The organism is Vibrio frigidus, assembly GCF_042465995.1.
Classification (GTDB): domain Bacteria; phylum Pseudomonadota; class Gammaproteobacteria; order Enterobacterales; family Vibrionaceae; genus Vibrio.
This window is the reverse complement of the sequence record NZ_JBCDMC010000001.1, coordinates 576,558-634,228: the sequence shown is the minus strand read 5'-3', so window position 1 is coordinate 634,228 and position 57,671 is coordinate 576,558. Positions and strand designations below refer to the sequence as shown.

51 protein-coding genes (2 of these 51 cut by a window edge) are annotated in these 57,671 nt (G+C 42.3%); 23 read left to right on the top strand and 28 right to left on the bottom strand.

The window, feature by feature from the left end; all coding sequences use genetic code 11:
- On the bottom strand, positions 1 to 824 hold the 5' portion of the coding sequence (locus AACW90_RS02810) for a PfkB family carbohydrate kinase (RefSeq protein ID WP_390230445.1). It extends 64 nt beyond the left edge of the window; only the first 824 of its 888 coding nucleotides appear in the window; its start codon is at positions 822 to 824; the stop codon falls past the left edge of the window.
- 240 nt (positions 825 to 1,064) lie between these two features.
- On the opposite strand from AACW90_RS02810, the gene yihU reads away from it, so the two are divergent.
- From yihU to AACW90_RS02770, 8 genes are all read left to right on the top strand, one after another.
- A complete protein-coding gene (yihU, locus tag AACW90_RS02805; protein WP_390230441.1) occupies positions 1,065 to 1,958 on the top strand; it encodes a sulfolactaldehyde 3-reductase in 894 nt (297 codons plus the stop codon).
- 47 nt (positions 1,959 to 2,005) lie between these two features.
- Positions 2,006 to 3,067, top strand: coding sequence for an aldose epimerase family protein (locus AACW90_RS02800; RefSeq protein WP_390230439.1), 1,062 nt, complete (start codon positions 2,006 to 2,008; stop codon positions 3,065 to 3,067).
- A gap of 582 nt (positions 3,068 to 3,649) precedes the next feature.
- A complete protein-coding gene (locus tag AACW90_RS02795) occupies positions 3,650 to 4,897 on the top strand; it encodes an AGE family epimerase/isomerase (RefSeq protein WP_275137802.1) in 1,248 nt (415 codons plus the stop codon).
- Between the two features lie 248 nt (positions 4,898 to 5,145).
- Positions 5,146 to 6,006 carry a class II fructose-bisphosphate aldolase gene (locus AACW90_RS02790; protein ID WP_347999098.1) on the top strand — a complete coding sequence of 287 codons (861 nt, stop codon included), beginning with the start codon at positions 5,146 to 5,148 and terminating at the stop codon, positions 6,004 to 6,006.
- 294 nt (positions 6,007 to 6,300) lie between these two features.
- Positions 6,301 to 6,831: a TRAP transporter small permease gene (locus AACW90_RS02785; protein ID WP_390230434.1), complete on the top strand. Its 531-nt coding sequence runs from the start codon at positions 6,301 to 6,303 to the stop codon at positions 6,829 to 6,831.
- An 11-nt stretch (positions 6,832 to 6,842) separates the two neighbouring features.
- Positions 6,843 to 8,132: a TRAP transporter large permease gene (locus tag AACW90_RS02780; protein ID WP_275137804.1), complete on the top strand. Its 1,290-nt coding sequence runs from the start codon at positions 6,843 to 6,845 to the stop codon at positions 8,130 to 8,132.
- Positions 8,133 to 8,201: 69 nt separating this feature from the next.
- A complete protein-coding gene (locus AACW90_RS02775) occupies positions 8,202 to 9,251 on the top strand; it encodes a TRAP transporter substrate-binding protein (protein WP_390230430.1) in 1,050 nt (349 codons plus the stop codon).
- A 190-nt stretch (positions 9,252 to 9,441) separates the two neighbouring features.
- Complete coding sequence (locus AACW90_RS02770; RefSeq protein ID WP_390230427.1) at positions 9,442 to 11,448, top strand: alpha-glucosidase; 2,007 nt, start codon at positions 9,442 to 9,444, stop codon at positions 11,446 to 11,448.
- Here the strand turns inward: AACW90_RS02770 and AACW90_RS02765 are convergent.
- On the bottom strand, positions 11,445 to 11,618 hold the full coding sequence (locus AACW90_RS02765) for a hypothetical protein (protein WP_390230424.1): 174 nt from the start codon (positions 11,616 to 11,618) through the stop codon (positions 11,445 to 11,447). The genes AACW90_RS02770 and AACW90_RS02765 overlap by 4 nt on opposite strands.
- Positions 11,605 to 13,113 carry a glycerol kinase GlpK gene (gene glpK, locus AACW90_RS02760; protein ID WP_390230421.1) on the bottom strand — a complete coding sequence of 503 codons (1,509 nt, stop codon included), beginning with the start codon at positions 13,111 to 13,113 and terminating at the stop codon, positions 11,605 to 11,607. Before glpK ends, AACW90_RS02765 begins: the two co-directional genes overlap by 14 nt.
- Before the next feature lie 305 nt (positions 13,114 to 13,418).
- Here glpK and AACW90_RS02755 point away from each other — a divergent pair, with 305 nt between their 5' ends.
- Both AACW90_RS02755 and nrtS read left to right on the top strand, forming a co-directional pair.
- Positions 13,419 to 15,116 carry a PAS domain-containing hybrid sensor histidine kinase/response regulator gene (locus AACW90_RS02755; RefSeq protein ID WP_390230419.1) on the top strand — a complete coding sequence of 566 codons (1,698 nt, stop codon included), beginning with the start codon at positions 13,419 to 13,421 and terminating at the stop codon, positions 15,114 to 15,116.
- A 41-nt stretch (positions 15,117 to 15,157) separates the two neighbouring features.
- Positions 15,158 to 15,406, top strand: coding sequence for a nitrate/nitrite transporter NrtS (gene nrtS, locus AACW90_RS02750; RefSeq protein WP_390230416.1), 249 nt, complete (start codon positions 15,158 to 15,160; stop codon positions 15,404 to 15,406).
- 35 nt (positions 15,407 to 15,441) lie between these two features.
- Here the strand turns inward: nrtS and AACW90_RS02745 are convergent, their stop codons facing one another.
- On the bottom strand, positions 15,442 to 16,107 hold the full coding sequence (locus AACW90_RS02745; protein ID WP_390230414.1) for a haloacid dehalogenase type II: 666 nt from the start codon (positions 16,105 to 16,107) through the stop codon (positions 15,442 to 15,444).
- Positions 16,108 to 16,304: 197 nt separating this feature from the next.
- Between AACW90_RS02745 and AACW90_RS02740 the strand changes: the two genes are divergently transcribed.
- Together AACW90_RS02740 and AACW90_RS02735 are read left to right on the top strand one after the other, a co-directional pair.
- On the top strand, positions 16,305 to 16,931 hold the full coding sequence (locus AACW90_RS02740) for a DsbA family protein (protein WP_390230412.1): 627 nt from the start codon (positions 16,305 to 16,307) through the stop codon (positions 16,929 to 16,931).
- 144 nt (positions 16,932 to 17,075) lie between these two features.
- On the top strand, positions 17,076 to 18,206 hold the full coding sequence (locus AACW90_RS02735) for a site-2 protease family protein (protein ID WP_390230410.1): 1,131 nt from the start codon (positions 17,076 to 17,078) through the stop codon (positions 18,204 to 18,206).
- 180 nt (positions 18,207 to 18,386) lie between these two features.
- Here the strand turns inward: AACW90_RS02735 and AACW90_RS02730 are convergent, their stop codons facing one another.
- The 3 genes from AACW90_RS02730 to AACW90_RS02720 form a co-directional block, all read right to left on the bottom strand.
- Positions 18,387 to 20,003, bottom strand: a complete 1,617-nt coding sequence (locus tag AACW90_RS02730; RefSeq protein ID WP_390230408.1) for a putative bifunctional diguanylate cyclase/phosphodiesterase — start codon at positions 20,001 to 20,003, stop codon at positions 18,387 to 18,389.
- Between the two features lie 349 nt (positions 20,004 to 20,352).
- The gene (locus AACW90_RS02725) at positions 20,353 to 22,338 is read right to left on the bottom strand and encodes a U32 family peptidase (protein WP_390230405.1); all 1,986 of its coding nucleotides are present in this window, start codon (positions 22,336 to 22,338) and stop codon (positions 20,353 to 20,355) included.
- Positions 22,339 to 22,453: 115 nt separating this feature from the next.
- Positions 22,454 to 22,897, bottom strand: a complete 444-nt coding sequence (locus tag AACW90_RS02720; RefSeq protein ID WP_390230402.1) for a hypothetical protein — start codon at positions 22,895 to 22,897, stop codon at positions 22,454 to 22,456.
- 501 nt (positions 22,898 to 23,398) lie between these two features.
- Here AACW90_RS02720 and AACW90_RS02715 point away from each other — a divergent pair.
- Positions 23,399 to 23,866 carry a NanQ anomerase/TabA/YiaL family protein gene (locus tag AACW90_RS02715; protein WP_390230399.1) on the top strand — a complete coding sequence of 156 codons (468 nt, stop codon included), beginning with the start codon at positions 23,399 to 23,401 and terminating at the stop codon, positions 23,864 to 23,866.
- A 79-nt stretch (positions 23,867 to 23,945) separates the two neighbouring features.
- On the opposite strand, the gene AACW90_RS02710 is transcribed toward AACW90_RS02715, so the two are convergent.
- From AACW90_RS02710 to AACW90_RS02680, 7 genes are all read right to left on the bottom strand, one after another.
- Complete coding sequence (locus AACW90_RS02710; protein WP_275137817.1) at positions 23,946 to 24,566, bottom strand: LysE family translocator; 621 nt, start codon at positions 24,564 to 24,566, stop codon at positions 23,946 to 23,948.
- 156 nt (positions 24,567 to 24,722) lie between these two features.
- Positions 24,723 to 26,108, bottom strand: coding sequence for an alpha-amylase family protein (locus AACW90_RS02705; protein WP_390230395.1), 1,386 nt, complete (start codon positions 26,106 to 26,108; stop codon positions 24,723 to 24,725).
- A gap of 460 nt (positions 26,109 to 26,568) precedes the next feature.
- Positions 26,569 to 27,747 carry a hypothetical protein gene (locus AACW90_RS02700; RefSeq protein ID WP_390230392.1) on the bottom strand — a complete coding sequence of 393 codons (1,179 nt, stop codon included), beginning with the start codon at positions 27,745 to 27,747 and terminating at the stop codon, positions 26,569 to 26,571.
- Complete coding sequence (locus tag AACW90_RS02695) at positions 27,747 to 28,457, bottom strand: ABC transporter ATP-binding protein (RefSeq protein ID WP_390230389.1); 711 nt, start codon at positions 28,455 to 28,457, stop codon at positions 27,747 to 27,749. The genes AACW90_RS02700 and AACW90_RS02695 overlap by 1 nt, the downstream gene beginning before the upstream one ends.
- Before the next feature lie 19 nt (positions 28,458 to 28,476).
- The gene (locus AACW90_RS02690) at positions 28,477 to 29,712 is read right to left on the bottom strand and encodes an ABC transporter permease (protein WP_390230387.1); all 1,236 of its coding nucleotides are present in this window, start codon (positions 29,710 to 29,712) and stop codon (positions 28,477 to 28,479) included.
- Positions 29,702 to 30,931 (bottom strand): ABC transporter permease, encoded by a 1,230-nt coding sequence (locus AACW90_RS02685; RefSeq protein WP_390230384.1) that lies wholly within the window; start codon positions 30,929 to 30,931, stop codon positions 29,702 to 29,704. The genes AACW90_RS02690 and AACW90_RS02685 overlap by 11 nt, the downstream gene beginning before the upstream one ends.
- Before the next feature lie 51 nt (positions 30,932 to 30,982).
- Positions 30,983 to 31,735 (bottom strand): outer membrane lipoprotein-sorting protein, encoded by a 753-nt coding sequence (locus tag AACW90_RS02680; protein WP_390230381.1) that lies wholly within the window; start codon positions 31,733 to 31,735, stop codon positions 30,983 to 30,985.
- A 178-nt stretch (positions 31,736 to 31,913) separates the two neighbouring features.
- Here AACW90_RS02680 and AACW90_RS02675 point away from each other — a divergent pair, with 178 nt between their 5' ends.
- On the top strand, positions 31,914 to 32,795 hold the full coding sequence (locus AACW90_RS02675) for a LysR family transcriptional regulator (protein WP_390230378.1): 882 nt from the start codon (positions 31,914 to 31,916) through the stop codon (positions 32,793 to 32,795).
- 184 nt (positions 32,796 to 32,979) lie between these two features.
- Complete coding sequence (gene glgC / locus AACW90_RS02670; protein ID WP_390230375.1) at positions 32,980 to 34,197, top strand: glucose-1-phosphate adenylyltransferase; 1,218 nt, start codon at positions 32,980 to 32,982, stop codon at positions 34,195 to 34,197.
- Positions 34,198 to 34,441: 244 nt separating this feature from the next.
- Here the strand turns inward: glgC and AACW90_RS02665 are convergent, their stop codons facing one another.
- The 8 genes from AACW90_RS02665 to AACW90_RS02630 form a co-directional block, all read right to left on the bottom strand.
- Positions 34,442 to 35,608 carry an MFS transporter gene (locus AACW90_RS02665; protein WP_390230373.1) on the bottom strand — a complete coding sequence of 389 codons (1,167 nt, stop codon included), beginning with the start codon at positions 35,606 to 35,608 and terminating at the stop codon, positions 34,442 to 34,444.
- A 168-nt stretch (positions 35,609 to 35,776) separates the two neighbouring features.
- Positions 35,777 to 36,838 carry a YjhT family mutarotase gene (locus AACW90_RS02660; RefSeq protein WP_390230370.1) on the bottom strand — a complete coding sequence of 354 codons (1,062 nt, stop codon included), beginning with the start codon at positions 36,836 to 36,838 and terminating at the stop codon, positions 35,777 to 35,779.
- Between the two features lie 15 nt (positions 36,839 to 36,853).
- Positions 36,854 to 38,014, bottom strand: a complete 1,161-nt coding sequence (locus AACW90_RS02655) for an N-acetylneuraminate epimerase (protein WP_390230367.1) — start codon at positions 38,012 to 38,014, stop codon at positions 36,854 to 36,856.
- Positions 38,015 to 38,190: 176 nt separating this feature from the next.
- Positions 38,191 to 39,024 carry a MurR/RpiR family transcriptional regulator gene (locus AACW90_RS02650; protein ID WP_390230365.1) on the bottom strand — a complete coding sequence of 278 codons (834 nt, stop codon included), beginning with the start codon at positions 39,022 to 39,024 and terminating at the stop codon, positions 38,191 to 38,193.
- 379 nt (positions 39,025 to 39,403) lie between these two features.
- Positions 39,404 to 40,294, bottom strand: a complete 891-nt coding sequence (locus AACW90_RS02645; RefSeq protein ID WP_390230362.1) for a dihydrodipicolinate synthase family protein — start codon at positions 40,292 to 40,294, stop codon at positions 39,404 to 39,406.
- An 83-nt stretch (positions 40,295 to 40,377) separates the two neighbouring features.
- Positions 40,378 to 41,661 carry a TRAP transporter large permease gene (locus tag AACW90_RS02640; RefSeq protein ID WP_390230359.1) on the bottom strand — a complete coding sequence of 428 codons (1,284 nt, stop codon included), beginning with the start codon at positions 41,659 to 41,661 and terminating at the stop codon, positions 40,378 to 40,380.
- 6 nt (positions 41,662 to 41,667) lie between these two features.
- Positions 41,668 to 42,174 carry a TRAP transporter small permease gene (locus tag AACW90_RS02635; protein WP_390230357.1) on the bottom strand — a complete coding sequence of 169 codons (507 nt, stop codon included), beginning with the start codon at positions 42,172 to 42,174 and terminating at the stop codon, positions 41,668 to 41,670.
- 78 nt (positions 42,175 to 42,252) lie between these two features.
- The gene (locus AACW90_RS02630; RefSeq protein WP_390230355.1) at positions 42,253 to 43,218 is read right to left on the bottom strand and encodes a sialic acid TRAP transporter substrate-binding protein SiaP; all 966 of its coding nucleotides are present in this window, start codon (positions 43,216 to 43,218) and stop codon (positions 42,253 to 42,255) included.
- A 257-nt stretch (positions 43,219 to 43,475) separates the two neighbouring features.
- On the opposite strand from AACW90_RS02630, the gene AACW90_RS02625 reads away from it, so the two are divergent.
- From AACW90_RS02625 to AACW90_RS02610, 4 genes are all read left to right on the top strand, one after another.
- A complete protein-coding gene (locus tag AACW90_RS02625; RefSeq protein ID WP_390230352.1) occupies positions 43,476 to 44,174 on the top strand; it encodes an N-acetylmannosamine-6-phosphate 2-epimerase in 699 nt (232 codons plus the stop codon).
- Between the two features lies 1 nt (position 44,175).
- Positions 44,176 to 45,039, top strand: coding sequence for an N-acetylmannosamine kinase (locus AACW90_RS02620; protein ID WP_390230349.1), 864 nt, complete (start codon positions 44,176 to 44,178; stop codon positions 45,037 to 45,039).
- A 7-nt stretch (positions 45,040 to 45,046) separates the two neighbouring features.
- Positions 45,047 to 46,186 carry an N-acetylglucosamine-6-phosphate deacetylase gene (gene nagA / locus AACW90_RS02615; protein ID WP_390230346.1) on the top strand — a complete coding sequence of 380 codons (1,140 nt, stop codon included), beginning with the start codon at positions 45,047 to 45,049 and terminating at the stop codon, positions 46,184 to 46,186.
- A gap of 73 nt (positions 46,187 to 46,259) precedes the next feature.
- Positions 46,260 to 47,150, top strand: coding sequence for a DMT family transporter (locus AACW90_RS02610; protein ID WP_390230344.1), 891 nt, complete (start codon positions 46,260 to 46,262; stop codon positions 47,148 to 47,150).
- Positions 47,151 to 47,354: 204 nt separating this feature from the next.
- Here AACW90_RS02610 and AACW90_RS02605 read toward each other — a convergent pair whose 3' ends face one another.
- Positions 47,355 to 48,257, bottom strand: coding sequence for a DnaJ C-terminal domain-containing protein (locus AACW90_RS02605; RefSeq protein WP_390230341.1), 903 nt, complete (start codon positions 48,255 to 48,257; stop codon positions 47,355 to 47,357).
- A gap of 151 nt (positions 48,258 to 48,408) precedes the next feature.
- Between AACW90_RS02605 and AACW90_RS02600 the strand changes: the two genes are divergently transcribed.
- Positions 48,409 to 49,023: a 3'-5' exonuclease gene (locus tag AACW90_RS02600; protein ID WP_390230338.1), complete on the top strand. Its 615-nt coding sequence runs from the start codon at positions 48,409 to 48,411 to the stop codon at positions 49,021 to 49,023.
- A gap of 40 nt (positions 49,024 to 49,063) precedes the next feature.
- Here the strand turns inward: AACW90_RS02600 and AACW90_RS02595 are convergent, their stop codons facing one another.
- From AACW90_RS02595 to AACW90_RS02575, 5 genes are all read right to left on the bottom strand, one after another.
- Entirely contained in the window at positions 49,064 to 49,831 is a 768-nt protein-coding gene (locus AACW90_RS02595) for a GNAT family N-acetyltransferase (RefSeq protein ID WP_390230335.1), read from the bottom strand.
- An 18-nt stretch (positions 49,832 to 49,849) separates the two neighbouring features.
- A complete protein-coding gene (locus AACW90_RS02590; protein ID WP_390230332.1) occupies positions 49,850 to 50,695 on the bottom strand; it encodes a patatin-like phospholipase family protein in 846 nt (281 codons plus the stop codon).
- A 585-nt stretch (positions 50,696 to 51,280) separates the two neighbouring features.
- Positions 51,281 to 52,465, bottom strand: coding sequence for a mannonate dehydratase (gene uxuA / locus AACW90_RS02585; RefSeq protein WP_390230329.1), 1,185 nt, complete (start codon positions 52,463 to 52,465; stop codon positions 51,281 to 51,283).
- An 83-nt stretch (positions 52,466 to 52,548) separates the two neighbouring features.
- A complete protein-coding gene (locus AACW90_RS02580; RefSeq protein WP_195706104.1) occupies positions 52,549 to 53,319 on the bottom strand; it encodes an FCD domain-containing protein in 771 nt (256 codons plus the stop codon).
- Positions 53,320 to 53,534: 215 nt separating this feature from the next.
- Positions 53,535 to 54,521: a TRAP transporter substrate-binding protein gene (locus AACW90_RS02575; RefSeq protein ID WP_390230325.1), complete on the bottom strand. Its 987-nt coding sequence runs from the start codon at positions 54,519 to 54,521 to the stop codon at positions 53,535 to 53,537.
- Between the two features lie 362 nt (positions 54,522 to 54,883).
- On the opposite strand from AACW90_RS02575, the gene AACW90_RS02570 reads away from it, so the two are divergent.
- The 3 genes in view from AACW90_RS02570 to AACW90_RS02560 are tightly spaced (at most 52 nt apart) and all read left to right on the top strand, a layout consistent with a single transcriptional unit that may run on beyond the window.
- Complete coding sequence (locus AACW90_RS02570) at positions 54,884 to 55,381, top strand: TRAP transporter small permease (RefSeq protein ID WP_390230322.1); 498 nt, start codon at positions 54,884 to 54,886, stop codon at positions 55,379 to 55,381.
- A gap of 26 nt (positions 55,382 to 55,407) precedes the next feature.
- Positions 55,408 to 56,709, top strand: a complete 1,302-nt coding sequence (locus tag AACW90_RS02565; protein ID WP_275137850.1) for a TRAP transporter large permease — start codon at positions 55,408 to 55,410, stop codon at positions 56,707 to 56,709.
- A gap of 52 nt (positions 56,710 to 56,761) precedes the next feature.
- Positions 56,762 to 57,671, top strand: the start of a protein-coding gene (locus AACW90_RS02560) for a glycoside hydrolase family 31 protein (RefSeq protein WP_390230318.1). 1,505 nt of this gene lie beyond the right edge of the window; 910 of the gene's 2,415 nt are visible here — the first part of the coding sequence; it begins with the start codon at positions 56,762 to 56,764; its stop codon lies beyond the right edge, outside the window.

The window sequence follows — 57,671 nt, the reverse complement described above, 5'->3', positions numbered from 1 at the left end:
GTGCATTTTAAAGCCGCAACTGTGTTTGAGAAAACAACAGACTGCCTTGACTCCATTTGCTCTGAAACCGCAACTGCAAAGGCTCCGTGAAAAACATCACCAGCACCAGTTGTATCGACGACATCGACAACTTTACCTTCCTGATGCTTAAGTTCACCACCTTCTAACCAGTAACAACCTTCGGCTCCGACGGTAACATAAACTTTACCTTTTGTCCTTTTCTGAGCAGTTTTTAACCCTTGAATTGGGTCATCTGTCTCAGTAAATTTAGCTAAGCCCGGCTGAGAAAAGGCAACATGATCAGCAAGTTCCACTAGATCTGAAATAGAGTCGGGTGAAAGGTCAGCGTCCAGCACTGATGGAATACGATATTTCCTAGCCTGTTCTAGCGCATATTTTGCACCTTCTGGCCAACGCACATCACAAAGTATGGTTGAGTATGTAGAAAAATCGACAGACTTTAGTGGCTCTATATCACGGCTAAGTGATTTATCTTGATAATTGATAATCATACGTTCACCTTCGTCATCTACTAATACAGCAGAAAAGGCTGACGAAGCACTAGGAATGTGTATTGATTTCGCCACGTTTACACCGTAACCAGCCAACTCATCAAGCATCGTTTTAGCAACTGAATCACCACCAACACGGCCGATAAAATCCACTTCATGTCCTAACTTAGCCACTGCCACAGCGGCGGTAGCGGCGGGACCACCACCTATCTCGAAATAATCTGTCGCTACAAATTTACCACCCGACGTCGGGAGTTCTTTTACTCGTTGCACTCTATCGAGCACAGTAATTCCAAGGCACGCTATTGGCATTGTTCGATTCTCTTTTATTAATCACCTATCTGAATGTACGTGGAATTTGTAAACAAATACAGACAAGCGTAGGACTACAGTATGATTACATTATAAGAAAACTGTCGATATCTACTGGGAGTACAATCACAAAACAACAACAAATGAACACAAAACAACAAAATGTGACATTGATTACAGTAGTTTTTGACGAAAACGTTATATTGGCCGCAATCCCAACACGCATAAAAGGAACAAATCATGTCAACTATCGGCTTTATCGGTCTTGGTCAAATGGGTAGCCCAATGGCGGCAAACCTAATTAAAGGCGGTCACTCTCTAAAAGTTTTCGATATCAGTGAAGACGCAGTGCAAGCGCAAGTAAACCAAGGCGCAGTGGCAGCGACTTCTCCAGCAGAAGCCGCTACAGACGTTGAATTCATTGTCACTATGCTGCCAAATGGTGCTCTAGTAAGAAATGTAATATTTGGTGACAACGGAATTACATCAACCATGAGCAAAGAAGCGCTATTGATTGATATGTCCACTATCCACCCATTCGAAACGGATGCACTTGTAAAAGAGATGGCGGATAAAGGTTTCAGCATGATGGAAGCGCCTGTGGGTCGTACGTCTGATCACGCAATAAAAGGTGAACTTCTTATCTTAGCGGGTGGTTCTAAAGAACAGATTGCAAAAGCACAACCTCTTTTCGATTGTATGGGCAGTGAAACAGTAGACGCTGGTGGCGCTGGTAAAGGCATCCGCGTAAAAATAATCAACAACTACATGAGTATTGCGCTCAATGCACTATCCGCGGAAGCTATCACGCTAGCAGAGGCTATCGGTCTAGATTTCGATACGGCAATGGCAGTAATGAGCGGCACGCCAGCAGGCAAAGGGCACTTCACTACAACGTGGCCAGGTAAAGTTTTGTCTGGCGATTTATCTCCAGCGTTTATGGTCGACCTAGCACATAAAGACCTCGGTATCGCGCTTGATTTGGCTAACCAAGTTAATGTTCCAATGCCATGTGGTGCGGCATCTCGTGAGCTTTATAGCATCACTCGCGCTGCAGGTCGTGGGCGTCAAGATTGGTCTGCGATACTGGAGCAACTACGTGTAACTTCTGGTCTAGAACCAAAAATTAAGTAATTACTCGTTAGCAAATTCCATTATCAACACTAACCGAGGCCAATAACGTGGAACTTACCATTACTTCTTGGGGGTCTGTAGAAGGTCAGGATAAACCTGTTCAACTTTTTACACTAACCAACAAAAACGGCGTGAAGATATCGGTCACCAACTATGGTTGTATCGTCACTTCAATTGAAACACCGGACCGAAATGGCGACCTAGCCGATGTCGTTTTGGGGTATGAAAGCTTAGAGAAATACCTTGGTGGTCATCCTTTTTTTGGTGCCATTGCTGGCCGTTTCGCCAACCGTATCAAAGATGGTAAGTACGCTTTAGATGGTGAACGGTTTCAACTAGAAACCAATGAACCACCCACCGAGCAGCATTTGCACGGCGGTTTAAAAGGATTCGACAAATACGTTTGGGATTACTCGATTGAAGAGGCGCAAGAAGGAACTTTCGTCCATTTTAACCGCGTGTCACCTGATGGTGAGTCCGGTTACGGTGGCACTTTGAGTGTTGTCCATACAGTTGGTCTAGATGAAGACAATCAGGTTCACTACAATTTTAAGGCCACGACTGACAAGCCAACTGTCGTTAACCTTGTGAACCATAGCTACTACAATCTCGCTGGCCATGATTTCGGCACAATAGACGGCCACGCATTGAAAATTAATGCTGACTTCTACACCCCGGTTGCGGAAAATATGATCCCAACAGGTGAAATTTTGTCTGTTAAAAACTCTGGACTGGACTTTACCTCAATGACAACGATCCGTGATAATAAGCTTAACGTTCCGGATGGCGCATATGACCACAACTACATCTTGCACAATCGAGAAATGGAAGGCGAATATGCTTTAGCCGCTGAATTATATGAGCCAAATAGTGGCCGTTTGATGACAGTGCTAACCACTCAACCTGCGGTACAGTTCTATAACGGTTCCAAGTTATCTAACAAACCTTGGTTTGCTCGAAATGGTTACAAGTATGAAGCGTATGCCGGTATGTGTTTGGAAACTCAACACTACGCCGATAGTCCGAACCAACCCCACTTTCCGACGACTCGCTTGAATTCAGGTGAAATTTTTGAGGAAAAAACGATTCATCGTTTCAGCATTAAATAGACGGTCGTTTTAACAACACATGTAAAGGCGCTCAATGATGAGCGCCTTTTTTGTAGAGATAAAAATGCCCGTCCCCTCTCTAAAGCTACCCGGTTAGGTTATCTATACCTATGATCCTCACAAAACCAGCGTCATCTCCACGAAAGTGGCGATCTAAACCCACCCAGATTCCCGTTTTCACAGAAATAACGAGCAGTTAGAGTACTAAACCGAACGGTATCGAATACGATGTTTTTTTGTGATTGATTGTGTTCTAGTGCTCATTAATGTCCATTTGTGATTGTTTTTGTAAAAAATGCTACATAACTAACAGAATTAAAATCTACAAACTGATAATTTCAGTAATAACAGACAGTAAACAGAAACACTCAAAACGCCAAGACATGAATAACTAAGCGTTGCCCCATAATATCGGGGCTATCTCGACTTAAAACACATTATAATTGTTGTTTTGCTTTCGATATTGACCTTTACTGTATTTAATTAGAACTTAACACACACCTTTACTTTCAAAACTGTAATTACTTGGTTTGTTAAGCTTCGCTCTATCTTATTATTTGTTTTCACTAGAGGAAATATTGTATGAAGTGGATTAACACCAGATCCCATAATTCTTGGTTAGAAACTGAAACAGATCGAATTTTTGATTTTGGAAGAAAAGCAGTAGTTCCAAATGGATTTGGTTGGGTCGGCAATAACGGCAGCATTCGTGAAGAAATGGGAACACGACTATGGATCACGGCAAGAATGCTACATTGTTATTCTCTCGCTGCTTTGATGGGTCGTCCAGGCGCATATGACCTTGTTGAACATGGTATTGCTGCATTAGAAGGACCATTGAAAGATAACACCCATGGTGGTTGGTATGCCACGATAGATAACGAAGGCAACGGTATTGTTGATGCATCAAAACAAGGCTATCAACACTGCTTCGTTTTATTAGGTGCCGCAAGCGCAGTAACAACGGGGCACCCGCGTGCTCAAGCTTTATTAGATGAAGCAATTAAGGTTGTTGAGCAATACTTCTGGAGTGAAGAAGAGCAAATGTGCCTTGAGTCTTGGGACGAAACATTCTCAGAGACGGAAGACTATCGTGGTGGTAACGCCAGCATGCACGCCGTTGAAGCCTTCTTAATTGTTTATGATGTAACAAAAGATACAAAGTGGTTAGACCGAGCACTGCATGTTACTGAGTTTATGATTCACAAGACGGCTAAAAGCCTCAACTACCGTGTAAATGAGCACTTTGACTCTAACTGGAATCCACTTCCAGACTACAACAAAGAAACACCTGCAAGCCACTTCCGCGCCTACGGCGGCACCCCCGGTCACTGGATCGAGTGGGGACGCCTAATCTGTCATCTTCGCGCAACACTACTAGAGATTGGAGCGGAAGCTCCAGAGTGGTTGTTAGAAGACGCCAAAGGCCTATTTGATGCAACCGTTCGCGATGCATGGTCTGTTGATGGCGCTCCGGGTTTTGTTTACTCCGTTGATTGGGATGGCAAACCAGTGGTACGTGAACGTATTCGTTGGACGCCTGTTGAAGCCATTGGTACTGCTTATGCGCTTTACACGGTAACAGGTGATAAAAAATATGAAGAGTTCTATCAAACTTGGTGGAATTACTGCCGCACTTACCTGATGGATTATGAAGGTTGCTCATGGTGGCAAGAGCTTGATTCGAATAACGTAGTTTCAGCCAAAGTATGGGATGGTAAGCAAGATATTTATCACCTAATGCACTGCTTAGTGATTCCACGATTACCGTTAACCCCAGGCTTAGCACCTGCACTAGCAGCCGGTCTATTGGACCAAGACATGAAGTAAATTTCCACCACTTTACTGACGTTTTGTAGTTAGATATTAAAAGATGATGGCTTATAGCCGTCATCTTTTTTTTGTCCCCTTTTAAGAAGAAGCGGCATACTCATTCGTAGAGTGACAAGATGTGTTCTAGCACTCACTTTTGTCCATTATTGGTTGTTTTTGTCGTAAAATGATACATATCTAACAGAAATGAAATCAAATGACTGATAATTTCTACATTATCAAACAAATGAAGAGGATTATCTCAAATGCCTTACCTATCCGGCAAAACAATGATTAAAGAAGCGTGGGAAAACGGCTACGCTATCGGTGCATTCACAGCTCACAACCTAGAAACCATCAAAGCGGTACTTCTAGCAGCGCAAGAAGAGCAGTCACCTTTTATGTTGCAAATTGGTCAAAAAGCCATTAACGAAATTGGTATGAAACCGCTTCGTGACGCAGTAGATTCTCTTATTCAACACCACAACATCACTGTTCCAGTCTGTATTCACCTCGACCACAGCCGTAAGTTTGAACAGTGCATGGAAGCGGCAACACGTGACTTCCAGTCACTGATGTTTGACGGTTCTGCGTTACCTTTCGAAGAGAACATCCGTATCACAAAAGCGGTGGTTGAAGTAGCAAGAGCACTTGGCCTCGGTTCAGAAGGCGAGATTGGCAAGATCGGCGGCACCGAAGATGACATCACTGTCGATGAAAAAGACGCGATGATAACAACGGTTGCTGAAGCACTCGATTTCTCTGAGCGCACAGGTGTTGATTATCTAGCAGTCTCTATCGGTACTGCTCACGGCGTGTATAAAACAACACCAGAACTTAAGTTTGACCGTCTAACTGAAATCAAAGATGCAGTGAAAAAACCTATCGTTCTACACGGCGGTTCAGGCGTGCCAGATGATCAGGTTATCGAAGCAGTTAAGCGCGGTGTTGCGAAGATAAACGTGGATACTGAGTTGCGTCAAGGCTTTATCAAAGGTGTACAAGCACACTGGGCTGACAACGAGAATGACTTTATTCTTGCAGACGCAAACAACGCCGGTATCGCCTCTATGATGGAAGTGGTTAAACACAAGATCCGCCTGTTCGGTTCAAACGGTAAAGCTTAATAAAAGTCACTCTTATTTAGGGAGTTCGCTCCCTAAATAATGTCAGAAATGTGACATGAAATATGCAGATAATGACAAGCATTGTTTGGATGTGAAAAGCATCACGGTCAATTTTAACCAAAATGCTAGAATTTCGCCAAACAAAACGGACAATTAGCAAAAAATAAGCTTAGTCATAAAGAGCACAGGAAGTGCTTAATAGGCGTGAACTAACTCTACAGAATATCAGCTCCAAATTATTGATTTAATTAAAATAAGTCAACGTTTGCAATGCTAAATTCTAATGGTGACTCTATGTTTAAGAGTATTGAAAAAGCGTTAAATAAGATTAACGCACCTATAGCAAATTTTACTGCTCAGTTATCAGGTATCTTATTATTAGTAATGACTGCCATCGTGCTACTTCAAGTCGGCTGTCGTTATATATTAAACATCCCTTTAAGCTGGACTGATGAATCATCACGTTTTCTGATGATTTATATGACTTATCTGTGTCTACCTATCGTTTATTTGCGTGACCAAAACATCGCGATGACATTTATAACAGACAAGTTTAAGAATATGCGCGTTTACCACATTTTTATGATAGTCGCACACGTTGCTGCTCTCATTTTATTCACAATCTGGATCTACTACGGGTACATATTCTTTACCACCGGTGGCGTAATGGCAGATAGCGTGCCAATCCCGATGTATACCATCTACATCATCCCACCTGTGATGTTGGCGTTGTCATGCTTAACTGCTTTTGAAAAGTTAGCGGCGTCGATACACAATTTCATCCATTTTTCTGACGACACAAAGTCAGTTGAAGTAACTGGATAGGACGCCGTATAATGATTTCTCCGATTTTCCTCGTCTATTTCATGACATTCTTGCTTATCGGTGTGCCCGTTCTTTTTGCACTCGGTCTTTCACCAATCATCACGTTTGTTCAAGATGATCAAGTTTTGTTTATTAACATGCTTTATCAACGACTTTATTCTGGTCTTGATAACTTCCTTTTGCTTGCTTTACCGTTCTTTATGTTGGCTGGTGAGTGCATGTCGAGCGGTGGTATTACACCTCGTATCGTCTCGTTTGCTCAAACCCGTGTTCAACATATGCGTGGTGGCTTAGGGCACGTCGTTATTATCGCAGCAACCATGTTTGGTGCATTGACCGGCTCTTCTGTAGCGGCAACGTCAGCGATAGGCAACATGCTTATCCCTGAGATGAAAAAGTACAAATACGATCCGGCCTATGCAGCGGCATTAACCGCAGCGGCAACCGTATTGGGCACTATCATCCCTCCGTCCGGCATCATGTTAATTTACGCATTCGTAATGAATACATCTGTTGCAGCCATGTTCCTTTCCGGTATTGTTCCTGGATTGATTTTCTGCCTAGGTTTGATGCTGGTTAACCGTTTCCAAATCCGTCACTACCCTGATATTCAACCCTTTGAACGTGCATCTAAAGAAGAGCGCCGTAAGAGTATGAAGATGGCGATATTGCCTCTAATGACGCCAGTGATCATTCTTGGCGGCATCTATGGCGGTATATTTACACCAACAGAAGCGGCGGCAGTCGCCGTACTGTACGCCATTATTCTGTCGGTTTATATTCTTAAAGTAAGCACCGTTAAAGCAACATATGCTCTATTTGCAAAAGTATCGGTCAACGCAGCAGCGATTTTAATCATTGTCGCCGCAGCAAGCGGGTTTGCTTCTGCTATCAGCTTCTCTGGTATCTCTAATAGCGTTGCTGATTTCTTTAACGGCATCACTGACAACCCTTACTTGTTATTCTTCATCATTAACATCTTCCTATTTATTGTAGGTATGTTCTTGGATGCGGGCCCTGCAATTCTAATCTTTGCGCCAATCATTGCCCCTATCATGATTGCCGCCGGTATCGACCCTGTGCACTTTGGTGTGGTCATGGTGTGTAACCTTTCTATTGGTTTAGCAACACCACCTATGGGTCTCGTACTCTTTGTAGCTTCCGGTGTATCCGGAGTACCGCTACAACATATTTCGAAGGCGATTATTCCTTTCCTAGCGATAGAGTTTTTAATCATCTTCTTAATTTCGTTCTTCCCTAAACTAGTTATCGGCTTACCGCAGCTACTAGGGGTTATGTAACACCCTCATTGATATACGTGAAATAAAAGCTTTGGCTTTATAATAAAATATATTTTAAAGGAACATAATATGAAAAAAACACTACTTGGATTAGCAACTACAGCAATTCTTGCTTCTGGCGCTGCAACCGCTGCGGACTACAAATTAACGGTACCGCACGTATCAAACCTAGATAGCTATAATCACCAGTCTCTACTTGTTTTCAAAAACTACGTTGAGTCCCGTTCTAATGGTGCTATTTCTGTAGATATTTATCCTTCAGGCCAGCTATGTGGCAATGCAAAAGAATGTCTTGCGGGTATCCAAGCGGGCATGTTTGATTACTTCCAAACGACTATCGCTGAGCTAGCAAACTACTGGCAACCAATTGGGGCATTTGACCTACCTTATATGCTTCCAAATGACCGTATAGCTGAATGTGTATACGATAACGAAGAATTCCTTGGTGACGTGCGTGGCAACATTTTAAAAACCGCTCCTAACTCACGTCTAATGATGGTTTCTAACTCTGGTGGTTGGCGTAACATTGCAACAACGAAAAAACAAGTTAAGACTCCTGCCGATCTAGACGGTCTGAAGTTACGTACTGTACCAGCTAAAATTCAGCAAGAACTTGTTAGAGAACTTGGCGCTGCACCGACACCTATCGCATGGCCTGAAGTATATACTGCCCTTTCAACAGGTGTTGTAGATGGAACGAAGAATGGTATCGTCGATATCGTACAAAACCGTTTTCAAGAAAGCCTGAACTACATCATTCTTGATGGCCACGCATACATGGGTGGTGCTTGGGTATTCAACGACAAGAAATTCAAGTCGTTCCCAGACGAGTTAAAACAAGTCATTGTTGATGCTATCGATGCTCAGAATCAATACCTACGTTCTTATCCTAAGCACCGTGAATACACCGCTTACGAAGAGTTCAAAAAAGCTGACGGTACAGTTTATAGCCCAACGGCTGCAGAGAAAGCTGAATTCCAAAAAGCAGCTGCACCAGTACGTGATTACTTCGCAAAAACAGCGGGTGCTGACGGTCAAGTATGGCTAGAGCGTTTCCAAAACGAAATCAAAACGTGTGAAGCTAAAATCGCAGCAGAATACAAGGTTCAGTTTAAATAAGAATATTATTTAACTGGAAGTAACTATCCCTCCCTAATCTGGGGGGGATTATTTTAAGGCAACAACAAACCTATAGGTTATTTATTTTTATGTTATTTATATTTCAGAAATATAAATAACATAAAAATAAGCAACCTTAAATTAAACGATTTAATTAAACCGTTCCCTCTTACAATTTCGGAGCTATATAATGGACGTATCTTACAACGACAGTGCTTTGGTTATAACACATAAAAACAGAACTATATTCAAGCACTCAGCTCAAAGCCCATCACTATTTTTAGGTGTCGGTGAAGCAAACTACGATATGTATCGTGGTAATTTTGATATTACTGATTACGTCACCGAACGATTACCTCTTCGTCAATACTCTGTTGAAGAAATCGACGGTAAAACGGTAATTACATTTAACTTTGATGGTCAGCCAGCCATAAAAATGTTGATATCCGAAACCGCTGAATCTCGATTAAAAGCAGAATTCGAAGCGCTAGATCCTAAATACAATCGCTTCTGGCTTCGCGTAGCCGCAACAGAAGAAGAGAAAGTATATGGATGTGGTGAACAACTTACCTACTTCAACCTTCGCGGTAAAAATTTCCCACTATGGTCTTCAGAACCAGGTGTCGGTCGTAATAAAGACAGTTACGTCACATGGCTCGCCGACACAAATGATAAGGCGGGTGGTGATTACTACAATACCAACTATCCTCAACCTACATTTGTGTCTGACAAAAAATATTTTTGCCATTTAGAAACCACAGCTTATGCTGATTTTGATTTCACTAATGCCAATTTCCATGAACTTCAATGTTGGGATATTCCAGAGTACTTGCTTCTTGATTGTGAGGCGTCGTTCCCGTCGCTTGTTGAAAACATTACTGGTGTATTCGGTCGCCAGCCAGAGCTACCTGATTGGGTTACCAATGGTGTCATTCTTGGTATTCAAGGTGGCACAGATATTACGCTGGAGAAAATTGAAACAGCAAAGGCCGCTGGTGTTGAGGTTGCTGGAGCATGGTGTCAAGACTGGCAAGGCATCAAGATGACTTCATTCGGTAAGCGTCTGCAATGGGATTGGCAATGGAACAAAGATCTTTACCCAGAACTCGATACCAAAATTCATCAGCTTAAAGAAGAAGGCATTCGTTTCTTAGGTTATATTAACCCGTACGTTTTAGAAGATTTCCCTCTTTATAACGAAGCGGCGGAGAAGGGTTACCTCGCGACTAAGCAGGACGGTTCAAAATACGTCGTCGATTTTGGTGAGTTTTATTGTGGTGTTGTCGATTTCACGAATCCAGAGGCTTGCGAATGGTATAAGGGCGTCATCAAAACAAACATGATCGATTTTGGTCTTGATGGCTGGATGGGTGATTTCGGTGAATACCTGCCAACAGACTGTAGTCTAAGCAACGGCGTTAGCGCTGAAATTGAACACAACAAATGGCCTTATCGTTGGGCGAAAGTTCAACATGAAGCGATTGAAGAATCGGGTAAAACAGACGACATCTTATTCTTTATGCGCGCTGGCGGTGCTGGTATTCAAGGGAAGTGTCATGCTTTATGGGGCGGTGACCAATTAGTTGATTGGTGTATTGATGACGGCCTTGCGTCCGTTATTCCAGCGGCATTGTCGTCTGGCCTAATGGGTAACGGCATTCACCATAGTGATATTGGTGGCTATACAACGCTTCACGGTTGTAAACGTACTAAAGAGCTATTCCAACGCTGGACTGAAATGGCTGCGTTTACACCAATTATGCGTACGCATGAAGGTAACCGCCCTGGTGACAACCATCAATTCTATACCGATGCTGACACATTAGCGCACCTAGCGCGCATGACGAAGATCTTCAAACATCTTAAGCCTTACATTAAAGCCGCCTCTAAAGAGAATGCTCAAAAAGGCATGCCTATCCAACGCCCACTATTCATGCATTATGAAAACGACGTGGAAGCGTACGAAATCAAATTCCAGTACCTGTTTGGTCGTGATTTACTCGTCGCTCCTGTTTATAACCAAGGTGAAGAAGTTAAAAAGGTTTACCTGCCGGAAGATGAATGGGTACACGTATGGAGTGGTAAGACATTCACTGGTGGTTGGATTGAAGTTGATGCTCCAATCGGTCAACCTGCCGTGTTCTATCGCAAGGCATCCAAAGACGTTGAGCTACTGAGCCAAATCGCTACTCTCTAATCCAATAACCAGATAGCAGAGACGAAACCACCTTCAATGAAGGTGGTTTTTTTATATCTAAATACCAGCATTAAGTTATCATTCCCGTGGCAACCGGAAACTTCTGACCAGTAAGCGACACCGTTAACAGATAAAAATAGCGGCGTATATCGAGAGTTAATGCTCCGCATCAGACCAAGCTCGTACTGCTTTCACTGCTCTTTTCCAACCATTATAACGTTTCGCACGTTTATCCTCATCATCTTCAGGTATGAAGGTTTTATCGATTTCAGATCTATTCTTAACTTCTTCGATACTGTCCCAATAGCCAACCGCTAAACCGGCCAAGTAAGCGGCGCCCATTGCCGTAACTTCGGTTACTTTTGGCCGATGAACGTTGGCATTCAAAATGTCGGCTTGGTACTGCATCAAAAAGTTATTCGCTACCGCACCGCCATCAACGCGCAAATCCGTTATCTTAATACCTGAGTCGGCTTGCATTGCGTCGATAACATCACGACTTTGATAGGCAATACTCTCTAAAGTTGCTCTGATGATATGGTTTACACCCGTACCTCGAGTCATCCCCATGATCGTTCCACGAGCGTAGGCATCCCAATAAGGGGCCCCTAAACCAGTAAACGCCGGGATAACATAAACACCATTAGATGAATCTACTTGTGAAGCAAAATACTCTGAGTCTTTTGCATTCGCTATCATCTTCATTTCATCACGCAACCATTGAATGGAAGCACCAGCCATAAACACGGAACCTTCAAGTGCGTACGTCACCTCGCCTTTTGGACCACATGCTAATGTGGTTAGCAGGCCATTAGACGAAGAAACTTTATCTAACCCGGTATTCATCAACAGGAAGCAGCCCGTTCCATAGGTGTTTTTGGCTTGACCCGCTTCTACACACATTTGTCCAAACAATGCTGCTTGCTGGTCACCTGCAATACCTGCGATAGGTATGCGAGTACCCCCTTTACCGCCTAAGTTGGCTTCACCATAAACTTCCGAAGAAGCTTTAACCTTTGGCATCATAGAAAATGGTATTTCGAACTCAGCCAATATTTTACGGTCCCACTCTAGGGTATTAATATTGAAAAGCATGGTTCTCGATGCATTGGTGTAGTCAGTAACATGCACTTTACCTTGTGTCATTTTCCAGACAAGCCATGTATCAACGGTTCCAAACAGTAATTTACCCTCTTCGGCTTGTTTGCGAGCGCCCTCAACATTGTCTAGGATCCATTTCACTTTAGTACCTGAAAAATAAGGATCGAGTACCAACCCCGTATTCTCTCGCACATATGCCTCAAACCCTTCATGTTGTTGATACTCTTCACAAATGGCGGCGGTTCTACGGCATTGCCAAACAATCGCGTTATATATTGGTTTACCTGTTTCCTTATTCCAAACAATGGTCGTTTCGCGTTGATTCGTGATACCAATGGCCGCGATCTGCTCTGTGGCAATTCCCTTCTGGATTAGCGCTTCGATAAGTGTTGTTGTTTGAGTAGCATAAATTTCTAACGGATCATGTTCTACCCATCCAGCTTGAGGATATATCTGGGTAAATTCCCGCTGAGCAACACTGACAACATTCGCATCGTGATCTAAAATAACCGCTCTTGAACTCGTGGTCCCTTGGTCAATTGCAACTATATATTTGTTATCCATATGAAGAACCTTCGTTTTCTGTGCTTTATCTTCTACTGAAATTGTAACAGAGACCAAACGCACACAAATATGAGTGCCAAAATAGTCGCCGGGTCTTTAAGTGAAATGGTTATCATTACGAAACCTTTATGCAGTTTACTTATAAAAAATGGACCTTCAATACCCAAACGCGCGCTAAAACGCGCTTTACTTCACATTTTTTCAACTTGAATGAACATGTTTTTATGTTCGAACGACAAAAAGGAACAAGTTTAAAGCAAACCAACACCCACACTTAGCATTATCGTCTCTATTTTTGCAAAATAATGCTATTTACGAATGACCAGGACTTCAACAACATAGAGGCAATTAATGCCACTAACTCAAGGCCTTCAAAGATGTTGTTTTCGCAAAATTGTTTAGATATCACCATGCTCTCCAACTTAGTTGCCACTAGCATCAATAATGAAGAACAACTCCATCTTATATCCAACATTATTGATGATATTGAAGCCGTGATGTGTGCCAAGGACACGGAAGGCAGACACTTCATCGCTAATAGGTGTTATGAACAAAGCGTGGGGATTGACAGAGAAAACGTATTTGGGAAAACAGACGAAGAAATATTTTCATTTTCGCCTGAAACAGCAAAGGAAATTAGAGAAAAAGATCTGGAGGTGATGCGCACTAAGAAAAAAAAATCTTTTGAAGAGAAAGTCCCATGTTCGAATGGAGAAATAAAATATTACCTCACGATGAAATCCCCAATTTTAGATTCAAATGGTAACTGTGTTGGTCTCATGTGTCTTGCGGTAGACATCAGTAAACAAAAAATTCTAGAACAAAAACTAGTGAACGCAACGATGGCCAAAAACCTTTTTTTAGCCAAGATGAGCCATGAAATTCGCACACCTATTAGCGCCGTTGTAGGTTATATCGACCTTATTAATCATTCTGACTCATCAATGCACAAAAAATACCTCAACAACATATCAACATCTGTCGAGCACCTATTAAATCTGGTTAACGATATTTTGGATATCTCATCAATTGAAGAAAATAAAATACAATTAGATCATAAAAAATTCAATTTACTCGAGATATTAGAGAGTGTTATTTCCACCCTGAAATTCAAAGCCAATACATGCAAAATAAAAGTCATCACTAAGATAAAATCGAGCCAAAGCCATCACTTTGTTGGCGACGAAACTAGAGTTAAACAAATTATCTTGAATCTCGTCTCCAATGCCGTCAAGTTTTCCAATGGAAAACCGATTGAAGTTAGAATCTCGGTCAATCACAGTAAATATGATGGTAAAAAGAAGATATCAATCATCGTTAAGGATCAAGGTATTGGACTAAATACATCGAATAGAGAAAGAATCTATCAAGCCTTCAGCCAACTAAAAAATTCCGACCGCTATTTTGAAGGAACAGGGCTAGGATTGGCGATAGTAAAAGAGCTCTCACAACTGATGAACGGCTCAATAAAATTCTTTTCAGAGGAAGGACACGGAACTATTGTAGCAGCATCAATCCATCTAGAGGAGTCTTACCGCACAAACCAGCAGAGCCCTAAGTTCACCATGTACGACTCTAGCAGTAGTAAATTACTAAAAAATAAAATTATCTGTATCGCAGAGGATCAAACATTCAACCGTGAAATTCTCAAATTAATGGCACAAAGTGAAGGTGCTGAGGTCATTGCGTTTGCAGACGGAGAACATTTAATTAAAGCCGTGAAATCTAATAGTTTGCCACTCAACATTGACTGTTTTTTAATTGATATTCACATGCCTATTATGAGTGGTGTAGAAGCCCTAACCCTATTACGAGAGTTTGCAGAATACAAAAATACACCCGCCTATTTCGTCACTGCAGATGCTGTACAGGATAACCTCGACCGCTATTGGTCTAACAACTACAACCTCAGCGGGATCTATTTAAAACCTCTCAAGCGACAGGAGCTTATCAATTGCGTAAATGGCAACATTGAGATAGCCTCAATCGAAGGCGCGAACTGATCGCCCAGTTATTTAGCTCGGTTTAGAGGAAAACGATAATAATGCCAGGACAAACAGCCACACAAAAAATACTCAATACCGCTTTTTCTCCGTTGATAGTTAAGCGTTCACTAAAAGTGTCCGCCGTCGTCGGTACTATCCTGATGATGATCAACCACGGAGAGGCACTATTAATGGGAAACATCGATACGCAACGGGCAATTAAAATCGCACTTAGCTATTGCGTGCCCTACCTTGTATCAACCTATTCTGCCGTTTCAACCACAATAGAAAATCAACGTAGCCAGTAACCAGTTTTACGTTACTTCAGTAATACTTGATGGCTCTACAATACGGCTTTTAACATGGATAAATTAGGCACTATTGCCGTTGGTTCAATGCCCCATGGGTCAAATATCGCGTCCTCCGATCGCTTAACCCACGTCGCTTGCATGCCAGCGGATATCGCGCCGATAACATCAAATGGGTTACTAGATATCAACCACACCTCATTATCTTTAGCTTCTGATTCACGCAAAAAATGAGTATATACCGCAGGATTCGGTTTAAAGGATTGCACGTCATCGCAACTCACTACACCATGAAACAATTCACTGATCCCCGCAGATTCAAGCAACTGGTTTACCGCTATTTGGCTCCCATTAGAAAACGCATACAGGCGAAAACCAGCCTGTTTTAATTGCTTCAAGGCGGCAGTAACATCGTCAAAACATGGTAATGTTTTGTAGCTCTCTAGTAGAGCTTGTTTCTGTTCAATGGTTAATTCGATTTTATGAAACTGACAACTATAATCGAGGGCATTGGCGGTACAAACGGCAAAATTTTGGTAATTTTGCATCAAACCTCGTCTAAATGAGTACTCAAGTTGCTTGTTTCTCCATGTATGAGAAAAAGCATCTGCTTTGTTCCCCATAAAATTCTCTAAGATTGATGTAACCCCATGAGTATCAATAAGTGTTCCATACACATCAAACGCTAGTGTCGTCGGCATTGAATTCTCCTTTTGAGACCATAATATGTCGCATTTTATTAAACTTTCCAAGCAATACACGACCAAATGTAACTTAACATGTGAGAGAAAAGTACGACTTTATTGATTTGATTGATCTGATTGATCTGAAATCAAGGGTAATTACATTCTAGATAATTTTTGTTACCTTTAACTAACATCTTAAAAGGAATTGACCTATGGCTTCTTCAGTAAAACTCTATTATGTGTATGACCCCATGTGTTCTTGGTGTTGGGGATACAAACCCACATGGACGGAAATCGAGAAACATCTTTCCGAACATCTAGAGATCGTTTACGTAGTTGGAGGGTTAGCACCCGATTCCGACGTACCAATGCCAGAAGAAATGCAGCAACAAGTGGCTTCGTACTGGAAAAAAATCGAGGGCTACTTAGGTACCGAATTTAATTATCAGTTTTGGAAAAATAATACCCCCCGTCGCTCTACCTACCCAGCTTGCCGAGCCGCCTTAGCCGCGCGGAAACAAGGCGCCGAAAAAGCGATGCTAAGTGCCATTCAAAACGCCTATTATCTTGAAGCACGTAACCCTAGTGATAACGAAATACTCATTTCGCTCTCTGTCGAGATAGGGTTAGACAGTAAAAAATTCACAGACGATCTTCTATCTGACGCATTAAATCAAGAGCTAGTAGCTGAGATCACTTTCGCCCGCTCTATCGGGGGAAATAGCTTTCCGTCCTTGTTCGTAAGGTCAAATGACAATATTGCAGAACTCCCTATTGATTATCAACACTCTGAAGAGACCATTAGCCAAATAATGAAAGCTTGCAATATCAGCCAATGAAAATCTGTGAGATATCAATCAAGCAACGCCAATCTTATAAAACGCGCTCCAATCATGTCCTAATTAGCATAGCGAAATGAGAGCAAGAATTAGACTAATTCTAACAAGAAATCAAACTACGACTAGATAAAGAAAGAGAACACATTGGAATTATTAAATATTGATTGCCTAGGTAAATCGCTTCGTCTCGAAGGTTCTATGGCTGGTTGGCAGCAACTTTTTTGGGACAACAATCTCGTTTCTGTTATGCCGGCATCGGCCGACTACCAAGGCATTAAAGAACATCAGTTTGAACTTCAAACGCAACCAGCAAGCATGACAGAAATAACTGACCCGTCTATGGAGACGGCACTAATACAAACCATTGCAGTACGCTTGACCACGGATTTAACGTGGCAACCATTTTCGATTAGCTATCAGCTTTTTGTTAATAATGAACTGGCTTTCCAAGGTACTCGAAACACCAAAGATATCGAACAACAGACGCCCGTCACACTTATCAAACAACAGAAAAAACTCAGCATAATTGGCCTCACATCGTTAGGCTTCAAGCTGTTGAAAAGCGCCAAAGTCATTAAAGTTGTACTCGTTGGGGCTAGTGTGGCGGCATATTCATGGTTATTTTCAGTACAATTTGCTTTGGCACTTATTGCTTGTCTGGTGTTCCATGAATATGGCCATATTCGAGCGATGAAATACTTTGGAATGAAAACCAAAGGCATTTACCTTATCCCCTTCATGGGAGGACTTGCCTTAAGTGATGAACGTATTAACACCCGTTGGCAAGATGTGGTCATCTCAATCATGGGACCGACCTTTGGCCTGTTGATGTCGGGACTCTCTCTTATTGTTTACTGGGTAACCGATTTGGATTTTTTTGCAGGTCTCGCGGCCTTCAATGCACTGCTGAACCTCTTTAATCTATTGCCTATTTTGCCGCTTGATGGGGGTCATATTTTAAAAAGTATCAGCTTTTCTATGAACTCTATTGTCGGATTATCATTCTGTATTGCAGGTGCTGCCTTTGGTGTATATTTGAGCTATACGCTAAATCTGACCCTACTTGGGCTTATGTTATTGATTGGCAGCGTCGAAATTGTTTTCGAATGGAAAGCCCGCCACGTTAGCCACTTGTTACCATTAGACAGATCTGGACAAGTTTTTTCAGCGTGTTGGTACTTTATTACCGTTATCTGTTTAATTGGTATTATTTGGTATTTAGCTGGCAGCGGCAATGACATGCTTGGATTGCCATTAAAGATTTTGCAAAGCTAATGTAGGCTTAAATATATCGATTCTATTTCTCCTCGTTTGTAATCACGATTAAACGAACGAGACGCCCATCAACAGTATGCTGTTCGGTCTGACACACGTCAGGCCTTTGCATGCTCAATTACCATTCTGACGAACCCACATCAGATCACAATAGGCTCTGATGATAGCCCCACGTGAAGATCATGCTCTGCCCTTGCTCTTGCTCTTTATACGATCTTTTTTAGTCTGTAGCCTCTGTTCTGGTAAGAGATTTAGTTCATTATAGTTGTTCACCCAACCATCAAATGCCGACGTTTCCAATGGTTTAGAGAATAAATACCCTTGCACTTTCTGGCAGCCTAATTCGCTTAACGTCGTAAACTGTTCCATGGTTTCAATCCCCTCAGCGACCACTTCAAGGTTGAAGTTTTTTGCTAGCCCAATGATAGAACTCACCATCATAAAGTCCGTTCGGTCTGTTAAAAAATTTTGGATAAAACTTCTATCAATTTTTATCTCCGAGACAGGTAAAATTCTCAGTTGATTCAATGCCGAATGTCCGGTGCCAAAGTCATCCAGTGAAAATTGGATACCAAGGATTCTGCACTCCTTCATCGTCAGCTCTACTTGCTTATAATCGGTTATGCTCGCGCTTTCTGTGAGCTCTATTTTCAGTTTGCTCGGACACACCATTGGGTATTGGTCCAGCAGTTTTTTCAGACTTTCAACAAATTTAGCTCGTTCAATATGACAAGCGGTTATATTGACACTAATAGAAATATTATTATGTTTTGCGATTTTTCTGAGGGCAGTTTGAATTACCCACTCACCGAAACGACTACTAATGGGGTGGTTGTCAATCAGGTGGATAAATTTGTCTGGTGTTAAGAACCCTTTTTTAGAGTGATTCCACCTAACCAATGCCTCTGCACTTAACACTTCTCCCGAATTCAATGCGACTTGGGGCTGAAAATACAAAGTGAGTTCATTGTTCTCTATCGCTAAACTAAGCTCCTCTCTCATCTTAAATTCGCTTAGCTTCCTTTCTTCTTCTGCCTTCTGATAAATTGTATAAGTTGCATCATCATCATGCTTACTCTTATAAAGCGCTTCGTGCGCCTGCATGCTCATATTGACGGAAGAGATAGCCTTTTCAGTGTGGCTAAGAGAAGTCAGCCCTAATTTACAATAGATGGTCGGTTCCCGAGCATTTAGTTTGTTAAATTTTAGCTGTTCAGACAAGTTGCGAGCCAAAACATCGACGCTTTGACCGTCAGGCAGTTCGATCAACAGTGCAAACGTATTGCGACTGGGTTTGGCAATTATCCAGTTCAGACCAGAAATATCACTGATTCGGTCGCTTAATTTTATCAAGCTGTTATCAACCTCTTCTGAGGAGTAACAGTTATAGAGGTTTTCGTATTCAGTTATATTGACCAACACTAGAACCAAGGTAACATCCGACTCAGTAAGGCTTTCTACCTTCTCATCCAATAAGCTTTCAAAGAAAGCACCGTTGGGTAAACCGGTCAACGCATCAAACTTTAGTTTATTCTGGAATTCTTGCTCCGCGAGTATTCTTTTCTGAACCTGACTAAGTGCATCTTTAAAACGGCGAATGGAAAACCACAACAAAACAGCAGGGCTTAAAAGGATGACAAGAAACAGTTCATCTAACTGCTTATCCTCTTGATTTTTTAGAAAAAATATAACTTTTTCAAATACCTCAAAATTCTCAAACAATACAATTGCGAAAAATAGGACGGCGAAAGAGATGAATGAATCTTGAATGATCTGTTTTTTTATCTGTTTGTGCATTCTGTTCCCTGTTACAGACACAAGCTATAAACTTTTTACACGTTAGCGCTAAAAACCTAATATCCACACAAAACATCCATGTGACGCAGAAAAATTATGAGCTATTAAAATAATTTATTATTCTATATTTAATTATAATAAAGATCAATATTGGGGAGAAGATCACTCTATTATAAATCCATTAATAATCTATTCATAATCTAGAAATGGCTAGATAGAGTGGTCGACAGTGGTTCTTGCTCTTCTCAGAGATCAACGAAATGTACGTCGAAAAGCGCCTGCCTTAGCGCTTCATTCAACAATACCTTCAATATAGAAACTTAATTGACGTCTTTCCCAACAAAGGCTTCTATAAGCCCTTAATGTATTGGTTGTTGACCGTACCGACGAGATTACTTTCTAGTGTCTGTTGCGAATTCTCTTTATGAAGAATCAGGTCAGTAAACATAGTAACCAGTTCCCCCTTATCTGCCTTTGTTTTTGTCATCGTCTCAATGTCTCGCAGATCAACCATAAAACCAGTAAACAGCTCAGGCAAGTCATGAACAACATTTGGATTGTAGAAATGATGATGACCATAAAGGGTGTTATGGTTCCCTTTTTGTTTATCGATAATATAAGACGATTCATTGAAATTGATGATAGACGTATGCTTGTTACAACGCGGTAAGCACCCTTTGTTAATCTTCATCTTCTTGCAACCGCTCGTCTGCTGGAACAAGCATTGGCGACTGGTTAACAAGCCGTTGGGGTGGTAGATACTGTGCAGAAGCTGAAACCCCTCAGGACGAACTATCCGTCTCATCTGAATTCTTGTTATCTCGTTTGAGATAAACGCACCGCTACAATTGAACTCTTCTTTTAAACACTTAAGCGCATACGAATTAACAATATTGAATTGTGGGCCTGCAATCCACGCAATTCCTTTCTCTGCGGCCAAATAACCAATCCCCATATTGTTGGTAACAATCAGAGCCGGCTTTACCTCATCTAAAAATTCAACAGCGGCATCATAGTCTTTGTCGATAAGAATAGCAGGAAACCACGGAATCAAGGCTTCATTCGAGTGGAACACATCCAGCAACTCTTTGAGCGAATAAGCCAGTGCGTTGGGTAACTCAAAATAGAGATCCGTGTTGTCGCCTTGCACCTTTTCAATATCTGCTTGATTTGATATTAGTACCGACAAACGAGCATCTTCATCTTTGGGAGTATGTGCCACCAATTTGGGAATCGTATCCACGCCACCAGCTTTTAAGCTTACAACATGTGATGGTGTAGAGTCAGACAATAGATTTTTTGTCTTTTCTTCCACCATACGCATGATATCTGTTTTCTTATCGAACAGATCTTGTTGTACTTTTTTTACATCTTCTTCCGCTGTTACACCGTATATTTTAACAAAGTGCCTTGAAGCGTTATCCCGCGGATGGTTAATGTACATCTTATTGCTGATTTCACCTTGCAGATAACCATCTGAAAAATCACGATTAAACACAGTATAAAGATCAGAAGTGTCCGTTAGGAGATCTTGCCCATCGCAATACGCATCAATCTGTTTGCGCCAGTTATCAACGACGGTATACACATAATGTGCTTTCTTTATCCGTCCTTCTACCTTTAGTGAATAAACACCGGCATCTGCTAGCTCTTTCAGATCACCAAAAGCCGAGTTGTCTTTCATATTAAGCGGATAGTCACTGCCCACTTCCGTCGTTTGATATTGATCTCGACAAGGTTGACTACAGCGACCTCTGTTTCCCGACGCACCATTTTTAGCGGAGCTCATATAACACAAACCCGAAAAGCCAATGCAATATGAACCATGAACAAATACTTCCATCAATACATCGTGTTCAAGTCCAAACTGAGCGAGTCGTTTTATCTCTTTGATGTTCAACTCTCTGGATAAATTCACTCGGCTAACGCCAAGTTTATTCATAAACAGAATCTGCCCTTCGTTGTGGGTGTTGAGTTGAGTGGACGCATGGACATCTAGCTCTGGGAAGTGATGTTTGAGGATGTAAGCCAGACCAATATCCTGAACAATAACACCGTCTACTTTGGTGCTGACAAGTTGCTTCAACAGACGGGTTATCGCAGGAATTTCATTCTCTAAAATAATAATGTTAAGCGTGAGGAATATCTTACAGTCACGTTGATGCGCAACCTCAATAACATCATTAAGGTTCTCTAAACTCAGATTCTCAGCTCTATTACGGGCATTAAACCTATCTAGGCCACAATAGACTGCATCAGCACCAGCAACAATCGCCGCTTTAATCGACTCTAAATCGCCACCCGGCGCTAACAACTCAAATTGACTTTTATCCACGATTCTACTCACTTCACACTTTTAGAAGCGGTATTCTACTGTGCTACAAGCAAGATTTCTTGTGAAATTTTAAGATAAATGCTGATCAGGTTCGTTATGTCATCAGCACTTATTATTAATTATTATTAATATCTTTTAATATCAACGATAAAGATTCTTCTACTCGCTTATTTTTACCCTGCATCGCTTCACGATATTGAGCATAATGGTCATCCATCAGAAACTGCAATTGTCGTTTCAGATCTTTTTCCGTACAACTGCGAATGACCTTTTTTAGGTCGTCTAACGATTGACTCAAGTGAACATCTTCCAATACTTCTTTATCATCTTCATTCAACAACGTTAGTTGTTTCAGTATCTCTGAATAAGGATTATTGCGTGCATACTCATCGTAGCCTTCATAACCGTCTTTTTTTAGAACTCGGGACATGATCGAATCTTTATTCGATATAAATCCCAACATATCATTGACTATAACGTTACTGACACCCGTATCATCAACTTGGCATGCTGCAGTGGCATTAAAGGATAGTACTAATAGAAGTAGCCATTTTTTCATCAATTCAATTCCACAGGTTTAATTATCATTGGTAAGCAAAGCGAGATTTTAGGGTATTTTCATCCATTTTGCTATGCGTATTGGGAAGGATGATGCAGGCCCTGTTAGGTAAACAATAAATAACCTTATGCATAAGACAAACCCCATCAACTGAATCAGTTAATGGGGTTCTTGTTATTCTTATGAGCGAATACTTAATATACGGCTTACACTAGCGCGAGCACCGAAACAACGACGGCCAGTGAAAACAGACAAATGCGCTCGATAAAACCTAGAGATTCATTATTGATCATAACCGGTTTCATTATTATATCTCCTCTTTCTAATTTGTATATACATTGTAATGCATTGTGAGTGCATTGTCTATGCCTTTAGTTTAAAGAGAGTTGATTTATTCGCATTTAGTGGCTAACCACCCTTGATAAACGGCGTCAATGTCTTTTGTACTGACTTATAATCCTGATATGCTCACAATAGCGAATTCAATAATGAGACATTAATATGCACATTGGTAACTTAGATAACCTCGCCCTTTCTTCACAACTGCATCCTATTGTAAAAGACATCCTCAATACGGTCGCCGATATGATTCAACGTAATGAACTGCCAGACGGTAAACACTACCTGCAAGAGGATATTTTCCTTTTTACCGCAGAAGTAGACACCGAAACACTCGAGATGAGACGATCTGAAATTCATAACGATTTCATGGATATTCAGATTTTACTCGATGGCGAAGAGAGATTTGGATACAGCTACAAAGGGTATGAAACCGTTACCGAGAATCAACTTGATAACAACGATATCGCTTTTGTCGACGATGTTATCGATGAAAAGTATGTTAATCTTACCTCTGGCGATTTTATCATTTTTTACCCTAATCAACCTCACAGACCAATGATTTGCGTCGATACACCCAAAGCGATTAAGAAAATGGTCGTCAAAATAAACAAAAAAGTCCTGTTATAAGCAAAACGCTATCATGGTCAGGATTGTTTTTAATGGGGTAGCATTTTGAGGCCAAAAGTTCAACGTTCATTTATCCCCATTAACTCACAAATAACCACACGCCAACGCCCATCATCAAGGTACCGGAGATTCGATTCATAAACCGTACATTCTTAGAATGCCCAAGTACACGTTTAAGCCCTTTCCCACCGGTTGCATAAAGTGTCATGCAGACAAATTCTGACACCATAATTATCGAGACTAATAGAATCAATTGAGTGGTGAGTGGCTTGCTGTTGTCGATAAAAGGAGGAAGAAGTGAAACCATAAACGCCCACCCTTTCGGGTTAGCAATGGCGGTAACAAAACCTTGAACCACAAGGTCCCAGTTTCTTCCAACAGGCATTTCTGTGGTATCGCCGCTTAATGCGAGCTTACCTTTTGATAGCCACATCTGAATGCCTAAATAGAACAGATAAGATGCACCAATCGTTTTGAAAGCGATAAACAACCATGGGTAATTCAGCATCACCGCGGCAATACCTAAAACAGCCGCGACAGCAACGAGCGCAACGCCAACCACTTCACCAGCCATCATCCACAATGCGCGCTTATACCCAACACTCATCCCCAAACCTAGTGCCAAAGTCATACACATGCCCGGGGTAATCGATACAAAGAAAAACGTAGGTATAAAGACACTCAAAAGAGCCCAATTCATCGCGATATCCTTTCCGCTATATATTTACTTGCAGCCCACTAAAATAACGCGGCTTTTTAAAAAAAGATACACATAATTACGGAACCTGGATGGAAGAATTATTTGGGATATAAAACCGCTTCCTTGGCACTATTACTAGACTATTGACTAGAAGTACTATAAATCTATCGCGACCATCATCATGCAACTTTGTGGTTCAAGAGTGAAATTAAGCTCCCCCTTATCCACTTTTAATTTTGAATCGCTGAGTAGATCAAGCATATCTTTTTGCCAGTCCATACTAATCTCGATTCTATGATCGGATTTATTGATGGCAACAAGGCCAGTTTCTCCTCGAGAAAAAATAAGAAAATCCTCATCCCCAAGCATTCGCTTCATCGGTTCACCGTGTGCAAAGTTATGGAAACGGATCATTTTCGCCATTCTTGGGTCTTTCCACGCGTTCATCCAACGAGGTTGACCACATTTATCTACTATTCCACTGGTATCTAAATCCGTATAAACAAGTGGTACACCACCATCTCGGCCAAGAATATAGCAATAGGCTAACCATTCATTCGTTTCTTCCATCACAAGGCGACTAAACACATCGTTATTTGGAATGTCGTGGGTGATAGCAAACGTGATGGCACGAGTGTTAGATAACGCTTGGCCAAACGTATATGGATTAATTAATGAAGTCATATCACCCTTGGGTTGAAATGCCTCAAAAACCGTAGTAAATAGTGGAAAATCATAAGCACCAAGCTTGGTGCTTTCCAAGTATGGCTGCAAAAAGATCTCATACTCTTCTTTTGAAGCACCACCATCGGTAATGATCTCACCGAAAATGTGTACATCTTTCATGATGTCATCAGTCCACACCCTGCGTAGGTGCTCTAATGTCATATGTTTTGCGGCATCAATACGAAAGCCCGCGACGCCCATCTCTTTTAGTGCTTTTAGATAGGCCTGCTGCTTTAACACCACATTGTCGTTATGTCGTAAAGTGGGTAAACCCGGGTCTTCATGACCACCCGTGATGCGACCGTTTTGAACCTCCCACTTGTCTTTCCAATCTTCGATACCAAAGGCTTCAACAAAATCATCTTCCGTAAACAAAGGTAGGCTTAGATCTCCAAACAATCTTAGTTTTTGGATCTCTTCCCAATCGGCACGATAACGCTGCATATCGAACTCGTTCGGATAATCAAGATCAGAACGCAAGTAGGCTTCATTTGCCATGTGGTTGAATACTACGTCGGCATAAACACGGATGCCAAATTCATTTAGCCTCTGGACCATGGCAGAAAAATCGTTGGTATTACCAAGTTGGTTATCAATGATCCGGTAGTCTTGTGGTTGATAACGCTGCCACCACTCGGTGCCATCATCACGAATTGCCGATTTCATTGGGGGTGAAACGAGGACAGTTTTATAGCCTAATTCACTGATTTCTTTTGCATTTCCTGCAACATAGGCATATTGCCAATCAAACGCATGGAGGATCACGTCCGTTTTATCAAAAAGCGATCGTTGTTTATCTGAGAAACAGTTAGTCATTTCATTTTCCTTCTATACGAGCTTGCTGAGAAAATCATCGGACACATTTCCGATAGGAAGAAAGCAAGCTACTTGGAACAACTAGGTGACATCGAAAGGACATCAACCTAATACTGTAGAATTGAGTGCATTATAGATACCAACATGAGAAGTAAATCACCCTTTTATGAAGTATTTTAGGGGGAGCGATGGGGGCGTAGAACGTTGAATATACCGTTTCTGAAAAATATAATACGACACATTATGTAAGATAAGCATCAGAATATATAAAAATTAAATATATATCAATGTGTTAAAATATTTTCAATTTATACATAACAATCTGTGGCGCTCAGAATCTCACGCATAAATGCCATACACAAACACAGGGTGAAATGTGAAATTTTTATAACACAGGAAGTTTTGACCGTCTTATAGACTCATTTTGGTGCTTTATTCACCAAATTGACGCAACGCATCACTAAAAACTCCATTTAATTTGTGCAAACATTAAGGTGCTGGAGGATTGTGAAAACAGGCTATCTTTATCCCCATCGAAATATTGCACGACACCGAGCAACTGCCAGTTATTCGCAAGGGAATAGTTATTGGACAACCCCAAGAAATAAGAACCATCTTGGTAGTAAATAGTCGACAACGTAACTCGGCTCAACGCTGACACCTCAAAGCTTGCATCCAGGTAACTGGTTAACTCTGTAAAACTCAGGGTTTTTGCCGTTAAAGGCAAACTAAGAAAGGCGTTAGCATTAATGGGCGCTAGCGGATTCGAGTTGTGCATAATCGAACCTTTAACGGTCCAGTTACCTTGTCCACCGAAGCTGTAATCCATCTCTAGACTGGAGACCAGCGCGCTGACCTGATCGACGTCTTGCCAACTATCCTGCGTTGGGTCAAAGTAACTCACCTCCGCCCTTAATCCACCACCTTTAATATCCCCAGCGATGCCCACGCCTATGACGTTATCTAATCTTGCCTTTCCACCTATCAATTGAATATCCCACTCCTCTACATTAAAAAGATAGCGCATTACGTAGCTGTTAAGGTGGTGTTTCTCATTTGGGCTATAAACAAGGTCAAAACTACTTGCAAAGCCGAGCTTCCGACTTAGCGAAAGTGCATCCGTGCCCGGCCTTTCTTCATAGTCAAAGTCATAAATAGAATAAGAATTAAATACATCGTTAGGGTTCCACACGGTCGTCATGCCCCAGTTAATCCGAAATCGTCCCCCAGTAATCTGCCAATTGTCTTTTTTCCAGTCAATATAGAGTCGATCTAGTTGACTATTTCCAACCGTTCTCTCTCCTTCGGCCCAGTTTTTTGACAGATCGACATACCCTAAATCCAATCCGATGTAGTCAGAGTAATAAAGGCTTTCGGCAGAATCACCCCAGATGAATCGATTTCTCATTCCCGCGTTAAAACGTAGATTTGAACTCAACCGGTATTCGAAATTAAAGCGTTGATGGACAAGGTTGTCGAATAAGTTATCGCCTCCATCTGGCAAGGTTGCAGTGCCCATGTACTTAATATAACCACTCAAATCCCACGCCTTTTCGGGTTGTAAACCTGGAATATCGGCTTCGGCAAAACTCGAAAATGCTAATGTCAGGGCAAAAACACGGTAACGGGAATTAAACATTACGCTATTTCATCTTGCGTTTCAGTGGTGTTCCAATTGTCTTGCGTAAGTTGGCCATCTTCAAAAACTATCACTCGCTTAGCGCGTCTAATCACTCTTGGATCATGGGTAGAGAAGATAAATGTAGTCCCTTCTTTTTCATTTAGTTGCTGCATAATATCGAGCAATTCAGCGGTACTTTTCGCATCCAAGTTCGCCGTCGGTTCATCCGCCATAACAAACCTCGGCCTAGGGGCAAGCGCACGCGCTACGGCCACACGTTGTTGCTGACCACCCGACAGTTTACTCGGTACCTTATTCAATTGATTCTCTAGCCCAACTTGAGTAAGTAGCGCCTTTGCGCGAGTCAAACACGCTTCATTGCTTTGACCCTGTAACTGCATAACGAATTCCACATTCTCAACCGCTGTAAGCACCGGGAGTAAGCTGTAGTCTTGAAAAATAAAGCCAATATTATCTCTGCGAAACGCGATCAATTGCTTCTCTTTGAGCGTACAGATATTACAACCGTCAATGTTAACTTCACCTGAAGTAGGCGTGTCAATTCCACCTAGCATGTTCAGTAACGTGGTTTTACCCGAGCCTGACGGGCCCATCACCGCCACAAACTCACCCTGTCCAATAGAAAGGTTGAGGTTCTGCACTGCATAGACCGGAAAATCCGTATCTTGATTGTAGGTCTTACATAAACCTTTTATTTGAATCGTCATATCCACCTCTATGGGAAAATCAATGCTTCTCTGACATGGCTTCGACAGGCCGCTGCTTTAATATTTGCCGAGCTGGGTAAAGTGCTGCAATAAGACTTGAGAAGACCACTGTAAAGAAAATTACCTCATACTCATAGGCAGAAACTCTCGGATAAAGCACCGTATCCACGCCATACGCCCCGAGGCCTTCCGCCATTTCTCCCAAAGGTAAACCTGTAAACTGCAGGATTTGAATCATCGTCATGCTTGCCAAAAGGCCAAGTGCGGCACCACAAATACCTAGCCAAATCGTTTCAAGCATAATCAAGAGAAAAATCTTATGTTTCTGCATGCCAACCGCCATCAAGACCCCAAACTCTTGGGTGCGTTCAAATACTGACATCAGCATGATATTGACAATACCGAAGCCCATCGCGATGACAAAAATCGCGAGCATAATGACATTACTGATCCCCATCGTCGCGATCATAGACGCCAACATAGGTTGAACTTTGGTCCAATCACGAACCCTGTTTTGCTCAGAACTGAGTGCGCGTAATTGGGCAGTAAATTCGGATAAAGCGCCCTCTTTTTGCGTGTTTATTTCATCTTTCAATAGGATCGCTATCTCGTGGACCCCAGTAAGGTGGGCTATTTTTTCTACATCTTTTTTTCGCACATAGACGTTATTATCATCAAACGTGGTGGAGGGTGTTTTAAACATACCTCGCACTCTGAAAGCCGAGCCCGTGACTTCCCCTCGCCCATCCGTAAATGTCAGAACCACTTTAGACCCAATTTTAAGCTTGAGTCTTCCGGCTATTTTTTGCGAAACTAAAACCGGGTTTCTTCCTTCAATTGCAAGGCTTTCTCCCCGCATTATGCTGCTTAAAATTGGCGTAACTCGGCTTTCTGATTCAATATCCACACCATTTATTCTGACCCCTCGCGTGCTTCTTGCCGACCCGATCATGCCATCGGCCAAAAATCGACCAGACCACGCTAAAACATCGGGGTTTCGACTAAGGTCTTCAAAAATAACATCCGGTTTATCGATGAGATCCTTTATATCTGGGTTCTCGACATAATTCTTGTTTTGAATTTGCACATGACTGGTTTGCCATGCAATTGCATTGTGAACCATGTTGTCGACCATTCCGGACATAAAGCCCATCATGGTCACCACACCCATCAAACCAAATATCATGGCGCCGAGCATAATTCCGGTCCGAAGTTTATTCCGCCAAAGGTTACGCCAAGCTAACTTAATGAGCATGAGCACCACCTTTTAATGCGCTAACCAGCTCTAGCTTTAAGATTCGGAGCATAGGATAAATAAGACTAAGCACTAAAATTGTCAACACAGAGAGGATCTGATTAATAAACAGGTAAGGCGCTAGAAGCACAGGCATTACCGGTTCGAATCCAGAGTCACGCATGAGCTGTGCCGACTCTCCGGTGATCTCAATAGGATTGAAATAGAGATAGGTCAGAACAGGAAACGAACCGAGCAACCCCACCATCACACCAATAAAGGCGATGAATACAGACTCAATAGCGATCAGTTGCAATAGACGAGATCTCAACATTCCGGTAGCCAACATAACACCAAATTCTCTTTGGCGTTCTAAAGTCATCATCAAAATAGTCGCAAATAAACCAAAACCAACCACACCATAAAGTAGGTAAATCAGAAAAATCCCACCGGCTTTGTCCATGGCGATCTGCTGAGATAATTCTGGGGCCAAATCTTTCCAATCTCTGACATTGTATTTATCACCATAGCTGGCCTTCAATTGCGAAACGGTTTGATCTAACTGAGTGATATCCTTGGTGTGCAATACCCATGAAGTGACAAGACCATCTGCGCTGTATAAGGTTTGCGCGAGTTTAAGTGGTAGATACACCAATTGATTATCGAGTTGTGGTAATGGGAAGCGAATGAGCCCTTTAATCCGATACAGCCCTGCGGCGGTTTGACCGCGATACCCTTGACCATACAAAACCAGCTCATCACCAACAGACAGGTCAAAGAATTTTGCCAATCCTTCACCAACAAGAACCTGTTTATCATCAGCCGTTAAATATTCACCTAACGTCACTTTCTCGCTGATCTTTGAGTAGTTATTTTCTTTCTCAGGATCGACACCCATCACGACAACCCCTTTCGACTTTTCCGCTGAAGCCGCAAGCGCAAATGACTCAATACGCGGCAACATGACGTTGATGTAAGAGTGAGACTTTATTGGAACAAGTACCTCCCCAGTTGTCGCGATAACATCATCAATACTTAAGCTATCCGCGTAATCGGGATGTTGGACTTGAATGAGACCTGTATAGAAACGAGCTGAATTTTCAATATTTGCTTGATAGGTGCCTTCTTGTAGCGTTCTTACCAACAGAGAAAGGAACAACGCCAACGCGAGGGCGGAAGCCGTCAAAAACGTGCGCCGTTTCTGCCTCCATAGATTACGCCATGCTAACTTGACTAACATGCTCGTCCCTCTTTATTGATCTGCTCTAATAATCTACCCTTCCATCTCACGTTAATCACGTAAAGATTTCATCTGGCTTTGCGAGAAAAAGTTATCACCAATTTCAAAATCAAATTGCGCTTCGTGGGTTATCATTTCTGTTTTGTGACCCTCTTTTTCTGCCGGGATCATCTCCATACGCGTCGCAATCATTCGACCACCTAGTGATTTAATATCATAGGTTTGCATTAGATTAACGAGCTCATCAAACTCATCATAAAACGCAACTTTACGTTGTAGATACGTCTCTTTGGAAATCCAAAGGCGCACCTTACTCCACACGACAGGTGCGTCTGGCTTGGCAACGGCATCGATGACATAAGTCAATTCTCCATCGAACCGTTCATCTTGGATAAGCACGTGGTCATAGTCCACCACAATGGACGACTGGTTGATCAGATCGTCATTGGTAAAGTCGGAACCCATCCAAGATTGACTTAGCATAGAGGGGGCGATTTTAATTATTCGTTCAATACTAGGAATCCAATTCCACATCTCACGTTGGCGTTTAAGCGAGGCGCTGCCTTTGTCCTTCGCTGGTGCAGTCACTAAAACCAAAGAAAGATCTTTTCCTTTTGTCCAACTTTTCATGCTCATACTACGAGTCCAATCCGGTCGAATAATGTTCATTGTTGCTACGGTATAACTCGAGTCTCCACGCATCTGCTTGTCTGATCTATCGACAATATCGAAGGCGGATTCAGCCAATGCTGAACCAGAAAAGAAAGAGAGAATAACAAAGAAAAATATTGAATTAGTGCGCATGCTTTCACCCAATTATCAAATACCTAAAGATAATATAGCAGTTGTTCATGGCTATTTATTAGACGTCCTGAGCAATACGGTATGATGGCCAAAATAAAGAAATGGAGCTAGATTAATCAATATTTATCAATTACTCTTGTTTTAATAATATTTTGTTATTAATTTAGGGTTCATCTTTATGCTCAACGCGCAGTGGTTAAACACATTCATCACTTTGGTTGAAATTGGTCATTTCACCAAAACGGCTGAAAAATTGTTCATGACTCAACCCGGTGTAAGCCAGCATATTAAAAAATTGGAAGTACAATTAAATGCCTCACTGCTCGAGAAAACAGGCAAACAGTTTGAACTCACAGACGCAGGCCAAAAGGTTTACCAATACGCATTGACACTACAACAACATGAAAACGCACTGATAGAAGCGGTTAAAATTGACTCGCCCTATATTGGCAATTGTCTGTTTTCGATGTCTGGTTCTTTATGTATGCAGCTTCAAGCGGTTTTTCTCAACCGGCAAATAGAGCATCCATCCTTATTCATCTCATTAGAATCTGCACCAAATTATCGCATCGTCGATGAGTTATTAAACCGCAAGATTGATCTGGGCATCGTGACACAAAAAATTCCCTCTCCTCAACTTGAGTACCAGTTGATCGGTGAAGAAAAACTGTGTTTAGTCGTGCCAAAAGGGTTTAATTCCCAAGACTGGAATCTAGACGGCCTAAAATCATTAGGTATTATCAATCACCCAGATTGCGAACACTACTTACTTCAGTTTTTGTCCGCCTATAATCAAGAACATGAACTAAATAACATCCAACATTCTGGCTATATTAATCAGCTAAGCCAGATACTTTACCCTGTCGCAAAAGGGTTAGGTTTTACTCTGCTTCCATCCAGTGCAGTGAATGCGTTTCCAGATCAAGACCAAATCACTATTTTACCCCTAACAACAGAAATTAAGGAATCCCTGTATCTTGTACAGAAGCGATATCGATCCCTGCCAGCCCGATACGACTGGTTCATAGAGACCATACAAGCGTCATTTTGTAGCACATGACAAACAGTTTCTGCGTTATCTTGGTGCACCCCAATTTTTAGTTCGCTTTACTATGGTGCATTAGTAAACGTCTCGAATTAAATGTTCTTATATTTCATATGGTTAATAATTGGCTCGATCCTTGAATCGTTCTACGTAAATAATCCATAATTAATCAGATGCACTGAATCAGGGAGTGATAAAAATGCAAGAGACTTTAACGGTAGTACTCGCCGGAGGAATGGGATCGCGTCTGTCACCACTGACCGACAATAGGGCAAAACCCGCAGTACCGTTTGGTGGGAAATATCGAATCATCGATTACACCCTGACCAATTGCCTACACTCCGGTTTACGACGAATCTTAGTCCTCACACAGTACAAGTCACATTCACTACAAAAACATCTTCGTGACGGATGGTCAGTGTTTAATCCAGAGCTCGGTGAATACGTTACCGTCGTGCCGCCTCAAATGAGGAAAGGTGATAAATGGTATAGCGGAACGGCTGATGCCATTTATCAGAACCTGTGGCTGTTATCTCGTAGTGAGGCAAAGTATGTGGTGGTACTTTCCGGTGACCATATTTACCGTATGGATTACGACCCAATGATTCAGCGCCACAAAGAGACAGGGGCAGATCTAACCATCGCGTGTATGGAAGTCCCCATTGAACAAGCGAGCGAATTTGGCGTAATGGCTACAGATGAACAAAACAAAATCATCGCATTCGAAGAAAAACCTGAAAAACCCGCTTCACTCCCAAACGACCCGAATAATAGTCTGGCTTCTATGGGTATCTACGTTTTCACTATCGATGCATTAATTGAAGCCTTAGACAAAGACGCAGAGGACCCCAGCTCTAGCAACGATTTTGGTAAAAACATTATCCCTAAACTGATTAATCAGGATAAGGTTTTTGCGCATAAGTTTGGTGGCGATACCGGACGAGTGACCAAAGATGCGTACTGGCGCGATGTCGGTACTATCGACTCTTTCTATCAAGCCAATATGGATTTATTAGAGCCAGTCCCTCCAATGGATTTATATCAACGCGATTGGGCAATCCGTACATATGAACCGCAATTACCGCCCGCGAGAACGACCTCCTCCGCAACAGGCAATGAAGGGATTTTTATCAACTCACTTATTTCAAGCGGTGTGATCATCTCTGGCGGTTCGGTGCAAAATTCCGTCTTATCGTCTAATGTGCGGATCAATGATGGGGCAACGGTCTCTGATAGTATTCTATTTGATCACGTAGAAGTGGGCGAAAACTGCCAACTTAAAAACTGCATTATTGATAAACACGTGAAAATACCAGATGGTACAGAAATTGGACTTAATCCAGTCGAGGATGCCAAACACTTTACCATTTCTGATAGAGGTATCGTTGTGGTACCCGAATCGTATGTGTTCGAGTAATAGGTATTTTTAATGTGAAATACCGTATTGGCGCAATGATGATCAGTTTAGGCAAAGTACCCACTAATTCGACGTCATTCCCGTGCAAACGTAATGCTGTTCGGTTAGTGCTAAATACTTCGTCATTCCCGTGAAAACGGGAATCTTGGTGAGTTTAGATCCCCACTTTCATGGGGATGACGAGATTTGGTCGTCTAAAATGAACAGCACAACCCTAATGACTGTCGTGTTTTTATGAATCAGATTAGCTTGTGATGCTGACCAGCTTGCGCCTATAAAATAGCCCCACGAAACCAACGACAAGTATTACGGTTAGGATTATCGCGACACTCTCTGCTCCAGAGTTCGAGAAGATGCCACTTAAAAAAGAGTTAACGATAGCGGCAACAATGTTCGACAAAAACAACCAAGAATATACTTTGGTTAGTGCATTCTCTCCCCATTTCTGACGCACTCTTGAAGCGTACAATACAAGGACACCACCGTAGTTAAATCCAGCCAACGCGGCTAGCACTAACGGAGAGGACTCAAAGTTGAATAGCCATAACAGGCTAAATATTGATATCGCCTGTAGCAATAGGTTCGCCTTCAAACAATTGCTTACAGAGATGATATCGCTCATTGCCCCCCATGCGACCCGCCCTATTGCATTACACAATGCAAATACGGCAACCAAAGAAATAAACGACTCAAACCCATTTCCGGCGATGAGTACAATCTTGCTGTTTACAAAGAAACCAGCCGTTAGGCCAACGGTCATCGCAATAAATAAACCCAAAAATAATGGGTCCTTAAGCAAGTCACTCAGATTGATATGGAACGTCTCTTTCGATTGATGGTAGGCCGTCATCGGTCGATACATTAGCGTCGCCGGGATAAACCCAACAACAAAATAAAGCCCTCCAACCACCGCCAAGGCAGTAAACGGCGTAAATTCTGCAATATAAATCAGATAATTAGAAAACTCACCCACAAGTGCTGCTCCGGCAGCAAAGCCACCAACGGCTAGTCCTGTAATTAAACCGCCTCTATCGGGAAACCACGCTATACCAACCAATATAGGCACGAGATAGGTGAGTCCAACGCCGATGCCCCCTATGACACCAACACCGATAATAGTGAAGATAAAATTAACGTCACCAAAATTAGAGAGGAGCCACCCACAAGCAAAAAGAGCGATACCAATCTGCGCACTCATTCGAGTACCAAAACGAGAAATTATGCGGTGAGAAAACAGTAATGTCAGGGGAAACACAACATAAAACACGTTAAAAGGCATCGTTGAATACACGGGATCGACTTGATAGTTTTGGATAAATTCCGCGTCGTAAATTGACCATGAATAGGTCCCGCCAATACAAGCTTGAAGCAACACGACGGCCGCGAGTATTAGATATTTGTTATTTGTCATTAAAGGCTCTTTTCGGCTTGTATGTACCGATGATTTGATAATAGAGAAGATCGTTTGAAAGTGGCAAATCACCAGCAAATGTTGACTAGACAATTGCTGGTGATTCAACCTGTTGTTAATTAGTTGCAGATGAACTCAGAAATACTAATAGGGGTTAGCAACCCAAATTCATCTGATTAAATAACAACGTACTAATGCTTGTTGGGCGGAATTTTCACCACCAACGAGTATTAATTCTTTTTCGCAGCTAACGGATGCACCATAAGCTGCGCCTTCTGGCAACCGCGCCACGACTTTCCATGACTTACCATCCAAGCGCCACACGGCATCGCTGTAGTGCTTCGTCAGTCCTTGGTGCGTATACCACTGGCCATTTCTTAAGTTGTTTTGACTGCCCACAAAATAAGCGCCTCCGAGTGCAAAATAGTGACCATTCAACTCACCAGAATAGGCACCAGCTAACCCTTCATGCTCTTCTTTATCTGAATGAATAGATGTAAGAACTGACGATTCAAAACGACAGGTTTCGTCAAATGTAAACTGTTTCACTTTAGTGCTTCTCAAGCCTGGTTTGATCTCTCCATCAATCAAGGTAACCTTATTGCCTTCCGAGATTAAGGCTGCACCGCAGTTCGCCGCAAATGGATTTTCCTGTATCAACTCCCAACGATTTTGATGGGTGTCATACCGAAGAATATCTTTATTCCAACCGTATTTTTCAGGCTCTTGAGACATAAATTCCGTCAGCAGATTTTGTCGCTCCTGTGGATTTTTGTCTGTATCTATATTTGCCATCTTCTGACAGAAATTATCAAAGGTTTGCTTGTTGTATCCGCCAAAAAACACGAACTGCCCTTTTGATATTTCACAACCACTGCCACCTAACAAACCAACCGGTGTCTCAGTCGCTACTTTGTGCCATTTTCTGTCTAAAAAATCGAATCGATGCACATCAATAAGTACCTGTGCATGTTGAGAACCCTCAGGGGTTCCAGCCCCTGAGAATACCCAAACACCTTTTTTGTCTGTAATGTATACCGCGTCATTCCTTTCCACACCCGGAAAGTCATTAGCGCGTTGCCAACCTGTAGACAGGTCGTCCAAATTGAGACAAAAGAAACGCGTTCCTGCGCTACCCAATCCGGCATAGAGCGTCTTACCATCTCTTGTTGCGACGCCGTTTTTTACCCCTTCAGGTAAATCTGGCAAATTTTTAAGAACTACAGACATTTATTACTCCAAACATTAATCTTGAATGGTGACATCTTTACCGTTCCAGCTTAGTAAGTACGCTGTCTTACTGGCTTTACGCGCACCATCTTCACCGCCAACAATAAGTACCCCATCGTTCGTTGTGAAAGAAGCACCGTATGCGAGCCCTTCAGGTAGGTTATTAACTTGAGCCCATAAGCCATCTTTTAATACGTACATTTCTGGGTTAAATGCTTTGCCAAAGCCGTTATGTGCAAACATCTTCCCGCTTTCAAACGCGCCTTTTGCCCCGTGGAAATTTGCGCCTCCAGCAACGATTAGTGCTCCGTTACTTTCGCCAGCGAATGCACCCGCGACACCTTCTTGAACAGGAGAACCGGATGGTGCAGGAAGAGAGTGTAGGCTCTGCCACGGTTGTGGTTGACCATACTGATACTGTTTAACCTCGGCCGTTCTTAAGCCTGGTTTTATTTCACCACTGATTATTGTTGCTTGTCTACCGTCCGTAATTACTGCTGAACCGCAGTTTGGTAAATAAGGCGACAACCCCATATCAACCCACTTACCCGTTTCAGGTTTGAACGTTAATACAGAGCGATTCCATTTGTAGTCAGATGGCTTCATACCCATATAATCGTCGACAATTTTCTGCCATTTCTCAGGTTCTTTACTCTTATCCGTCGTCAAAACATCAGACAAGTATTGGTCGAAATAGCCTTTGTTATAACCGCCAAAAAAGACAATGCTTTTGCCGTCTGGAGAATACGATGAGGCACCCAATAGCCCAACTGGAGAGGCGCTGTTCACTTGCGCCCACGCATCTGATTTGACGTTATAACGATAAATCGTGTCAAACAGAACTGGCGCAGCGTCTGACTCTTGTATTTTACCTGACCCGCCAAAGATATAGATTTCGTTATCGATAACAGAGGCCGTTGCCCCACTTCGTGCAGGGCCATCAAAGTTGGCCTTTTTCTGCCAACCTTTATCAACACTATTAAGATCCAACATGTAAAATTCTTTACCTGCGGAACCTAAACCAACAAACAACTTGTCACCTATCTGAGCGCTCACTCCACTTTTTAAGCCTACAGGTAAGTCGGGCCATTGATTGGCCGCTAAAGCTGACGCACTAACCAACAATGATGTAATCATTAACGATGTTTTAGCACAAAAATTTAATCTATTTTTCATTACTCTAATGTCCTTATTTAAACCTATTGTTTCTTTATGATTCGTTTTTTGGTTCGTGCACATTATCGATCTATGAAAAAATATTTCTTTGATCTATGTAACAATAAAAAATATTTTTATCTTAAATGCTAAAAAAACCCATCGAATGATGAGCTTTTTACAATACCGTCAGGCAACTAACTCATTAAAGGCATGACAACTTCTGCGGTTTCTCGCACTGATTCTGAGTATTCAGGGTAAGTCTCTAGCAGAGAGTTCACCAATACATCAACCAACAACAATGCGCCCACCTTCGAGCCAAATGCACCGCCTGTCAATGGCCCCTCAGGACGAGCAGCCACTAACATTTCAGTAGATATAGCGGATAAGGGGCTATGACTAATATTGGTTAACGTCACCACTGGAACATGGCGCTTGTACGCTTGTTTCGCCGCGTGGATAACTTCTTTCGTTGAACCAGAACTGGATACAGAGATCCACAAGTCACCTTCGCTGCAACGCGCCGCATTCATGGCCGCTAGGTGTGTGTCCTCATACACGGTGACTCTTTTGCCGATTCTAATCAGGCGAAAAGCCAAGTAACGTCCAACAATGCTCGATGCACCTACACCGACACAACTTATAAATTGAGCATGATGAATCAACTCACATATCCGCTTCATCGATTTTCGGTCAATCAGCTTAGCCGTATCTTGTAAGCTTGCGATAGCACTCTGAGCAGAGATGTCGCAGATGTCACCGTCACTCGGCTCCGCCGTATCTCGCGCAACCTGACTGACATCAACCGCTAAGGCCATTCGAAAATCAGAATACCCTTTATAGCCTAAATCTCGACAAAGACGCACAACCGTGGCTTCACTGGTTTGGGTATTTCGAGCCAGTTCGGTTATCGTTTGGAACTGTACATCGTACGCATTTTCTAAGACATAGTTCGCAACAATTCTTAGTTTCTTACTTAGAGGTTCGATGTTAGAACGCAACCGAACTAATAGATTTTTAGGCGAATTCACAATGGCCTCACAATTGATTTTTTATACATCGTTAAAATAACAGAGCACACATACATTGGCACTAACTATGTTGTATTTTATCTAGCATCTGGGTGATGTTGGAACAAAGGCTTTTTCAAACGTTTGGTTGTTCGCTCTACTATTTGAGGGAATCGCGAGCTTATCGCTTGTTTTTTGAGTAATCATCTTACTTATTGAAAACATAAAGACGTTTGCTATTTCACTGAAAATAGAAAACGCTCATTAGGATAACGTACGTGTTCAATGCTGGTTCCTTTGTGACGATCCCTTCTTGAGAAAACGAATGTGTCAGAACCAGCATTTTAAAACCCTGAGTATCTAAGTTCAGGCTTTTATATGTTATCTACGAAAAAGACGTTTATAGAAAATCAATATCACGTAGTTTTGCCAAGACATCGGCTTTCTGTACCGCTGTTAGCGATTTAATTGGTGTGCGAGGGTCACCTGCATCGATACCGTGCAATTGCATAGCCACTTTACCTGCAGCAACACCACCGTATTCAACCAATACTCTGATAATAGCAATAACTTTATCCATCAAACGAGCGACTTCATCTTGCTTGCCCGCATTGAAGGCTTCAATCACTTTTAAGTACAATGGCGCCGCATAGTTGTATGTACTACCAACCGCACCAACCGCGCCAACCGCAAGACCTGCTGGTAAGAACTCATCAACACCAAATGGAATGTCGAATTTACCACCAGCAACACGAACACAGCGTTGATATTCGTATAGATCAGAGTTATTGAACTTAGCACCAAATAGATTTGGTATACGCTTATCACCTTGAATCAGGAATTGTTCCAGATCGAGATTTACGCCCGACATGCCCGAATGGTAATAATAGAATCCTTTTGACGGTGCCGCTGCGGCAATTTGCGCACAATAATCGACGAGATCTTCAACACTGCCCGGCTTGAAGAAACACGGACCAATTGCTGATGTTGCAAAGATATCTAATGTTTCAGCGTGACGAGTTAGGTCTAGTGAGTCAACAATACTAAGCGCACCAGTATGTAAGATAAGATCGAGCTTACCGTCTGCCGCTTTAACCCAACGCTCAGCAATCGCTTTGCGCTCTTCTACAGAACAGTGGATACCTTCACCGGTTGTACCACAAACGTATGCACCTTTAACGCCCTGTGCAACAAGCAATTCTGCTATTTGGTCAATGGCTGAGAAATTGACTTTGTTATTGGTATCAAATGGCGTGTGTGGAGCAGCAATTAAGCCTTGTAGTTTTTTCATTCTAATTAATCCTAGATTTTTGAATAGCCAGGGTATATTTACCCTGACTGAATAAGATGATTTTTTACTTTAATCGCGTTCGTTTATTGACCGTAGTCCAACAATAGTTCAGGAAGGAATAGCGTAATCTGAGGGAACACCGCCACCAAAAACAACACAACAAACAGCGGTACCAATAACGGTATAACACCACGAGTCAAGACATGGAATGGAATATCACCTACACGTGACACAACATAAAGCGCCATGCCCATCGGTGGCGTCAAAATACCGATCATTAAGTTCAGTATGGCCATCACACCAAAGTGAACAGGATCAATACCCACCGCCGCTGCCACAGGAACCAAGAATGGAACAAGCAGTAACAATAACGCCAACGATTCAATAAACGTACCCAAAAACAGCAGCAATAAGTTGATCAGAAGCAATAGAACTAACGGGTTATCACTGATAGTAAGGAAGTAATCAGCCATCATTTGAGGAAGCTGTTCACGAGCCACTATCCAACCAAAGACCGTTACGCCCATCACCATAAGCGCAACCACTGCAGTCGTGTTAACCGTCTCTTTTAAAACATCGACAAACATTTTAAGCGTAAGTTGTTTGTAAACCACAACGCCTAAGAATAACGCGTATAGAGAGGAAACGACGGCCGCTTCTGTTGGTGTAAATTTACCGGAAAAGATGCCACCAATGATAATGACCGGAGTCAGAAGTGAAAGAAACGCTTCTTTAAAAGAGATAAAACGTTCACGACAACTGGCTTTTGGCAGTGTCATATAACCGCGCTTTTTACAGATGACATAACTCATCACCATCAACGCAGCCGCACATAACAGCCCAGGAACCGCACCCGCTAAAAACAGTGCACCTATGGAGGTATTAGACACCACCCCATATATAACCAATGGAATTGACGGGGGAACGAGAGGCCCAATAATACAAGATGCCGCCGTTAAGCCACCGGCAAAGTCATCATCGTATTTTGCGTCTCGCATTGATTTGATTTCAAGCTGGCCTAAACCTCCGGCATCAGCAAGTGCTGACCCTGACATACCTGAAAACAACAAACTTGCCATGATATTTACGTGACCCAAGCTTCCTGTCACATGTCCAACGAGGGATTTAGCAAAGTTAAAAATGCGTTCTGTTATACCCGCACTATTCATTAAATGTCCAGTAAGAACAAAAAATGGTACTGAGAGTAGTGTGAAGTTATTGATACCGCCAAGCATCTGCTGAGCGGCAAAGTTGATGCCAGTGCTATTGGTTAATACCAAAAAAGCAATCGCAACGAACATCAATGAAAATCCTACTGGCATCCCTGCAAAGAGAAGAGCCAGCCAGCCAAAAATAGAACCTGCCATGATTGATTACCTCTCCGTTATCTGTGAGTCTTTGGATGCTGATACACCACATTTTTTAATTGAACGCGCGATATCAGAAAGGTTCTGCAATTGACGCACAACCATAAATAATCCCCCGATTGGAAGACTGTAGTTCATCCATTTGGATGAGATACCTAACGTGATCAGTTCAAAAAAAGCAGTGCGTTGAACATGCTGATAACCAAGAACAATAATGACAATTATCGAGGCTAATACCGCCAACTCTAGGCTCATTATCAACCACAATTTGATCTTTTCAGGCAGCTTGTCTGAAAAGTAAGTTATTTTGACATGCGAACTGTGTTTGATAGCAGTCGCGCAGCCTATTAACGACATATACATAAAAAGGACACGAGCGAGTTCTTCACTCCAAAGCGAAGGATCATTCAGTAGCCACCGAGTAACTATCTGCCATGTCAATAAACACAACAAGATAATCATTAATGGTACCGTTATAATCTCTTCAATATTTTTAAAAATCTTACCTAACATTTTAATGCTCCAGAGCTGCCGATATTCGACAGCTCAGTTTCAACAACTCAATAAGTTATATATGCAACGGGGGGAGGGTTACATATTAGCAACTTTATCAATAACTGGCTGACCAATTTCTTCATCAAACTCTTTGTATAAAGGCTTCATTGCTTCACGGAAAGGAGTGAGGTCTGGGTAAGAAACGGTAACACCCTGAGACTCAAAGAAAGCGACTAAGCTTGCTTCTTGATCTTGAACCGTTTTCGTATGTGCTGCGCCTGCTTTTTCGACCGCTTTAGTCACAAAATCTCGTTGTTCTTCTGAAAGCTTATTCCACGTTACATCAGACATAATAATCATTTGGTCATTAACGACGTGATTCGTCATCGCCAAGTTCGCTTGAACTTCGTAAAACTTCATAGCTTTAATCGTCGGTAATGGATTTTCCTGACCGTCAACAGCGTTGGTTTGCAGCGCTAGATAGACTTCAGAAAACGCCATAGGTGTTGGAGAAGCACCTGAGTATTTTGCATAGCTCAATAGAGATTTCGCATTTGGTACGCGCAATTTCAGACCTTTAAAGTCTTCAATTTTGTTAAGAGGGCGATTAGAGGTTGTTTGACGAGTACCGTTGTACCATGTATCAAGAGCACGCCATTGAAATTTATCTAGCATCTCTTTACGAATATCCAAGCCCCAAGGACTATTAAATACGCGGCGAATATGGTCATAATCTTTGATAACATAAGGTTGCATGACGGCTGCAGCTTGTGGGAGCCACAAACCAACACGACCAAATTCAGCGTAAGTAAAGTCAAGGTCACCCATCGTTACTTGTTGCATCATTGCACGGTCATCACCCAATTGAGCACTAGGGTAAATCGCTAATTCGATTTCTCCACCACTAAGCTCTTTAAGTGTATCGGCCAATACAACGGCTGAGTTATATTCAACCGAACCGACAGACGGTTGCATACCCATCTTTAGTTTCATCGCGGCGTTAGCAGAAGCAGCGCAACCTAGTGCTAAGAGTGCTATTGATATCTTGTTCATGGTTTTCATATGGTTCCCTTTTGTTCCTTTCACAATGTAAGTTTAACGTCTCTCAAACTTTTTGAAAAAATATTTTATTTTGTTTGAAAAAAATCTTCGTTATGGATTATCATGTCGATGAAGAATTTTTTCAATTATAGAATATAGGAAATGTGATCACGGGCAATATTTCATCAAATGAATGTATTTGCTCGGTTAATAGGCTATGTATCGCCACGATTTTTGTCACACATTTTCTTATAAAGATAATATATTATGAGGCAGCAATGAAAAATAAAATATTAAAAATCAATGAATTAAAGAATTTCCTGCATAAGCAGACTATTGTCTCTATACAACCCGTACCTGGCAGCCCACTCGAGAAAACCGAGTTCATCGTCGCCATGGCCATTGCGGCAGAGCAAGCTGGAGCGAAAGGACTAAGAATAGAAGGAGCAAAGAACGTAACGGCTGTCGCTAAGGCGGTTAATATCCCAATAATTGCTATTGTTAAGCGAGATTTGGACGATAGCGCAGTGCGTATCACTCCATTTGCAACTGATGTTGATGCTTTAGCAAATGCTGGTGCGACGATTATTGCTTTTGATGCCACGGATAGAAAAAGACCAGAATCAAGAGAACATATTGCCGCCGCGATCAAAAATTCCGGTTGCTTCGCGATGGCAGACAGCTCTTGCTTTGAGGATGGGGTTTGGGCACACAACCACGGTGTGGATATCATTGGTTCGACATTATCAGGCTATTGCGGTGACACTGAACCGACCGAGCCCGATCTTCAGCTCGTTAGACAATTTTCTCAAGCAGGGTTCTTCACTATGGCCGAAGGTCGCTATAATACGCCTGAGCTTGCCGCTAAGGCGATCGAAAATGGCGCGGTTGCCGTTACTGTTGGTTCCGCGATAACACGACTAGAAATAGTAACTGATTGGTTTAACTCAGCGACACAATCAGCAGAGGTACGTTAAAATGAATACGCTAGCTATCGACATTGGTGGAACCAAAATCGCACTTGGTTTAGTGATAGGAGGAGAACTGAAGGAACGTACGCAAATCCCGACACCTAAAGTCCGTTCTGCTGAACAGTTCGCTAAAGCCATTGTAGATGAATGCCATCATTGGTTATCAAGAGTTGACTGCATCGGCGTATCCACAACGGGCTTAGTGACATCAGAGGGGATCACGGCCATTAATCCTGATACGCTCTCTTTCCCCGCGCCCTTTCCTTTGCATCATGCGTTAGGCGCACTCACTACACTCGCTGTCTACATGCTGAATGATGCACAAGCCGCAGCGTGGTTTGAGTTTTTACAGCTCGATGACAGCATTCAGAATATGGCTTATATCACCGTATCTACAGGTGTTGGTGGAGGACTAGTTTTGAATCGACAGCTTCATAAAGGAGCGAACAATTTTGCTGGGCATATCGGTCATATGGTGATTGATCAAAATGGTCATGAATGTGGCTGCGGTCAAAAGGGATGCGTTGAAGCAATAGCTTCCGGAACAGCAATAAACAAAGTAGCCAAAAACGTCATTTCACCTGACATAACCAACATTGAGCTATTTTCTATGGCCAGTAATAATGCTCAAGCTAAATCCATCATTCAATCGAGTGCAAAGGCGATAGCAACGCTTTGTTGTAATCTGAAAGCCAGCTTGGATCTGGATATTATCGTTCTAGGTGGTGGGGTTGGCTTAGCAGAAGGTTACTTATCCCGTGTACAAAATGAGATAGATAATCGCCCTGCGCCATTTCGTGTGGGCGTTGTCGCGGCAAACGGAAGTCACGATGCTTGCCTATTAGGTGCGGCACATCAATTCACGGAGTGATCTCGCAATGACAACACAAGCCATTGTCGCCAAACGTATTTTTGATGGTACTCACTTTCACTTAAATTCAGCGCTGGTCTGGGAAGAGGGTCAAGTTGTCGCGATTATTCCTATGGATCAATTGACGGTAGAGATCCGTATCCATCACTTCCCGGATTGCACTGTCACTCCGGGTTTCATTGATCTACAAGTCAATGGTGGTGGGGGCGTTATGTTTAACCAACAAACTGACACTCGTGGGGTTAAAACCATATGCGATGCCCATCGACGCCATGGAACCGCTTACCTGCTACCCACCTTAGTAAGCGATACACCAGAAAAAATGCATGAAGCCCTTTGTGTTATCCAACAAGCGATTTCTGAACAAGTACCCGGTGTCTTAGGGATACATCTTGAAGGGCCATGGATTAGTCCGGTAAAACGTGGGGCACATTTTGAGAAATTCATCTATGCGCCTGACATCTCCGAATTGGAAAAGATGCCTTGGCTGACCAATGGGAAAGTGCTGGTTACACTGGCACCTGAATGTGTGAAAACCGAGTCCATAGAGTGGCTCAAAGCGTGTGGCATCACTGTATCATGCGGACACAGCAACGCCACCGCTCATCAACTTTCGGACTCCATTCAAACCCTTTCCGGTTTTACCCATCTGTTTAATGCTATGTCTCCACTAACCGGCAGAGAACAAGGTGTCGTAGGCATCGCCCTTGCTCAAGATAGCCATTGGTGCTCGATTATTGCTGACGGTGTGCATGTGGCTAGTAATAATGTTCTGCTTTCACATAAGATCAAACCAGATGGAAAACTCATTGTTGTAACGGATGCAATGGCAACACTCGGTGATGTCCGAGGCTATTTTGCCTTAGGAGAGGAAACTATCTACGTTGACGGAAATAAGTTGGTTAACGGGGAAGGTAATCTGGTTGGTGCACACATTGGGTTGGATGAATCACTCGCGAATCTAATTCGCTGGGGGATTGAGGAAAAAGAAGCCATCAAAATGGTGTCGACTTACCCTGCTCACGCGATTGGTATAAACGATTCTCTTGGTTATCTCAAGCCACACTTCATTGCATCGGCGACGATATTCAATGAGCATTATCAAACTCAGTCTGTATTAGTTGACGGCCAACTGTTCGAACAATAACCCTTCGGTGAGTCCATAGATTATGGTGAATACACCTCTAGCGCCGGTTTTATCTAGTAAGAAAGATAGCAGTATGCTGTTGTTTTTTTCTTATATTTTGCTCACCGGGGTCGGTTTTCCGTTGCTGCGATATGTCAGCCTGAACTTCGATATCATCAACAATAATGCCGTCCGATTTCTTTCTGGTGGCTGCCTATTTTTAATACTGGTTTTGGTGCAATATCGACATGAGGTAAAGGCACTATTTTCCTCACAACTGATCATTTTTCAGTTGCTACTCGTCGCCTTACTCATGACCGGCAATATGTATTTTTTCATGAATGCAATGCAACTTACTAGCGCCTTAACTGGGAGCATATTTTGTATTTTAGGGTTGCCTGTTACCACAGCTCTTGCTGCGTTTTTCTATCTTGATGAGAGAAAAAAAGCCAAACAATCTAGGTTCATCTTGAGCAGCTTGCTTGCCATTATTGGCTCAGCAATTTTTGTCGGAACAACGGAACAGATAGCATTAAGCAATAACTTTACCCTTGGTGCTTTCTACTGGGTCATCACGATAACCATCGCGGCCGTGCAAAATATTCTGGTTAAACAAATAGCACAAAAAATCCACACCCTTGTCATCAGCACTGTGACAGCGTTAATTACCGGGTCTTTATTTTTGGGGTACGCCATTATGTCGAACAAAATAGAAACCCTCTTTGCCAAACCGGATTATCTAATTTTACTATTAATCGTGGCAGGTATGTACGGCTTGGCAACTGGAATGTATATGGCATTTCATATCATTCAAAAGAAAGGAGTGATTACCTTTAATATTTTGCAAATGATGGTGCCTGTCTCTACGGCAATTGTGGCTTATATAACACTAGGAGAAACCGTCTCTTATTTGCAGCTCATTGGCGCAGCCGTGGTTATGTTAGGCTGTTATGGGGCGTTGACAACGAAAATGACCTCGGCCTAGGTTTTAGACATCATCTTAAGCAAAAATAAAAATGGTCACCATATTGGTTAATGCCGATCATTTAAGACAAAGTAGTCATCGTCATTCCCGTGAAAACGGGAATCTGTGTGGGTTTAGATCCCCACTTTCGTGAGGATGACGGAGTTTGATCTCTTAAGTGAACAGCATTACACCATATTGGTGACCATTTTAAAAACACAGTGTTTACGCTAACGTCGCTTTAAACTGCTCCATCAAATCGGTCTGCTCACTGGTTAAGTTCGTTGGTGTCACCACCTTGATTTTGACCAGAAGGTCACCCGTTTCACCCTTACGACTCGTCACACCCTTACCGGTAACCTTAAACTTTCTGCCATTTTGCGTACCGGCCAGAATCTTAAGCTTAAATCGATTGTCTAAAGCCTGAACTTCTAGCTCGCCACCTAATGTGGCGGTCGCTATATTTATTTCGGAATGACAGATCAAATCATTTCCATCGCGCTCTAAATAAGGATGAGAACGAATCAATACCTTGATAAACATGTTACCCGCAGGGCCACCATTGATACCGGGGCCGCCTTTACCTGAAAATCGTATTTTTTCTTCTTCTTTAATCCCTTTAGGGATTTTGACATTGATTTTCTTTTGCTCTCCATTAACAGGCAACTCAACGACTTTTTCAGCACCCTGAATGGCTTCTACAAAATCAACGGTCACAGAAAATTCAACATCCTGCCCTTTTTGAGGTCGTGGCTGACGGCCTCTTGCTTGTGAAAACACGTCGTCGAAGCCACCACCGCCAAACCCTTGTCGACGTTGACCAAATGCATCACCAAAGATGTCTTCAAAGCCCCCGCCCCCGAAACCTTGAGAACGACTCTGACCACCGCCAAAACCATTGTTTTCAAAACCAGCGTGACCGTACTGATCATATTTACGACGCTTACTTGAATCGGTCAGCATTTCGTACGCTTCTTTCACTTCTTTGAAGCTCGCTTCGGCTGTTGCGTCTCCCGGATTTTTATCCGGATGGTATTTCATCGCAAGCTTTTTGTAAGCTTTCTTAATGTCTTTTTCAGAGGCATCTTTTGAGACACCGAGCACGCTGTAATAGTCGCGTTTAGACATGTATTACCTCAATAATAAAAATATGAAATGGTCTCAGCCTTTCAGCCTAATTTTCAGAAAGTAGAAGTGTATGGCTTGGGGGCTACTCTGTCTATTTTAATATGTTAACCTATGGGCCTATTTTTTAAATTGGCACGTTTTTAGGATTCTCATGACCTGTTCTTCAGCTAAGTCAGTCATCGTACTCGACTTCGAAACCACTGGCTTATCTCCAAACATGGGCGATCGCGCGATAGAAATTGGGGCAGTCAAACTTGTCGATGGTGTGGTTCAAGACACCTTTCAACAACTGATGAATCCGGGATTTAGAGTCAGTGGGTTTATTGCCAATTACACCGGAATCTCGAATGCGATGTTAAGCAACGCTCCTTCATGCGAAGAGGTGATGGCCGAATTTGCCGAATTTATTGGAGACGACAATCTGGTTGCCCATAATGCGTCATTTGATAAACGTTTTCTTGATGCTGAGTTACAACGGATAGGCGCTCATTACTCTGGTCAATTTGCCTGCTCTATGCTGATAGCAAGACGCTTGATTCAAGATTCGCCAACCCACAAACTAGGTGACTTAATAAGACACAAACAAATTGAACACGACGGCGTCTTTCACCGAGCCTTAGCCGATTCAGAAATGACGGCCAAATTATGGATGGTGATGGTCGAAGAATTAGAACAACAAAGCAGCATTAACCCAAGCTTTGGGCTGATGCAAAAGATTAGTAAAACCAGTAAGAATGCGGTAGACGCATTGCTACGTAATGACTAACATTTGAGCGACCCGATTAAAGCTATTAAAAAACCGTCATTTATTTCACCACATACTCATAAGGTGTGGTGGTGGTAATAAATGTAAACCCATACTTTTCAACTATTGGCCTGCTCATATCCGACGCATCAATGACTAAGTATTTTACTCCGCGTTTTTTAGCGTCGTTAATTCTTTTATGCAATAAAGCACTATAGTGGCCTCGCGCTCTATACGCATGCAACGTCGAGCCTCCCCAAATACCAGCAAAAGGACTATCGGCTCCATATTCTATTCTTGCCGATGAGACCGCTAAGCCATCTTCATAAATCACATATATCGATGTGTTTTGTGGTGCACTTTTTTTGCAAGCAATAAGATGCGCTTCTTGACCACTGTGGTCGCCACCCCAAACGGTTTCAGAAACAGAGATATAGTCCCTAATACCCGCGGCGTCCGTCACCTCAACACAGGTTGCCAATTCCGGCAAATAACCTTCAACACTACTCAAGTCCAATAACATAAACGACTCTGCATCACCTGCTTCAAAGCCATATTGAATAAGTTTTTTCTTAATCTCTATTGGCCTATCAGTGTCGTATACCTTCCACTCAAAATTCTTATTACACGATTTGAAAAATTCGATTTCGCTTTCGATCGCGCTATCAAGTTGATCAATACTAAGTTGGTAATAAGAGACAAAGCTGCCCCACTCTTCTCTTGCAACAAATCGGATAACCTGACCAATCTGCATTCTGGAATAACCCGGAACATCTAGTCCGATTCTTTCGTACTGCGCGTATTCATCCATTATTTTTTGAATGTTCATATTTTGTCCTTAATTGTTTTATTCTTGCCAACGTAAAATAGCAATCTTTCCCAATTCAAGACCTAATTCATAGCCTTTTATCAGTGGTTCAGGTTCCCGTGTCAATCGCTTAAGTTTAAACGATTCAGGTGGGCATATTTCTATAATATCGACCCCTAACGGCGGGTTTCGAATCAGTTCGAGTGACTCATTATACTGCTGTGCTCGTCGCAACATGGGTTGAATTAAGGCCGGCGATTTTCTCAAGGCTCGTTTATAAAACGAAGGCATTTTGGGAGGCGATTTTTTATAAGAATAGGGCCGACTGCGTAATACCATGATTTTTTTTGCACCACGACGTATCGCCTCCGCAACAGGAATAGAATCGGACGCACCACCATCGACATAACACTGCCCATTTAACGCTATATCCTGCTTATACATGACAGGCAAGGCGCTACTCGCTTTCATTGTCTCTACCAAAGTCGATGACTGAGCGAGATGATATTCAGGTTGGCCAGTGCTTTTATTAGTAAGACCTAAGAAAAATGGACGGCCATCTTTTTCTATTGTCTCTAGGTCCATACCAAGATCCTGCATGGTGGCTTTCCACAACCAATCAATATCGAGTAAATCACCACCCCGAATAAAATTAACAGGAGTGAAAAACTCTTTTCGACAACTGTAATCGGCATAAATCTTTAGATTTCGACCTGGCATGTTTGCCAAGTAAGCGGCGACATTTGACGCGCCAGCCGATACACCCCAAAAGCTATCAAATGGTGAAAAATTAACCGATAAAAAATGGTCGAGTACACCACAAGAAAATACGCCTCGCATTGCGCCGCCTTCCACAATCAACGCACTATTACCAATAGCGTCCATTCAATAACCCTCCTTTTTTATAAATGACAGCCCAAACACCATATAATGAATCGCTATATTTACCTATTAATACAATAGGTTAAAATTTAATTAATTCTGTTTTTACTAATGAACATGAAAAATGTTCCCGTGCGAATTTGACAATATCCATATTAGCACTACAATTTAGTTGTGTGTCACAGCTGTTGAAACTAACAGTCAATCTAGAAAAGTTCCAAATAGTAATACAATTGGTAAATAGAAAAAGTAACATCAACGCTGCTGAGTTAGCAGTCATTAGTAAAGTTCCAAAAAGGTTACACTTGGTAAATTAGAAATATGTAACACGCATGCTAAATTAGCATTTTTTTAACTTGGTACAATCGTAAATTGATTTAGTAATATCGTAAATTAAGTATATTTTGTGAAAAGTAACAGAAACAAAGTAAGACGTACAAGTAATAGAAAATTGTTAAAAATCATTCTACAAATGCTACAAATGACACACGCTTACTGCCGAATGGGTAATGAGTATTGAGTAATAGGTAGTAATTTACAAAAAAACAGCAACCCTAGGGTTGCTGTTTTTCTTTCTGCAGATACATTCTATTTATCGAAGAAGGAGCGTTGCAATGCAACCTCTAGTCCTCTGATTTCTGCTAAGCCTTTTAGTCGACCAATGCAAGAATAACCAGGATTGGTTTTCTTATTGAGGTCATCAATCATTTGATGTCCATGATCAGGGCGCATCGGAATAAGGCGCGTTTCGCCTGCATTTTTACGGCGATTTTCCTCTTCAAGTAGCGCCATCACAACGTTATACATATCAACGTCTCCAGATAGATGGGCGGCTTCATGGAAACTCATTTGGTTCTCTTCACGCTGGGTGGAACGTAAGTGCGTAAAGTAGATGCGATCACCATGTTGTTTAATCATATTAACGAGGTCATTATCGCCACGCACACCATATGAACCCGTACACATCGTGATCCCGTTCATTTGATTTGGGACTTCTGTTGTCAACCAATCGATATCTTCAATGGTAGACACAATACGAGGCAAACCGAGAATTGGGCGCGGTGGATCGTCAGGATGTACCGCAAGTTTCAACCCATATTGGTCGCATACTGGCATGAGTTCCTTAAGAAAGAGCGCCATATGTGCTCGAAGGTCGTCTTTACTGATCCCTTTATAGGTATCTAAACGCGCTTGAAACTCATCAAGCGTATAACCCTCTTCTGCACCCGGAAGTCCTGCAATAATATTCGCCGTCAGCTTATCTATATCGGCTTGAGTCATATTATCAAAGTAAGCCTTGGCTTCTGCTTGCTCTTTCTCTGTGTAATCTGCTTGTGCACCCGGACGCTTCAAAATTTGCAGTTCAAATGCCGCAAAGGCAATTTGGTCAAACCGCAATGCTCGTGATCCATCTGGTAATTCAAATTCAAGATCTGTACGAGTCCAATCCAATACAGGCATAAAGTTATAGCAGACAGTATCAATACCGCATTTTGCTAAGTTTTCTAGCGACGCTCGATAATTTTCAATCCATTTAGCGTAGTCACCCGTCCGAGTTTTTATCTCTTCATGAACAGGAACACTCTCCACGACAGACCATGTAAGACTGTTTTTTTCTAACAACGTTTTACGCTTTTGTATCTCTTCAATACTCCAAACTTCCCCATTAGGGATATGGTGCAATGCCGTTACTACTCCCGTTGCACCAGCTTGACGAATATCATTTAGCGATACGAGATCATTTGGTCCATACCAACGCCACGTCTGTTCCATAACTTTCACCTTTCAAAATTCTGAGCTTTAATACCAAACCAAAGTCCGTGCCGAACACGAATACCTGCTACCTTTTTATCGTTTTACGACGTCACCGGATAAGAGCTAAATAGAAATCCATCAAACTTAGGATCATCTACATCCGATAACTCAAAGAGCGTTTCTTTTACGTTTTCTAGATGAAGCCACATGGCTTCACGGGCCGCCGTTGGGTCTTTGCGTACAAGAGCCATATAGATTTTTTCATGATCCGCTAACCAACGTCTGCGGTAGTCTTGATCAGAAATACGTTCATGCAGTTGACGCCACATCGAACTTTTTTCACGACGTACCCACAGCTCTTTTACCATGTCGCAAAGCACGCTATTTTGTGTCGCTTCTGCGATAGCAATGTGGAACATTTCGTCACCGTCATAGTCGAGACAATTATCATCTAGATGCTTGCGTTCCATATCCAGTGCTGCTCGTAGCTTCGAGATGTCATTTTTTGTCACTTGACCTGCTGCAAACTCAGCTATTCGACTTTCTAGAAATTGGCGAGCCTGTAGCATTTCAAATGGACCGACATCATCGTCATCTTCGGCATCGGTCTCTATTTTATGCTGCTCTTTCATCAGCTTTTGAGCATCATCTGGTGTATTAACGACGAAGACACCAGAGCCTTTGCGTACTTTGACTATATTTTGCAGCTCTAACATGATGAGAGATTCTCTGATCACGGAACGACTAACTTCCATCTGCTCGGCAATCTCTCTTTCGGGCGGGAGCTTATCCCCAACCTTAAACTCGCCTGCGGATATTTTATCTTTTAGTTTTAAGCCTATCTGCTGATATAGGCGCTTAGTAATTATCATTTCTACATCAAACCTATTGTTCGAATTTCACTCAGAGAACTTTGGCCTGACATCATATCAGTAATTATTGAATGCTCAATAAATTGGTATGTCAGGTACCACGTTAAAAACAAAAACCTATATGTTTTCCTTTGCCTAGCCACACAAAGAAAGAAATATAACCTCTTTAAAGCTACTTTCTCAATAAAGGGGCTCAATAGAGCCCCTCGTAGATATTACTTCGCTAAGGCGTCGATACCTTTCACGTACTCTGCAATTGCTGGGTTTTTCAGTGCGTCATCATGCATTGGTTTTACAGCATCGATAAACGGTTGTTTTTCAACAGCAACCACTTTCACACCCATTGATGATTTCGCTTTCTCTACAGCTGCATCTGTCATCTCTTTCCAGATAATTTTGTGGTAGCCCATAGAATCGTTAGCGGCTTTTTTCACAGCGGCTTGCTCTTCTTTTGACAATTTATCCCACGATGTAGAGGAAATAAGTAACACATCAGGGATCATTGTGTGCTCGTCTAGGCTGTACACTTTGGCAACTTCACCATGGCGAGAATTCGTCAGTGCTGTCGGGTTGTTCTCGGCTCCATCTACAACACCTTGTTGCAGCGCGGTATAAAGTTCGCCATAAGCTAAAGGCGTTGGCGAGCCACCCATAAGCTTGATCATATTGACTGCGGTAGGACTTGGTTGAACACGAATTTTCAAGCCAGCCAGGTCGGCAGGACTCTTGATTTCTTTGTTTGCATAGAAGCTACGTGAGCCACCATCATAATATGTCAGACCAATAAACCCTTTATCGTAAGAAGTCGCGAGGATCTTTTGTCCTACTTCACCTTCCATTGCGCGATAATAGTGGTCACGGTCGCGGAAAATGTAAGGAATATTGAATGCGCCGTATGCAGGTTCGAACGACTCCATTTCACTTGCATTCGACTTGACCATGTCTAGTGCACCATTTTGCAGTAGCTCCATTGATTCACGTTGGGTACCTAATTGACCATTTGGATAGATGCGGATCTTCACTTCTCCATCCGTCAATTTTTTCACTTCATCAGCCATGAACTGCATAGATTTGTGAACAGGGTGAGTTCTGTCTTGGTTATGACTTAGTTTAAGTGTCGTTGCTGCATAAGTTGGTAGAGAGGCAGTTGCTGCAACCGCACAAGCGATAAATGTTGCAACAGCAGTTTTATTCCCAAACATAATATTCTCCATTTTCTCATATTTATGAGTATTGAACCGGGTAAGGTTGCTTATTTCGTTTACTTTTATAGTCGACTTTTTGTACGTCCACGTTATTGCCTCGACAATTTGGCCCAACATCTTTACTAATTCAAACAAAATTAACCGACAACTTGACCTACATCACAAACAAATTAGATCAAATTGGCCGGACCAATTATATGTGATCCAGCTCTCTTGGCCTGAACTGTTATCCGCATATAATCCGGAAAATATTTTGTTCGTTATATGGTTTTGCTTCTTAATCAACTCATGAATGAGTAATCGGCAGTGATCAACGCGGTAAAGATACAATCACTTAAAATATTAATTTGGAAGGGATAATGAAAAAGCTAATCTCAGTGATGGATAAATCTCTGTCTATATTCTGTATATCACTCAGTAGTTTCTTGGTGATGTGCGTAGTTTGGCAGGTTTTTTCTCGATATGTGCTTAATGCCCCGAGCACGATGACAGATGAAGTCGCACGCTTCTTGTTTATTTGGGTCGGGTTAATGGGTGCGGCTTATACCTTGGGTAAAAAGCGCCACCTCGCTATCGATCTGCTCTCGATGAAATTGGAACACGAACCATCAAAACAGGCGCGTCTTCATTTAGTCATCAATATCATCAGTCTTATCTTTTCTGGTGTCATTATGATTTATGGCGGGGGTTCACTCATGTTGAAAACTTTATCGACGGGTCAAATTTCTCCAGCATTAGGCATTGAAATGGGGCTTATCTATGCCGCAATACCTATGTCTGGATTTTTTATGGTGATCTATCTTCTTGAAGACTTTCATCACAACTTGTCTCTTATCAAAAAGCCTGTCAACGGCTAACTCACACTTATATCAGGAGAAGCCTAATGGAATGGCAGGTCATCATTGTATTATTTGGTAGTTTCTTCCTCTTCTTAGGAATTGGAGTGCCTATATCTTTCGCCATCGGGGTCGCATCACTACTCACGATTTTATTGCAACTACCTTTTGACGCCGCTATTGCGGTTATATCTCAAAAAATGGCCTCTGGCCTAGACAGTTTCGCCTTACTCGCTATCCCGTTCTTTATTTTAGCGGGTAACATTATGAACCAGGGCGGAATAGCCATACGATTAATTGAATTTGCGAAGGTGTTGGGTGGTCGTTTACCCGGATCACTCGCGCACGTGAACGTCATTGCTAATATGATGTTTGGGGCTATTTCTGGATCCGCCGTTGCTTCTGCAGCAGCAGTAGGCGGCACCATGTCTCCACTTCAGAAGAAAGAAGGTTACGACCCTGCGTTCTCTGCTGCGGTTAACATCACCTCCTGTCCAACTGGATTACTGATCCCACCAAGTAACACCTTTATCGTCTACTCACTAATATCTGGTGGCACCTCTATTGGGGCACTGTTCCTTGCTGGCTATATCCCTGGAATGATAATGGGGCTATCGCTTATGTTGGTTGCTGGTTTTATCGCTAAAAGACGCGGTTATCCTGTATCAGCGAAACCTTCCACATCAGAAGTCGTCAAAAGAACACTCGATGCACTACCAAGCCTAGGCCTCATTATTGTCATTATGGGCGGTATCATCGGTGGTATCTTTACCGCAACCGAAGCCTCTGCAATTGCGGTTGTGTATACCTTGATATTGGCGTTTGTATTCTATCGTGAGATATCCATAAAACAATTACCAAGTATTATCCTTGAATCCGTCGTCACCACCTCAATTGTTTTATTACTGATTGGCGCTTCGATGGGAATGTCATGGGCAATGGCGAACGCTGATATCCCTTACATGATCAGTGATGCATTGCTAGCCGTATCTGAAAATCCAATTATTATTCTGCTCATCATCAATGTCATCTTACTGATTATTGGTGTATTTATGGATATGACACCCGCACTACTTATCTTTACGCCTATCTTCCTTCCTATCGCGATGGATCTGGGTATGGACCCGGTGCATTTCGGTATCATGATGACATTTAACCTATGTATCGGTATTTGTACACCACCTGTAGGTAGCGCACTGTTCATTGGTTGCTCGGTTGCGAAAGTGAGAATCGATAAGGTCGTTAAGCCTCTATTGCCATTCTACGCCGTGCTTATCCTTGCTCTTATGCTTGTGACATTTATACCTCAGCTTAGCTTGACTCTCCCTCAAGTTTTCCTAGGTTACTAATATAAACGGGCGGCAACCCCCGCCCTATCCCAATTGTTAAAGGAAACCCTCTATGAAAACAGTAAAACAGTGGCGCTTTTTGCAACAAGAAAATTGTTTGTCGCAAGATAGAAATCGCATTGACATCGAGTGCGACGGTCGTCACCAACTACATATTTTCGTACTTGAACAAGACATCATTCGAGTGATGTTTAAGAACAAAGGTGAACTTCGTCTCGATAAGACTTGGTCTATTGCTCCAGGGCAAAAAGATGTGCCGTGGGAAGGGCGAGATAAGTATTCAACCGAGGGATTTAGCTGCCCAAGTTATCTAACACAACAAGATGACGGCGTATTTAGAATTGAAACAGAGGCACTACGGCTTTCTATCCATCAGCCCTTGTGGATGGAATGGGAATATAAAAAAGAGGACCAATGGCTACCATTGGCAACCGACCGTAAAACAGGGGCGTACCAACTAGGCGTATCCGAAAACGGTGTGGCGCACTTTATGAACCGTAACCTGTCAGACCAATATTACGGCCTCGGTGAGAAATCAGGTGACCTAAATCGCTCTGGACGTCGCTTTGAAATGCGTAATCTAGATGCCATGGGATACGACGCTAGCGCTACCGATCCACTTTACAAGCACATCCCGTTTTATATTACTCGCGTAACAAATCAAGAAGAGGCCGTGAGCTTTGGCCTTTATTACGACAATCTGGCCAGTTGCTGGTTCGATCTAGGTAATGAGCTAGACAATTATCACGTTAAGTACCGCAGTTATCGCGCCGAAGACGGCGATTTAGATTTCTATTTCATGCTAGGTAAAACGGTTGCTAATGTGTCTAAGAAGTTTGTTCGATTGACAGGAGGCACTGCGTTTGGCCCTCGTTGGAGCTTAGGTTACAGCGGTTCAACCATGCAATATACCGATGCACCAAATGCGCAAGAACTGTTAGAAGGGTTTGTCGACAAATGTG

Coding starts and splice junctions, on each gene's coding strand:
- yihU (WP_390230441.1), top strand. CDS start 1,065: ATGTCAACTATCGGCTTTATCGGTCTTGGTCAAATGGGTAGCCCAATG.
- AACW90_RS02795 (WP_275137802.1), top strand. CDS start 3,650: ATGAAGTGGATTAACACCAGATCCCATAATTCTTGGTTAGAAACTGAA.
- AACW90_RS02790 (WP_347999098.1), top strand. CDS start 5,146: ATGCCTTACCTATCCGGCAAAACAATGATTAAAGAAGCGTGGGAAAAC.
- AACW90_RS02785 (WP_390230434.1), top strand. CDS start 6,301: ATGTTTAAGAGTATTGAAAAAGCGTTAAATAAGATTAACGCACCTATA.
- AACW90_RS02780 (WP_275137804.1), top strand. CDS start 6,843: ATGATTTCTCCGATTTTCCTCGTCTATTTCATGACATTCTTGCTTATC.
- AACW90_RS02775 (WP_390230430.1), top strand. CDS start 8,202: ATGAAAAAAACACTACTTGGATTAGCAACTACAGCAATTCTTGCTTCT.
- AACW90_RS02770 (WP_390230427.1), top strand. CDS start 9,442: ATGGACGTATCTTACAACGACAGTGCTTTGGTTATAACACATAAAAAC.
- AACW90_RS02765 (WP_390230424.1), bottom strand. CDS start 11,618: ATGCGGAGCATTAACTCTCGATATACGCCGCTATTTTTATCTGTTAAC.
- glpK (WP_390230421.1), bottom strand. CDS start 13,113: ATGGATAACAAATATATAGTTGCAATTGACCAAGGGACCACGAGTTCA.
- AACW90_RS02755 (WP_390230419.1), top strand. CDS start 13,419: ATGCTATTTACGAATGACCAGGACTTCAACAACATAGAGGCAATTAAT.
- nrtS (WP_390230416.1), top strand. CDS start 15,158: ATGCCAGGACAAACAGCCACACAAAAAATACTCAATACCGCTTTTTCT.
- AACW90_RS02745 (WP_390230414.1), bottom strand. CDS start 16,107: ATGCCGACGACACTAGCGTTTGATGTGTATGGAACACTTATTGATACT.
- AACW90_RS02740 (WP_390230412.1), top strand. CDS start 16,305: ATGGCTTCTTCAGTAAAACTCTATTATGTGTATGACCCCATGTGTTCT.
- AACW90_RS02730 (WP_390230408.1), bottom strand. CDS start 20,003: ATGCACAAACAGATAAAAAAACAGATCATTCAAGATTCATTCATCTCT.
- AACW90_RS02720 (WP_390230402.1), bottom strand. CDS start 22,897: ATGAAAAAATGGCTACTTCTATTAGTACTATCCTTTAATGCCACTGCA.
- AACW90_RS02715 (WP_390230399.1), top strand. CDS start 23,399: ATGCACATTGGTAACTTAGATAACCTCGCCCTTTCTTCACAACTGCAT.
- AACW90_RS02710 (WP_275137817.1), bottom strand. CDS start 24,566: ATGAATTGGGCTCTTTTGAGTGTCTTTATACCTACGTTTTTCTTTGTA.
- AACW90_RS02705 (WP_390230395.1), bottom strand. CDS start 26,108: ATGACTAACTGTTTCTCAGATAAACAACGATCGCTTTTTGATAAAACG.
- AACW90_RS02700 (WP_390230392.1), bottom strand. CDS start 27,747: ATGTTTAATTCCCGTTACCGTGTTTTTGCCCTGACATTAGCATTTTCG.
- AACW90_RS02695 (WP_390230389.1), bottom strand. CDS start 28,457: ATGACGATTCAAATAAAAGGTTTATGTAAGACCTACAATCAAGATACG.
- AACW90_RS02690 (WP_390230387.1), bottom strand. CDS start 29,712: ATGCTCATTAAGTTAGCTTGGCGTAACCTTTGGCGGAATAAACTTCGG.
- AACW90_RS02685 (WP_390230384.1), bottom strand. CDS start 30,931: ATGTTAGTCAAGTTAGCATGGCGTAATCTATGGAGGCAGAAACGGCGC.
- AACW90_RS02680 (WP_390230381.1), bottom strand. CDS start 31,735: ATGCGCACTAATTCAATATTTTTCTTTGTTATTCTCTCTTTCTTTTCT.
- AACW90_RS02675 (WP_390230378.1), top strand. CDS start 31,914: ATGCTCAACGCGCAGTGGTTAAACACATTCATCACTTTGGTTGAAATT.
- glgC (WP_390230375.1), top strand. CDS start 32,980: ATGCAAGAGACTTTAACGGTAGTACTCGCCGGAGGAATGGGATCGCGT.
- AACW90_RS02665 (WP_390230373.1), bottom strand. CDS start 35,608: ATGACAAATAACAAATATCTAATACTCGCGGCCGTCGTGTTGCTTCAA.
- AACW90_RS02660 (WP_390230370.1), bottom strand. CDS start 36,838: ATGTCTGTAGTTCTTAAAAATTTGCCAGATTTACCTGAAGGGGTAAAA.
- AACW90_RS02655 (WP_390230367.1), bottom strand. CDS start 38,014: ATGAAAAATAGATTAAATTTTTGTGCTAAAACATCGTTAATGATTACA.
- AACW90_RS02645 (WP_390230362.1), bottom strand. CDS start 40,294: ATGAAAAAACTACAAGGCTTAATTGCTGCTCCACACACGCCATTTGAT.
- AACW90_RS02640 (WP_390230359.1), bottom strand. CDS start 41,661: ATGGCAGGTTCTATTTTTGGCTGGCTGGCTCTTCTCTTTGCAGGGATG.
- AACW90_RS02635 (WP_390230357.1), bottom strand. CDS start 42,174: ATGTTAGGTAAGATTTTTAAAAATATTGAAGAGATTATAACGGTACCA.
- AACW90_RS02630 (WP_390230355.1), bottom strand. CDS start 43,218: ATGAAAACCATGAACAAGATATCAATAGCACTCTTAGCACTAGGTTGC.
- AACW90_RS02625 (WP_390230352.1), top strand. CDS start 43,476: ATGAAAAATAAAATATTAAAAATCAATGAATTAAAGAATTTCCTGCAT.
- AACW90_RS02620 (WP_390230349.1), top strand. CDS start 44,176: ATGAATACGCTAGCTATCGACATTGGTGGAACCAAAATCGCACTTGGT.
- nagA (WP_390230346.1), top strand. CDS start 45,047: ATGACAACACAAGCCATTGTCGCCAAACGTATTTTTGATGGTACTCAC.
- AACW90_RS02610 (WP_390230344.1), top strand. CDS start 46,260: ATGCTGTTGTTTTTTTCTTATATTTTGCTCACCGGGGTCGGTTTTCCG.
- AACW90_RS02605 (WP_390230341.1), bottom strand. CDS start 48,257: ATGTCTAAACGCGACTATTACAGCGTGCTCGGTGTCTCAAAAGATGCC.
- AACW90_RS02600 (WP_390230338.1), top strand. CDS start 48,409: ATGACCTGTTCTTCAGCTAAGTCAGTCATCGTACTCGACTTCGAAACC.
- AACW90_RS02595 (WP_390230335.1), bottom strand. CDS start 49,831: ATGAACATTCAAAAAATAATGGATGAATACGCGCAGTACGAAAGAATC.
- AACW90_RS02590 (WP_390230332.1), bottom strand. CDS start 50,695: ATGGACGCTATTGGTAATAGTGCGTTGATTGTGGAAGGCGGCGCAATG.
- uxuA (WP_390230329.1), bottom strand. CDS start 52,465: ATGGAACAGACGTGGCGTTGGTATGGACCAAATGATCTCGTATCGCTA.
- AACW90_RS02580 (WP_195706104.1), bottom strand. CDS start 53,319: ATGATAATTACTAAGCGCCTATATCAGCAGATAGGCTTAAAACTAAAA.
- AACW90_RS02575 (WP_390230325.1), bottom strand. CDS start 54,521: ATGTTTGGGAATAAAACTGCTGTTGCAACATTTATCGCTTGTGCGGTT.
- AACW90_RS02570 (WP_390230322.1), top strand. CDS start 54,884: ATGAAAAAGCTAATCTCAGTGATGGATAAATCTCTGTCTATATTCTGT.
- AACW90_RS02565 (WP_275137850.1), top strand. CDS start 55,408: ATGGAATGGCAGGTCATCATTGTATTATTTGGTAGTTTCTTCCTCTTC.